The 57,671-nt window shown below is 32.6% G+C and carries 53 protein-coding genes (2 of these 53 cut by a window edge); 31 read left to right on the forward strand and 22 right to left on the reverse strand.

All coding sequences use genetic code 11. From position 1 onward, the window contains the following. The 6 genes from RT99_RS17325 to RT99_RS24795 form a co-directional block, all read left to right on the forward strand. Positions 1 to 639, forward strand: the 3' portion of a protein-coding gene (locus RT99_RS17325; protein WP_052483716.1) for a SusC/RagA family TonB-linked outer membrane protein. 2,547 nt of this gene lie to the left of the window's left edge; 639 of the gene's 3,186 nt are visible here — the last part of the coding sequence; its start codon lies beyond the left edge, outside the window; it ends in the stop codon at positions 637 to 639. 4 nt (positions 640 to 643) lie between these two features. Further along, positions 644 to 2,092: a RagB/SusD family nutrient uptake outer membrane protein gene (locus RT99_RS17330; RefSeq protein ID WP_042565978.1), complete on the forward strand. Its 1,449-nt coding sequence runs from the start codon at positions 644 to 646 to the stop codon at positions 2,090 to 2,092. Positions 2,093 to 2,659: 567 nt separating this feature from the next. After that, complete coding sequence (locus tag RT99_RS17335; RefSeq protein ID WP_052483717.1) at positions 2,660 to 5,884, forward strand: SusC/RagA family TonB-linked outer membrane protein; 3,225 nt, start codon at positions 2,660 to 2,662, stop codon at positions 5,882 to 5,884. A gap of 14 nt (positions 5,885 to 5,898) precedes the next feature. After that, positions 5,899 to 7,326 (forward strand): SusD/RagB family nutrient-binding outer membrane lipoprotein, encoded by a 1,428-nt coding sequence (locus RT99_RS17340; RefSeq protein WP_042565979.1) that lies wholly within the window; start codon positions 5,899 to 5,901, stop codon positions 7,324 to 7,326. Between the two features lie 12 nt (positions 7,327 to 7,338). Further along, complete coding sequence (locus RT99_RS24790) at positions 7,339 to 7,974, forward strand: DUF5011 domain-containing protein (RefSeq protein ID WP_082036978.1); 636 nt, start codon at positions 7,339 to 7,341, stop codon at positions 7,972 to 7,974. A gap of 10 nt (positions 7,975 to 7,984) precedes the next feature. Beyond that, positions 7,985 to 8,470 (forward strand): lipid-binding protein, encoded by a 486-nt coding sequence (locus RT99_RS24795; RefSeq protein ID WP_131494926.1) that lies wholly within the window; start codon positions 7,985 to 7,987, stop codon positions 8,468 to 8,470. Between the two features lie 101 nt (positions 8,471 to 8,571). Here the strand turns inward: RT99_RS24795 and RT99_RS17355 are convergent, their stop codons facing one another. Beyond that, a complete protein-coding gene (locus tag RT99_RS17355; protein WP_042565980.1) occupies positions 8,572 to 9,474 on the reverse strand; it encodes a DUF6607 family protein in 903 nt (300 codons plus the stop codon). Between the two features lie 105 nt (positions 9,475 to 9,579). On the opposite strand from RT99_RS17355, the gene RT99_RS17360 reads away from it, so the two are divergent. The 16 genes from RT99_RS17360 to RT99_RS24800 all read left to right on the forward strand — a co-directional run bounded on the left by RT99_RS17360 (position 9,580) and on the right by RT99_RS24800 (position 29,014). After that, on the forward strand, positions 9,580 to 11,646 hold the full coding sequence (locus tag RT99_RS17360; RefSeq protein WP_042565981.1) for a TonB-dependent siderophore receptor: 2,067 nt from the start codon (positions 9,580 to 9,582) through the stop codon (positions 11,644 to 11,646). A 26-nt stretch (positions 11,647 to 11,672) separates the two neighbouring features. Further along, a complete protein-coding gene (locus RT99_RS17365; RefSeq protein ID WP_042565982.1) occupies positions 11,673 to 12,299 on the forward strand; it encodes an HmuY family protein in 627 nt (208 codons plus the stop codon). A gap of 235 nt (positions 12,300 to 12,534) precedes the next feature. After that, the gene (locus RT99_RS17370; protein ID WP_042565983.1) at positions 12,535 to 14,016 is read left to right on the forward strand and encodes an SGNH/GDSL hydrolase family protein; all 1,482 of its coding nucleotides are present in this window, start codon (positions 12,535 to 12,537) and stop codon (positions 14,014 to 14,016) included. 82 nt (positions 14,017 to 14,098) lie between these two features. After that, positions 14,099 to 15,430 (forward strand): GDSL-type esterase/lipase family protein, encoded by a 1,332-nt coding sequence (locus RT99_RS17375; protein ID WP_242607222.1) that lies wholly within the window; start codon positions 14,099 to 14,101, stop codon positions 15,428 to 15,430. Between the two features lies 1 nt (position 15,431). Next, positions 15,432 to 17,111 carry an MBOAT family protein gene (locus RT99_RS17380; protein WP_042565985.1) on the forward strand — a complete coding sequence of 560 codons (1,680 nt, stop codon included), beginning with the start codon at positions 15,432 to 15,434 and terminating at the stop codon, positions 17,109 to 17,111. Between the two features lie 263 nt (positions 17,112 to 17,374). Next, on the forward strand, positions 17,375 to 18,727 hold the full coding sequence (ffh, locus tag RT99_RS17390; protein ID WP_042565987.1) for a signal recognition particle protein: 1,353 nt from the start codon (positions 17,375 to 17,377) through the stop codon (positions 18,725 to 18,727). 124 nt (positions 18,728 to 18,851) lie between these two features. After that, the gene (locus RT99_RS17395; protein ID WP_042565988.1) at positions 18,852 to 19,736 is read left to right on the forward strand and encodes a bifunctional 5,10-methylenetetrahydrofolate dehydrogenase/5,10-methenyltetrahydrofolate cyclohydrolase; all 885 of its coding nucleotides are present in this window, start codon (positions 18,852 to 18,854) and stop codon (positions 19,734 to 19,736) included. A 374-nt stretch (positions 19,737 to 20,110) separates the two neighbouring features. Then, positions 20,111 to 21,037 carry a magnesium transporter CorA family protein gene (locus tag RT99_RS17400; protein ID WP_042565989.1) on the forward strand — a complete coding sequence of 309 codons (927 nt, stop codon included), beginning with the start codon at positions 20,111 to 20,113 and terminating at the stop codon, positions 21,035 to 21,037. 481 nt (positions 21,038 to 21,518) lie between these two features. Further along, positions 21,519 to 22,133 carry a hypothetical protein gene (locus RT99_RS17405; protein ID WP_042565990.1) on the forward strand — a complete coding sequence of 205 codons (615 nt, stop codon included), beginning with the start codon at positions 21,519 to 21,521 and terminating at the stop codon, positions 22,131 to 22,133. A 4-nt stretch (positions 22,134 to 22,137) separates the two neighbouring features. Next, complete coding sequence (locus RT99_RS17410; protein WP_042565991.1) at positions 22,138 to 22,434, forward strand: transcriptional regulator; 297 nt, start codon at positions 22,138 to 22,140, stop codon at positions 22,432 to 22,434. Positions 22,435 to 22,486: 52 nt separating this feature from the next. Then, positions 22,487 to 23,875, forward strand: coding sequence for a DUF4173 domain-containing protein (locus tag RT99_RS17415; protein ID WP_042565992.1), 1,389 nt, complete (start codon positions 22,487 to 22,489; stop codon positions 23,873 to 23,875). Between the two features lie 256 nt (positions 23,876 to 24,131). Further along, the gene (locus tag RT99_RS17420; RefSeq protein WP_131494927.1) at positions 24,132 to 24,638 is read left to right on the forward strand and encodes a hypothetical protein; all 507 of its coding nucleotides are present in this window, start codon (positions 24,132 to 24,134) and stop codon (positions 24,636 to 24,638) included. 237 nt (positions 24,639 to 24,875) lie between these two features. Continuing rightward, positions 24,876 to 26,417: an ATP-binding protein gene (locus tag RT99_RS17425; RefSeq protein WP_242607223.1), complete on the forward strand. Its 1,542-nt coding sequence runs from the start codon at positions 24,876 to 24,878 to the stop codon at positions 26,415 to 26,417. Continuing rightward, positions 26,410 to 27,156, forward strand: coding sequence for a LytTR family DNA-binding domain-containing protein (locus RT99_RS17430; protein ID WP_042565994.1), 747 nt, complete (start codon positions 26,410 to 26,412; stop codon positions 27,154 to 27,156). The genes RT99_RS17425 and RT99_RS17430 overlap by 8 nt, the downstream gene beginning before the upstream one ends. A 324-nt stretch (positions 27,157 to 27,480) precedes the next feature. Beyond that, positions 27,481 to 27,825 carry a mannan-binding lectin gene (locus tag RT99_RS17435; protein WP_042565995.1) on the forward strand — a complete coding sequence of 115 codons (345 nt, stop codon included), beginning with the start codon at positions 27,481 to 27,483 and terminating at the stop codon, positions 27,823 to 27,825. 97 nt (positions 27,826 to 27,922) lie between these two features. Next, a complete protein-coding gene (locus RT99_RS24800) occupies positions 27,923 to 29,014 on the forward strand; it encodes a glycosyl hydrolase family 18 protein (protein ID WP_052483720.1) in 1,092 nt (363 codons plus the stop codon). 67 nt (positions 29,015 to 29,081) lie between these two features. Here RT99_RS24800 and rluF read toward each other — a convergent pair whose 3' ends face one another. From rluF to RT99_RS17455, 3 genes are all read right to left on the reverse strand, one after another. Beyond that, positions 29,082 to 29,894 carry a 23S rRNA pseudouridine(2604) synthase RluF gene (rluF, locus tag RT99_RS17445; RefSeq protein ID WP_042565996.1) on the reverse strand — a complete coding sequence of 271 codons (813 nt, stop codon included), beginning with the start codon at positions 29,892 to 29,894 and terminating at the stop codon, positions 29,082 to 29,084. A gap of 196 nt (positions 29,895 to 30,090) precedes the next feature. Next, positions 30,091 to 30,435 (reverse strand): antibiotic biosynthesis monooxygenase, encoded by a 345-nt coding sequence (locus RT99_RS17450; protein ID WP_042565997.1) that lies wholly within the window; start codon positions 30,433 to 30,435, stop codon positions 30,091 to 30,093. Positions 30,436 to 30,445: 10 nt separating this feature from the next. Then, positions 30,446 to 31,600: a cytochrome P450 gene (locus RT99_RS17455; RefSeq protein WP_042565998.1), complete on the reverse strand. Its 1,155-nt coding sequence runs from the start codon at positions 31,598 to 31,600 to the stop codon at positions 30,446 to 30,448. A 75-nt stretch (positions 31,601 to 31,675) separates the two neighbouring features. Between RT99_RS17455 and RT99_RS17460 the strand changes: the two genes are divergently transcribed. Beyond that, a complete protein-coding gene (locus RT99_RS17460; RefSeq protein WP_042565999.1) occupies positions 31,676 to 32,356 on the forward strand; it encodes a helix-turn-helix transcriptional regulator in 681 nt (226 codons plus the stop codon). Between the two features lie 119 nt (positions 32,357 to 32,475). Here RT99_RS17460 and RT99_RS17465 read toward each other — a convergent pair whose 3' ends face one another. The 3 genes from RT99_RS17465 to RT99_RS17475 all read right to left on the reverse strand — a co-directional run bounded on the left by RT99_RS17465 (position 32,476) and on the right by RT99_RS17475 (position 35,393). Beyond that, complete coding sequence (locus RT99_RS17465) at positions 32,476 to 33,336, reverse strand: alpha/beta fold hydrolase (protein WP_042566064.1); 861 nt, start codon at positions 33,334 to 33,336, stop codon at positions 32,476 to 32,478. Between the two features lie 179 nt (positions 33,337 to 33,515). Beyond that, a complete protein-coding gene (locus RT99_RS17470; protein ID WP_026982834.1) occupies positions 33,516 to 34,295 on the reverse strand; it encodes a zinc ribbon domain-containing protein in 780 nt (259 codons plus the stop codon). A 3-nt stretch (positions 34,296 to 34,298) separates the two neighbouring features. After that, positions 34,299 to 35,393, reverse strand: a complete 1,095-nt coding sequence (locus tag RT99_RS17475) for a Nif3-like dinuclear metal center hexameric protein (RefSeq protein ID WP_042566000.1) — start codon at positions 35,391 to 35,393, stop codon at positions 34,299 to 34,301. Positions 35,394 to 35,502: 109 nt separating this feature from the next. Between RT99_RS17475 and lpxK the strand changes: the two genes are divergently transcribed. Further along, the gene (gene lpxK / locus RT99_RS17480) at positions 35,503 to 36,552 is read left to right on the forward strand and encodes a tetraacyldisaccharide 4'-kinase (protein ID WP_042566001.1); all 1,050 of its coding nucleotides are present in this window, start codon (positions 35,503 to 35,505) and stop codon (positions 36,550 to 36,552) included. A gap of 8 nt (positions 36,553 to 36,560) precedes the next feature. Here lpxK and RT99_RS17485 read toward each other — a convergent pair whose 3' ends face one another. The 3 genes from RT99_RS17485 to lipA all read right to left on the reverse strand — a co-directional run bounded on the left by RT99_RS17485 (position 36,561) and on the right by lipA (position 40,714). After that, positions 36,561 to 38,732, reverse strand: coding sequence for an ATP-binding protein (locus RT99_RS17485; protein WP_042566002.1), 2,172 nt, complete (start codon positions 38,730 to 38,732; stop codon positions 36,561 to 36,563). Positions 38,733 to 38,757: 25 nt separating this feature from the next. Beyond that, a complete protein-coding gene (gene gap / locus RT99_RS17490; protein WP_042566003.1) occupies positions 38,758 to 39,756 on the reverse strand; it encodes a type I glyceraldehyde-3-phosphate dehydrogenase in 999 nt (332 codons plus the stop codon). A 91-nt stretch (positions 39,757 to 39,847) separates the two neighbouring features. Continuing rightward, positions 39,848 to 40,714 carry a lipoyl synthase gene (gene lipA / locus RT99_RS17495; protein ID WP_042566004.1) on the reverse strand — a complete coding sequence of 289 codons (867 nt, stop codon included), beginning with the start codon at positions 40,712 to 40,714 and terminating at the stop codon, positions 39,848 to 39,850. A 332-nt stretch (positions 40,715 to 41,046) separates the two neighbouring features. On the opposite strand from lipA, the gene RT99_RS17500 reads away from it, so the two are divergent. Further along, positions 41,047 to 41,916 carry a M48 family metalloprotease gene (locus RT99_RS17500; protein WP_042566005.1) on the forward strand — a complete coding sequence of 290 codons (870 nt, stop codon included), beginning with the start codon at positions 41,047 to 41,049 and terminating at the stop codon, positions 41,914 to 41,916. Between the two features lie 68 nt (positions 41,917 to 41,984). Here RT99_RS17500 and RT99_RS17505 read toward each other — a convergent pair whose 3' ends face one another. From RT99_RS17505 to murB, 9 genes are all read right to left on the reverse strand, one after another. After that, positions 41,985 to 42,365 (reverse strand): PH domain-containing protein, encoded by a 381-nt coding sequence (locus RT99_RS17505; protein WP_042566006.1) that lies wholly within the window; start codon positions 42,363 to 42,365, stop codon positions 41,985 to 41,987. Between the two features lie 70 nt (positions 42,366 to 42,435). Then, the gene (locus RT99_RS17510; RefSeq protein WP_042566007.1) at positions 42,436 to 43,167 is read right to left on the reverse strand and encodes a DUF4184 family protein; all 732 of its coding nucleotides are present in this window, start codon (positions 43,165 to 43,167) and stop codon (positions 42,436 to 42,438) included. A gap of 139 nt (positions 43,168 to 43,306) precedes the next feature. Then, on the reverse strand, positions 43,307 to 44,131 hold the full coding sequence (locus RT99_RS17515) for an energy transducer TonB (RefSeq protein WP_042566008.1): 825 nt from the start codon (positions 44,129 to 44,131) through the stop codon (positions 43,307 to 43,309). 157 nt (positions 44,132 to 44,288) lie between these two features. Next, the gene (locus RT99_RS17520) at positions 44,289 to 44,840 is read right to left on the reverse strand and encodes an RNA polymerase sigma factor (RefSeq protein ID WP_042566009.1); all 552 of its coding nucleotides are present in this window, start codon (positions 44,838 to 44,840) and stop codon (positions 44,289 to 44,291) included. Continuing rightward, on the reverse strand, positions 44,831 to 45,934 hold the full coding sequence (locus RT99_RS17525; RefSeq protein ID WP_042566010.1) for a glycosyltransferase: 1,104 nt from the start codon (positions 45,932 to 45,934) through the stop codon (positions 44,831 to 44,833). Before RT99_RS17525 ends, RT99_RS17520 begins: the two co-directional genes overlap by 10 nt. An 83-nt stretch (positions 45,935 to 46,017) precedes the next feature. Further along, entirely contained in the window at positions 46,018 to 46,632 is a 615-nt protein-coding gene (locus tag RT99_RS17530) for an FMN-binding negative transcriptional regulator (RefSeq protein ID WP_042566011.1), read from the reverse strand. Positions 46,633 to 46,643: 11 nt separating this feature from the next. Next, positions 46,644 to 47,099, reverse strand: a complete 456-nt coding sequence (locus tag RT99_RS17535; protein WP_042566012.1) for a GNAT family N-acetyltransferase — start codon at positions 47,097 to 47,099, stop codon at positions 46,644 to 46,646. A 4-nt stretch (positions 47,100 to 47,103) separates the two neighbouring features. Further along, positions 47,104 to 47,607, reverse strand: a complete 504-nt coding sequence (locus RT99_RS17540; protein ID WP_042566013.1) for a hypothetical protein — start codon at positions 47,605 to 47,607, stop codon at positions 47,104 to 47,106. A gap of 27 nt (positions 47,608 to 47,634) precedes the next feature. Then, complete coding sequence (gene murB / locus RT99_RS17545) at positions 47,635 to 48,648, reverse strand: UDP-N-acetylmuramate dehydrogenase (protein WP_042566014.1); 1,014 nt, start codon at positions 48,646 to 48,648, stop codon at positions 47,635 to 47,637. A gap of 163 nt (positions 48,649 to 48,811) precedes the next feature. Between murB and RT99_RS17550 the strand changes: the two genes are divergently transcribed. Next, entirely contained in the window at positions 48,812 to 49,525 is a 714-nt protein-coding gene (locus RT99_RS17550; protein WP_042566015.1) for a hypothetical protein, read from the forward strand. A 97-nt stretch (positions 49,526 to 49,622) separates the two neighbouring features. On the opposite strand, the gene RT99_RS17555 is transcribed toward RT99_RS17550, so the two are convergent. From RT99_RS17555 to RT99_RS17565, 3 genes are all read right to left on the reverse strand, one after another. After that, the gene (locus RT99_RS17555; protein WP_042566016.1) at positions 49,623 to 50,687 is read right to left on the reverse strand and encodes a glycosyltransferase; all 1,065 of its coding nucleotides are present in this window, start codon (positions 50,685 to 50,687) and stop codon (positions 49,623 to 49,625) included. Between the two features lie 90 nt (positions 50,688 to 50,777). Continuing rightward, positions 50,778 to 51,455, reverse strand: coding sequence for a DUF2461 domain-containing protein (locus RT99_RS17560; RefSeq protein WP_042566017.1), 678 nt, complete (start codon positions 51,453 to 51,455; stop codon positions 50,778 to 50,780). A gap of 184 nt (positions 51,456 to 51,639) precedes the next feature. Then, positions 51,640 to 52,719, reverse strand: coding sequence for a DNA replication/repair protein RecF (locus RT99_RS17565; protein WP_042566018.1), 1,080 nt, complete (start codon positions 52,717 to 52,719; stop codon positions 51,640 to 51,642). Between the two features lie 399 nt (positions 52,720 to 53,118). On the opposite strand from RT99_RS17565, the gene RT99_RS17570 reads away from it, so the two are divergent. The 5 genes from RT99_RS17570 to RT99_RS17590 all read left to right on the forward strand — a co-directional run. Then, positions 53,119 to 53,898: a tetratricopeptide repeat protein gene (locus RT99_RS17570; RefSeq protein ID WP_042566019.1), complete on the forward strand. Its 780-nt coding sequence runs from the start codon at positions 53,119 to 53,121 to the stop codon at positions 53,896 to 53,898. Positions 53,899 to 53,982: 84 nt separating this feature from the next. Further along, positions 53,983 to 54,555, forward strand: coding sequence for a 6,7-dimethyl-8-ribityllumazine synthase (ribH, locus tag RT99_RS17575; protein WP_042566020.1), 573 nt, complete (start codon positions 53,983 to 53,985; stop codon positions 54,553 to 54,555). A 214-nt stretch (positions 54,556 to 54,769) separates the two neighbouring features. Next, positions 54,770 to 56,704: a DNA mismatch repair endonuclease MutL gene (mutL, locus tag RT99_RS17580; protein WP_042566021.1), complete on the forward strand. Its 1,935-nt coding sequence runs from the start codon at positions 54,770 to 54,772 to the stop codon at positions 56,702 to 56,704. Further along, a complete protein-coding gene (locus tag RT99_RS17585; RefSeq protein WP_042566022.1) occupies positions 56,701 to 57,450 on the forward strand; it encodes a rhomboid family intramembrane serine protease in 750 nt (249 codons plus the stop codon). The genes mutL and RT99_RS17585 overlap by 4 nt, the downstream gene beginning before the upstream one ends. A gap of 55 nt (positions 57,451 to 57,505) precedes the next feature. Further along, positions 57,506 to 57,671, forward strand: partial view of a rhomboid family intramembrane serine protease gene (locus RT99_RS17590; RefSeq protein ID WP_042566023.1) — the 5' portion only. The gene runs 695 nt beyond the window's last position; 166 of the gene's 861 nt are visible here — the first part of the coding sequence; it begins with the start codon at positions 57,506 to 57,508; the stop codon falls past the right edge of the window.

A 57,671-nucleotide genomic window follows, 5' to 3' on the forward strand; every position in this document is an offset into this window, starting at 1 on the left:
GCAGGCGTTGATAAAACAAATGGAGATGCACTATGGTATATGGATGTAAAAGATGCTTCCGGAAACGTAACTGGTCGAACCACAACAAATGTTTACGGAAATTCAACGCAATATTTAAGCGATAAAGATGCTAATCCGGATGTATATGGAGGGTTTGGAACAATCTTTAGATATAAAAACATAACATTCCAGGCTAGTTTTGCTTATCAATTTGGAGGATATATGTTTGATGGTGTTTATCAAACTGCCATGTATTCAGGTTCAGACAATATTGGACAAAATTATCACAAAGATGTACAAAAAGCATGGTCTGTTGATAATCCAAATTCTGATATTCCGAGAATTGATCATATTTCAACCTTACAAATGTCAGCTTCAGATTATTTCTTAATAAAATCAGATTATCTAAGCATACAGGATGTTTCCATATCATATGATTTTAAAAATAGCAGACTTGAAGATATCGGAATTCAATCTACTAAATTTAGTTTAATGGGTTCCAATTTAGCATTGTGGTCAGAAAGAAAAGGGATGGATCCAAGGTTAAATAATCTGGGGTCAAGAACCAATAATGGGCAATCCTTAAATGTATATGGAGTTATGAAAACTATTTCCTTTGGTTTAACAGTAAATTTTTAAGAACATGAGAAAATTAATTATACTTACATTGTCATTGTTCATATTCACAGGTTGTTCTGACGATTTTTTAGATACAGTGCCTGAGTCAACTATCAATGATGAACAACTTGCCACATCTGCTGCTGCAAATGCAGCGATTATAAACGGAGTTTATTCTGCACTTAGATCTTACGGATTATCGGTGTCTGGAAATCATGAAGATTATGGACACAAATCAATACTTGCAGCAACAGACATGATGTCGAATGATATGCTAATGACCAAATCAAGCTGGTATGGTTCTTTTTATAATTATTTGGGAAGACAACAAACAAACAGCAGATCGAGATTAGCGTGGAGTATCTACTATCCACAAATTAAAACAGTAAACGTGGTATTGACTGCGGTTCCGGCCGATGCTGCGACCGACGATGAGCTGAAGAAAATTAGAGGAGAGGCTTTGGCATTAAGAGGTTATTTTTATTTTATGTTAGCCCGCATGTATGGACCAACATATATTGGAAATGAAGATGAACTTTCTGTGCCGCTTTATACTCAGGTGACTCTAGAAGGTGCACCAAGATCAACTGTAGCAGAAGTGTATGCTGTCATTGAAAAAGATTTATTAGAATCTATTCAATTATTAGAAGGAATTCCAAGTGGAGGTGTTGCTGCTGTAAATCAAAGTGTTGCACAAGCATTTTTGGCTGATGTTTACCTGGAAATGGGGAAATATGCTGAAGCTGCACCACTTGCTAACGCCGCCAGACAAAATTATCCATTGTTATCAAAAAGTGTATGGTTAAATGGTTTTTACGATCTTACACTTAACGGAGATACCATGTGGGGTGCAACGATAACTTCTGCACAAAGTAGTTTTGTGGCCAGTTTCTTTTCTCATTTTGACAATACAAACGCTGATGGATATGCTGGAGGATTAGAAATTTATAAAAATATTGACAAAAATCTATATAATAGCATATCAGATACTGATTATAGAAAAACTGCTTTTGTTGCACCGGGCGGAAGTACAATATATCCTTCATTACCGGAATATGCTAATATAAAATTTAGAGATCCAACGGTTGATGCCGGCGATTATATTTATTTAAGATCTGCTGCAATGTATTATATAGAAGCTGAAGCTCTTGCAAAATCTGGAAATGAGCCTGGTGCAAGACAAGTTTTATATGATATTACTATAACAAGAGATCCATCATATGTCCTGTCTACCAATAGTGGAACAGCTTTAATAGATGAAATCATACTTCAAAAAAGGATTGAACTATGGGGCGAAGGATATGCCTGGTTTGATATGAAACGATTAAAGGTGCCGCTGACAAGAGATTATCCAGGCTCAAATCATGCAACCTTTGGGAAATTCAATATTCCTGTTGGAGATAACAGATTCATATTCCAAGTTCCTCAGGCAGAAATAGATGCCAATCCATTAATTGATCAAAGTCCATTATAAAGCACATTTATTTTTAAATAGAGAAGCCGATAGTTTTAAAACTATCGGCTTTATTTGTTATTATTTAAACGTATTATCCCTATAAATACTTTCAGTCTAACATTACTTTTGCATTTTATTATAGAAATAAATACAGATTTCAGTCTGTTAAAAATACCTCCTTATATTTATTTTTAACTATTTTGAATTAGTACCCTATTTAGTGAAGATTATAAAAGGACCACCGTTTAAATTGATTTTTGGACGGTTTTTTTTATGCATTTTCAAAGCTTGTAAGACGAAGAGATAGATAAAAATCATTATTTGTTTTTTGACGTAGAAAATCTTAAAAACTGTCATTTTTAGTTTTAATAGAAATTTGCTGTTAAAAAAATATCCCTACAAAATCAGAGCTTTTATTTATAATATAACTGCTTTGCTGAAAACATGTTACCATAAAACTCTTCTAAAAACTCAAAACAAAAAGTAATCTTTGGATTACTTTTTTAAATGTTAAATGATAATATTTTCTTGTTAAAATTATATTAATTTGATAAGTTGCGCTCAATTAATCAAAATGATAAAATAATGAAACAAAAAATGAAGGTATTTGGGATGCTTTTTTTTGCTTTTGCTATGCAGCTTACATTTGCACAAGAGAAAAAAATTACAGGAACCGTTTCAGACAATACAGGTATACCATTGCCGGGGGTAACTGTATTAATTAAAGGAACTCAAACTGGCGCGCAAACTGATTTTGATGGAAAATATGCAATTAAAGCGGAATCAAATCAAATTTTAATATTTAGTTATATCGGAATGAAAACGCAGGAAATTGCGGCAAGTTCCTCGGTTATTAATGTAAAATTAGCAGATGCTGCCGCACAAGAACTTGAAAGCGTTGTTGTAACTGCTTTTGGTATTAAGAGACAAAAAAAATCTTTGGGTTATGCTACGACAACTTTAAAATCAGAACAGCTTACGGCTGTAGTTAATACAAATCCATTTGAAACACTTTCAGGAAAAATTGCCGGGGTTGATATTACTGCACCCTCGCAGCCTGGAGCTTCTACTAAAGTTGTTATTCGTGGTTTGAATACCATAACAGGAAATTCAGGTCCTCTATATATTGTTGACGGATCTCCAATTAATAATACAGCAACAGGAACGAGTAATGACGGAGTTGCTTCTTCTAAAAGATCTTATGATTCAGGAAATGGTGTAAGTGATATTGATCCTAATAATATAGAAAGCATGACAGTTCTTAAAGGAGCTGCAGCATCTGCCTTATATGGTTCAAGAGCAGGTGGCGGAGTTATTATCATTACAACTAAAAAAGGAAAATCTAATTCAGGAATAAAAGTTGATATGCTTGCTTCAACAGAATTAAGCGAAGCAGCAAGAGTTTCTCACTTACAAAATCAATTTGGACAAGGCTGGAATGGTCTCGGATATTCAGGAACTAACACATACAGTAATGAAAATGGTTCTTGGGGACCTGCATTTAATGGAGAAGTGAGACCTTGGGGAACTGTATATAATAACAGTCAGCAAATTAAACCTTATGTTGGATTAAAAAATAATATTAGAGATTTTTACGATACAGGTTTATTATCTACACAATCGATAAATCTTAGCGGTGGAGGAGATGCTTCAGATTTCTCTTTGGTGTTTTCAAATGTAAATAGTGATGGAATTATACCAACTGATGCTGATTTATACAGAAAACAATCGTTAGGTTTTAATGGTGGTTTGAAATCGAAAAAATTCACATTGAGAACCGCGTTGAATTATGTTTACAAAAATCAAAGTGCTGTAAACACAGGACAAGGTGATGATGCTGGTCAAGGATCCACATTACAACAGGATTTACTGCAAATTCCGAGAGATATTAGTGTAGTAGATTTAAGAGATTATAAAGGAAATATTTTTAATACTCCGGATTATTATTTCACTCCTTATTCTTCAAATCCTTATTTCTCAATTAATGAGAACAGCACAAAAATATATGGAAATAATATTTTTGGAAACGTAAATTTAAGTTATAAAATTACAGATAAAATTACAGCTTCATGGCAAGTGGGCGGTAACTTAAGACAAGAAAGATTGAAAAGTTACGGAGCTATTGTAGATTATCTTCCAGGAACTCCACAGGCTATTGCAAAAACCAATAAAGTTGTAGGTGGAGTTACAGAAGGCAGATCTGAATATAGTGAGTTTGATACATTTTTCAATGTTAACTATAATACTAATTTAGGAGAGAATTGGAATTTTAATCTTTTAGGAGGTTTCAACTATAACAAAAGGGAATCTGATGAATTAACAAATTCAATAACAAATCTTGGAGTTGCTAATTACTATGAGCTTTCAAACACTCCATTTAGAGCAAAAATTTTGCAAACTAACACTTTAAGAAAAACCGGGGCGGTTTATGCATCTGCAGAGTTTGCTTTCAAAAATAAATATTTTGCTACATTAACGGGCAGGGAAGACATTACATCTACTTTACCGATTGGCAACAATGCCTATTTTTACCCAGCTTTATCTTTAGGTGCTATCGTAATTGATAATGGGGATACTTTTTTAAAATTAAGAGGTTCAGCTTCTAAAATTGCAAATGATACTAGTCCTTATTCAACTGAAAACTCATATGTTTCAGGGGTTGCTTCTGCTAATTTTGGACAAATTTTATCTCCGCTTGGAGGTATTAGTTACTATGAAGCCGCAGGAAAACTTGGTAATTCGGAATTAAAGCCAGAAACTACAATTGAATATGAAGTTGGAGCAGAAGGATCATTTTTCAAAAACAGAATCAGTTACGATATTGCCTTATATCATAAAACAACTTCTGATTTGATTGTGAACTTGCCTTTGGATCCCTCAACCGGATTTACAACTAAGGCGATTAATGCCGGAGATCTTGTAAATAAAGGTATTGAGCTTTCTATTACTGGAAGTCCAATCAAAAATACAGATTTCTCATGGAGCGTGACTTACACTTTTACTAAAAACCTTAATGAAGTTACTAAACTAGCTGATGGTTTTGACCGAATTGATTTAGCAACGGCCTATGGAATTACTTATTCGGCTGCTAAAGGAGAGCCAATAGGTACATTTTATTCGCAAGTTCCAAAAATTAATGCTGCAGGACAATATGTAGTAAACGCAGATACAGGATTGTATGAAGTAAGTGGTGATCTTCAAAAAAATGGGAATTCGCAACGTGATTTTGTAATGGGACTTCAAAATACTTTCAAATACAAAAACTTTAATCTAGGGTTCTCATTAGACTGGAAACAAGGGGGTGAATTTTATTCATATACTAAAAGACTATCTCATTTCACAGGAAATGGTATTGAAACTACTTATAATGACAGAAATCCATTTATTGTTCCTAATTCTGTTAATGAACACATTGATGTTGTAAAAGATGTTGTAACAAATGAAGAAAAAAAAGTTATCACTTATACAGAAAACACAACTCCTATAGCTTGGGATAAAGTATCTACCTTTTACAATACCTCAAATAATCCGGGCATCGAACCAACTCATGTAATTGATAAAACATACATAAGATTAAGAGAAATTAATTTGACTTACAACTTCTCTTCTGATTTTACCAAAAATATCGGATTAAACAAAATGTCACTTGGTATTTATGGAAGAAACTTATTCATGTGGACTCCGGGAGATAATCCATATACAGATCCTGAAGTAGGAACTTATGGAACTGGTGTACTTTCAGACTTTGGAGAATTTGGATCTAACCCTTCGCAAAGATCTTTAGGTGGAGTTTTAAAATTATCATTCTAAAATTATATAGAAAAATGAAAAAAATAGCAACATTAATTACAGTACTATTCTTATTAGTCTCATGTGATGAAACATTTGATATTAATAGAAATCCCGATACTTTGCCTTCCGGACAAGCAAATAGTACTATCCTTCCTGCAGGTATAGTTGGTCTTGCAGGTGCGCAAGGATCTTATTACGCTTTAATTGGCGGATTTTGGTCTCAATTTTGGACACAAAATAATACTTCCAATCAATATAAAAATGTTGATTCTTATACTATTGGAACAAACGATTATCAACCAGCATGGACTGCTATGTACGATGCTTTGAATGATATCAGAGTTGTAAAAACACAGGCATTAGCAGAAGAAAACTGGAATTATTACTTAATGGCAACAATTCTTGAAGTAGAAGGCTCTCAGGTAATGACCGATTTATATGATGCTATTCCGTACGCTGAAGCAAATAATATAAATATTTTGCAGCCAAAATTCAATACAGGCAAAGAAACATACAATCTGATGATTGCTGATTTAAAATTAGCGCTGTCAAAAGATTTAAGTTCCTCTAAAGGAATTGCACCTGCAGCTGATGATTTACTTTTTAAAGGTGAAATGGCTAACTGGACAAAATTTGGTAATACTTTATTGCTAAAATTACACATGAGATTAACAGCAGCTGACCCGGCACTAGCAGAATCAGGAATAAAAGCATTAATCGATTCAGGTGCCCAATTTTTAGATGTTGACGCCGCATTGACTCAATTTGTAGATGCAGCCGATCAAAGTAATCCATTATATGAGTCTGACAGAAGAAAATTAAATAGTACTTTAAACCTGAAAGCTAGTAAAACATTGTACTCTTATCTACAAGTTAACGCTGACCCTCGTTTAAATAAATATTATGGAGCCGGAAGTCCAAATAATCAAGGTGATTTTGAAAATAAAGCAATCAATCTTTCTCAAGTATTATTAAGTCCGCTAACACCTGTATTTTTTATCAGTAAGGAAGAGAGTAGTTTTTTACAAGCAGAAGCACTTACAAGATATTATGATGGAGCGGGAGCTAAAGCTAAATATGATCTAGGTGTTCAGGCCTCAATGACAAGATTTGGTGGAAACGCAGATACATTTGTTGCTGCCGGAGGTAAATACGAATTTCCAGCAACAGGGACTGCCGCGCAAATTGAGGCAATTATTACTCAAAAATGGATTGCAAGTTTTCCCGGAAATGGATATGAATCTTTCCTGGAGCAAAACAGAACCGGATACCCGAAAATATCTAATGTTTCTCAAGTAAGTGAATCTTATATTCCTGGACAATTTGCAGTATCTGTAGAAAATGTAACAGGAGGGAAATTCCCAAAAAGGATTGTTTTGCCTAGTATCGTAAAATCAAGAAATCCAAATGCACCGGCTTTACAGGCAATAACGGCTCCGGTATGGTGGAATGTTAACTAAAAAAAGCAAAAAATGAAAAAAATATTTATACTAGCAATGATAGTTTCCGGACTATTGTTTACTTCTTGTGAAACAGATTCTACAGATCACGTATCGCAAATAACGCATTACGCAAATATGTCCATGAATGGTGATGCGCTCGTTGTTTTAACGCAAGGCGAAATATATACAGAACAAGGGGCTGAAGCTGAATCTAGTGGAGAAAAATTAGATGTTAAAATTGATGGTACAGTTGATACAAGTAAACCAGCTGTATATAAAATTAAATACGCTGCAATAAATAGTGATGGATTTCCAGCTTATATAACACGTACCGTAATTGTTTTAAGTGAACAACCCAGTTCAATAGATTTATCCGGCACTTTTGTGAGAAGCGGTAACAACAATATTGTCACAAAACTGGGTGATAGAAAGTACAAATGCGATAATGCTACGGGATTTGATGTTAATGATAATAAAATAACTTTAGAATTCTATAATGTAGATGATAAACAAATTTATGCGCCATATCAGGAAAAAACTTCTACATCTGGTATTTCTGCAGAAAGCAACAACGGAATTATAACAGACCCAAACCATTGGCAATGGTCTATTATTGCTTCATCAACCTTTGGAACAGCAGATAGAAAATTTACACGATCAAATTAAAATTTTTGAAATGAAAAAAATAAAACAATTTACAACAAGCATAATTGCAACAGTACTTATACTTTCTTCATTTATGGCTTGTGACGAAGTTGGTGAAACTACTACGGGAGGAACATCAGCTAAAAATTTGGCAGGTGAATGGTTTATTGATGCGTCTGACACATCTGGAAAAGTTTCGGAACACGAATTATTTTCTACTTATAATACGGCGGTCAACAATAATACTTTGTGGTTAGATGATCAGAATTCGTTTAAAAAATTCAAAATCAAAGTTACTTTTGAGAAAGACGGTTCATTTTCAGCTTCATCTGCTTCAAATGAATATGGTTCTGTAACAGTAACTATTACAAATGGTAAAGTTGAAAAGGAAGCTGCTGTTTCCAAAGGAGGTCATAAAGTTGATAAGATTTCCTTTAAAGCAGAATTCAGTAATGAGCCAGGAGTATTTTATTCTTATGAAGGAAGTAGAAGAACTGGTTTTAGTGAGGATGAATAACAATGGGTTAAATTTTGAGGTTGCAAAGTCTTAGGTTTCATTAAATAAAAAAAGCCGATAGTTCCAGAACTATCGGCTTTTTGCAACTAACTCAAATATTTTTATTTTACAAACTTGTTGATGATTGCATCAGTTTCATCTTTTGTAGCATTTGGTTTCAAATCAAACAAAAGAGAATAAAGTGCTTTTCTGTCCACTTTAGCTTCCAGGTTTAGGTCTTGGTGTCTGTCAAAAAGAGTTTGCCATTTGTCACGAACATTTTTCCAAAGGGCACTATTTTCTTTCCACCATTTTTGACCGGCAATACATTTAATGTCCGGAACTTTAGTATAAATATCCATTCCTTTTTCTTCTGCTAATAAAACATCTTTTCCGCTTTCATCTCTAATGAGTTTAGCGTTGTCTTGTTCGTGGTTCCAACCTGTAGCAGTGATTTCGTGAATGTTTCTTCTTTTTAATACATTATAGTCGTTACGTTTTGTTTGTTCTCTTCTTGGCAGAGGAGCATCAGCAACGTTTGACCAGTAATTTTCTCCATCAACATGTACCCAAGTTGAAGATCCTTCATATCTTGGACTATCGTCTACTTGAAATACTTTTTGAGTCCATTGACCTTTAACGGCTTTCTTGTCTAATTTTTTATATTTCCAAGAGGTGCCCTTGTCAAATGAATATAAGTCTGTGTTTTCATAAAGCCAGTCTTGTCTCCAGTGTTTGATAATCATGTCGTCACTTACAATCAATAAGTGTTGCATTACGATTTTGTTTGGAGTGTCTTCAAGTAACTCTACCCATTCCAATGCAGATTCGTGTTTAGTTTCTGAAGGCTTATAAGTAAGAGAATCCTTTGGGTATTGAAAAGTTTCAGTAAAATTGAATTTTACTTCATAACAACCACACATCGATTTAATCGATTTAATGTCTTGTTGCTTTTTATCCTGACTAAAGCCAAGACTGCACGCCAAAGCCATTACGGCTGAAAAATAAAGACTTTTTGAAATCATAACTTAAATTGTTTTGTTTTTAATTTTCGCAAATATATACATTTTATTTAGAACAAATAAAAATAGTTTATATATTTGCGCCATTATTAAGACTGAATAAAAATAATGAAAATTAAAATTACTCTTTTTGCTGCGTTTCTTTTTTGTCAGATTTCTGTTGCTCAGGAAGAGAAAAAAGACAGTACTGCCACAAATGAATTATCAGAAGTTAAGGTTGTTACAGGAACAAGAACTGAGAGGGTACTTTCGTCATTGCCACTGCCGATGATAGTAATTACATCTGAGGCAATTGCAAAAACAGGTGTTACAAGATTAAATGAAATTCTAAATGAACAGACGGGAATTATTTTGATTCCAGACGAAAGCGGATTTGAAGGGGTTCAGATGCAAGGCTTAGATGCGGCGTATACAATGATTCTTATTGATGGAGTTCCGCTTGTTGGAAGAAGTTCAGGAGTTTTAGATTTATCACGGGTTTCTGTTGGAAATATAGAGAGAATTGAGATTGTAAAAGGTGCTTCATCTGCTTTATATGGTTCAGAAGCAATGGGTGGAGTAATTAATGTAATTACAAAAAGACTTAAAAAAGATATGTTTTCAGGCAATCTTTCTTATCGATATGCTTCGTTCAATACCAATGATGCAAACGCTAATTTACTTTGGAAGAAGAAAAAGTTTGCAGCGAACTTATTTACTAATTTTTATTCTACTGATGGATATGATTTAGATAAAAGTACATGGTTGAAAAATGTTGAAAAATATCACAACACGACTATTCAGCCGAAAATATATTACGATTTTTCAGAAAATCTTAAACTAACTGTTAGTAATCGTTTTTTTAATCAAAAAATAGATAACAAAGCTTTAATTGAATCTGAAAAATATACGGGTGATGCAAAGGAAAATGAATGGAATTCTCAAATTAAATTAGAACATAGATGGAATTCTAAATTATATTGGGAATATGAATTGTATGCTACCAATTATAAAAATGATGCATTTCTAAATGATCCTAACAATGTACTTTTTGATCGAACTTATTATAATCAATGGCTTTTTAGACCAGAACTTAGAACAACCTGGTCGATAAATAATGACAAATTAACGGCAGGAGTTGGATTAAATTATGAAAGCTTGGATCGTACCTATTTTGCCAAAGATGTTAAGTTTAACTCTCAATATGTATACTTGCAATATGATTATAATCCGACAGAAAAACTAAATTTTCTTGCGGGATTTAGATATGATAATCACAGTGAATATGAATCTCAATTAAGTCCGAAATTAGCAGTAAATTATAAATTTAACAATAGCTTTTCCTTAAAAGGTTCAGTCGGATATGGTTATAAAGCACCAGATTTCCGCCAGTTGTTTTTCGACTTTACTAATCCATCAGTGGGATATACTGTATTAGGTTACAACATTGCTGAAGACCGTCTGAATCAACTTGATACGCAAGGTCAGCTTTTATATAGAGTTGAAGGCATAAGTTTTAATAAACCATTGGAAGCAGAAAGTTCTGTTAACTTTAATTTTGGAACTTTTTACAAGAAAAATAAATTAAGATTAGACATAAATGCTTTCTATAATTCAATATCTAATTTAATTGATACTAGAGTAGTAGCACAAAAAACAAATGGACAAAATGTTTTTAGTTACTTCAATATTAGTAAAATTTTTACTTACGGTGTTGAGTATAATTCTACCTACGATTTTACGAAAGAATTTTCAGTATCACTGGGATATCAATATTTAATAGCTAAAGATAAATCTGTTATTGACAATTTTGAAGATTATCAATATATCCGCAATGACCAATTGCAAACAATTCAAATTAATAAATCAGATTATTTCGGATTATACAATAGATCCAAGCATACGGCCAACATTAAATTTGATTACAATATTTCAAAAATAAAAACAGATATCAATTTGCGTATTTTCTATAGAAGTAAATACGGGATGTTTGATAGTAATGCAAATCAAATTCTTGACAAGTACGACCAATTTGTTGGGGATTATTTTATAACCAATTTGTCAATTTCAAAATGCATTACCGATAAATTAATACTTCAGGTCGGAGCTAATAATTTACTTGATTTTACAGATCCGGGTGAAATTACTAATCTGGCAGGAAGGCAGCTTTTTGCACGAATTCAATATAATTTTTAATAAACATTTATTTAAACACCTTTACCATGAAAACAAAATTTTTAAAACTTTCTCTTTTAGCATTAATGATTTTTACTGCATCTTGTAGTAGTGATGATGATAAAAACGATACAATTCCAGCAGTTGAAACTGTAAAAGTTTCAGATCTTTATGCTCCCCAAACAGGAGGACAAGGACAAGCAGTTGGTGGTGCATTTACAAAATTCAGTTTTTCTGAAAACAAAATCGTGACAAACGATAATTGGGATATTGCTTTCCGCGGAACTACAATTATTGTAAATGGAGGAGACGAAATTGGTATTACAGATGAACCAACAAGAACAGGATCTGGTGCTGTAAGTATCGTTTCTGGTACATTTGCTAGTGTAACTGCATTTCCAGCAGCAACAACTTTCCAACAAGATGGTGCGACTGTTTATGCAATTCCGACAGGTAGTGGAAACGGATGGTACAACTATAATACTTCAACAAACATTATTTCTCCACTTGCAGGAAAAGTATTTGTAGTAAAAACACATGATGGTAAATATGCAAAATTCGAAATTTTAAGCTACTATCAAGGTGCACCTGCAAATCCAGATCCAGCAACAGCTGTAGCAAGATATTTCACATTCAATTTTGCTTACCAGGCTAATAGCACAACTACATTCTAAGAAATATTTTGTTGTAGTGAAATAATAAACAACATTCAAAAATTCAGTTAATCATTAGCTTTGTTTTTTTATTTTTTTTTGAGAGAGGTCAGATTTATCTGACCTCTTTTTTTATTGTTAAAAAGAATAATAAATTAAGGTTTAATTCTATCTTTGCAGGTATTTTTTATAAGGAATTAACAAAAATTAAGATGAAATTTTTGTGAGTCTATTCTTCAAAATTTATAATTACTAAGTGAACACAAAATCATATTTTTTTCAGTCTTTTGCCATTGTTGCATTAGCATTTATAGCTTTTATAGGATTTAAACAAGTGTTGCCGAATAAGATATTTCCGGACAGCAAGATCGATTCTAAAAGTGTACTTATAGACAGCCTGCTTCTGGAGTCGGTTGCAAATGATTCCTTATCTGAAGAAAGCGACAGTATTGTCGAAATGGAGAAAAAGGAAGCTCAGGAAAAAATTGTTTTTGATGCAACAGAAGGAATTGAATTTCCAACAGAAACTTTTGAAAACTATAAAGGATATCAATACCTGATCTCTTTTTACGAGAAATTATATCAGTTAGAAAAAAATCCACAAGCCAAAGTAAGGATTGCTTATTACGGCGATTCGATGACCGATGGTGATTTAATTGTTCAGGATGTTCGAAATAATTATCAGGAACGTTTTGGAGGAAACGGAGTTGGTTTCGTTTCTATAACTTCAGAATCTGCTGCGTCCAGAGGCTCGGTGAAATCGTCTTATTCTAAAAACTGGAAAGCACAATCGTATCTCAATGTAAAACATCCAATAAATCCTTTTGGTGTAAACGGGCACGTTTTCTTTGCAAATGATAAAACAAATCCAACCTGGGTGCAATACGAAGCCGGACTTAATAAACACGTATCTGTATTAGATAATCCAACTTTGTTTTACGGAAAATCGCATCGAAAAGGAAATGTCAATTTTATTATAGGAAAAGATACATTGCGAAAAAATCTAGTTCCAAATAACTTAGTCAATACCCTAAAAGTAACGTCAGGAAGTATCAAAGCCTTTAAGGCCAATTTCGTTCAGGCAGATTCAATTCCTATTTATGGTTTTAATTTTGATAACGGAAGCGGAGTTCATGTAGATAACTTCTCGCAAAGAGGAAATTCCGGGTTGCCAATTTCTATGTTTGATGCCGATGTGATGCAGGCTTTTAATAACCATTTAAAGTATGATCTGGTTGTACTTCATTACGGAACAAATGTGTTAAATTACGGAACCAAAAATTATTCATGGTACGAAAAAGGAATGAAAAAAACCGTAAATAAAATCAAAGAATCTTTTCCGGGAGTTTCTATATTAATTGTTTCAACCGCTGATAAATCAACCAAATATGATTTGGAAATGAAAACAGATTCGGCCGTTGTTCCTTTAATGAAGGCACAAAAAAGATATTCACTTGAAACTGAGTCGGGATTTGTAAATTTATACACACTAATGGGCGGAGACGGATCGATGGTGAAATGGGTTGATGAAGCTCCGGCAAAAGCCAATAAAGATTACACACATTTTAATCAACGCGGTGCAAAAGCAATTGGTAATTTATTGTATGATCAGCTAAACAAAGGATACGAACAATATAAAGCGCTGCGCGAAAAACGCGATGTTGCCGCTAAACCCAGAACAGTCAGAAGAGCGAAAGCAGATTCTGTATCTGTTAAAAAAGATAGTGTAAATGAATAAACTTATTATCCTCTTTTGTTGTCTTTTCTTCTCGATAAATAATCAGGCGCAAAAGTCAGTCTCACTTTTAATAACTAAAAATATGATTAGTAAAATCGATAGCGCAACGATTGAATCTTACATGGGTAATCACATTTATAATGCAAAAGTATTAGAAAGTGTTTTTAAAAGATTAAAAGAAAACGAAGGCGATAATAAACAAAAAATAAATATTGTACATATTGGCGACTCTCACATTCAGGGAGATTTAATGACCAATAAAATTAGAAAAATTTTGCAGCAGCAATTCGGAAATGCAGGCCGTGGTTTTGTTTTTCCGTATCAACTGGCAAAAACAAACGGATCTTACAACGAAAGATTTTACTCTAACAGAAGTTGGGAAAGTTACAGAAATATTTATCCGGTAAAAAACAGGCCGGTTGGCTTAAGCGGAATTGGATTGTGGAGAGATAATGGTGGTTTTGCAGTACAATTGAATATAAAAGATGCGGCTTACAAATTCAATTCTATCCATATTATTACGCCTCAAAACCAGAATATGTTTGATTTGGCAATATCATCTCAAACCAATATTATTCAGTCGACAGAGCGAAAAGTAATTACACATAAAATTAAAAAGGGAGAAGCAATTTCGGTAATTGCGGATAAATACAATATTTCTGTAGCGGAAATAAAAAGAGCAAATAATCTGAAATCAAATAATATTCGTGCCGGAAGAACTTTGAAAATTCCAACAAACGAAACAAAACCGAAAGAGATTAAAAACTCTGAATTTGTTCCGTTAAATCTGGAATCTGACGCATTTTCTCATTATTATAAATCAGAGAAAGCATTAGATAAAATTTACCTGATTCCAAATAAAGAGGCATCAGAATTTGAGCTTAACGGACTTATTTTAGAGAAAGATGCTCCGGGAATAACCTATAGCGGAATTGGAGTAAACGGAGCTAAATTCTCTGATTACAATAAATATCCTTTGTTTTTTGAACAGTTAAAATGTCTACATCCTGACTTGTTGATTTTTTCTCTCGGAACAAATGAAAGTTACGACAATATGGAAGCTTCGGCTTATATCAGACAATTACGCGAATTTATAAGTAATCTGAAAGATCAAAAAATTGATGTTCCGATAATTGTTATGACACCTCCGCCATCACTGCACAGAGGAAGAAAACCAAATGTGTATGTTAAAGATTATGCAGAACGAATTAATAGTTCTGCAGAAAAAGATGATTTTGCAGTTTGGGATTTGTACGATGAATTTGGTGGAATAACAGGAGTTCGAAAATTAAGAGCAGAAGGATTAATAGGTCCCGATTTTGTCCATTATTCTAAAAAAGGATACGAAAAACAAGCAAAGTTGTTTGCTGAAGCATTTTTAAACGCATACGATAATTTTAAATCAAAAAAGTAAGTTGATAACAAGTAATAGCATAAATAATTGGTTTGTTCAGAATTTTGGAGAAATTACATTAGAGCAAGTCAAAAATTGGTTCATATATAATCCCGACGAAAAATTATTATTCAATACAGGATTGTTTCTTGGGTTGTTTTTAGTTTTCTATTTTGTCTACGCCTTTTTACGTAAAACATTTTATTTACGATTAACCTACGTTATTCTGTTCTCGCTTTTCTTTTACTATAAGTCAAGCGGAATTTACTTTTTACTTTTATTGCTTTCTTCGGTCGTAGATTATGGCTTGAGTCAGATTATTTATAGAGAAACAAAAGATAGCACCAAGAAAATATATCTGGTTATAAGTGTGATCCTGAACTTAGGATTGCTTGGTTATTTCAAGTATATGAATTTTATGATTGTCACTTACAATGATATGTTCAGCGGTCATTTTGCTTTGCATAATATTTTTCTTCCTGTCGGAATTTCGTTTTATACTTTTCAGTCGATGAGTTATATTATTGAGATTTATCGTGAAGAAATCAAGCCAACAAAAAACTATATCGAATATTTATTTTTCGTTTCGTTTTTTCCGCAATTAGTGGCAGGACCAATTGTTAGGGCAAAAGATTTTTTACCACAGATTTACCAAAAATTAAATCTGACGAAACAAGACGTAAACAACGCTTTGTTTCTTATTATTGGCGGATTAATTAAGAAAACGGTAATTTCAAATTACATTTCGATAAACTTCGTAGACCGTGTTTTTGATACGCCGATGACCTATACTTCTTTCGAAAATTTAATGGCGTCTTACGGATATGCTATCCAGATTTACTGTGACTTTTCAGGATATTCAGATATGGCCATCGGAATCGCTTTGTTATTAGGATTTAAATTACCAGCCAATTTTAGAACGCCTTATAAATCTGTATCGATTACAGATTTCTGGAGAAGATGGCACATTTCATTATCAACCTGGCTTAAGGATTTCTTGTATATTTCTATTGGAGGAAACAGAAAAGGCACATTTGCAGGATATTTATTTCCAAGTTTATTTTTCTTCGGATTATTACTTTGGGGAATTTCAAATGTAAACGAAAGCTTTATTCCGTTAACAATAGCAATTGGATCAATTGGTATTTTTTGTTTGACATTTTTACTTTCGAAGAAAAAAAATCAAACGCTTGTAACCAATTTCAATTTATTTACCACAATGCTTCTAGGCGGGTTGTGGCACGGAGCCGGAGCACAATTTATTATCTGGGGAGCATTACACGGATTAGCATTAGCAGTTCATAAAATATTTATGGAACTATTCCCTTCCAAAAAAGAAGGTTCTAATTTCTTTTGGAGATTTTTCTCTATTCTGATTACGTTTCATTTTGTAGTTTTCTGTTGGATCTTTTTCCGTGCCAGAGATTTTGAAACAGCTTTGCAGGTAATCAATAATATTGGTCAGTTAACTTTCGAACCAGAACAATGGAAAGTGATAGCTTTAGGATACAAAAATGTATTTTTATTAATGCTGTTTGGTTACGTTTGGCATTTTTTACCGGAAATTATTACCGACAAAATGAAATGGGCTTTCGACAATACACCATTAGTAGCAAAAGCAATAATTCTGGGATTCGTTTATTGGATAGTTTATGCGACAGCCGTTGCAGGCTCACAGCCATTTATTTATTTCCAATTCTAATGATATTGCCACGAAGGGACAAAGGCGCAAGGATTTATTTCTTTGCGCTTTTTTTTCACACAGATTTCGCAGATTTTTTCATACTTAATCTAAAAAATAATCTGCCTAATCTGCTAAATCTGCTAAATCTGCGTGAAACCAATAAACTTTACGAGCAAAAAAAACTTCGCGCCTTAGTGTCTTAGTGGCAAAAATGCCCTTAAATAAAAATTGCCTAAAATATCTAATTAGATTATCTTTGCACTTCAAATAAAGAAAATAGTATGTTTGATAATTTAAGTGATAAGTTAGATAAAGCCTTCCATATATTAAAAGGACACGGTAAAATTACAGAAGTAAACGTTGCCGATACCTTAAAAGAAGTTCGTCGTGCCTTATTAGACGCCGATGTTAACTTTAAAATTGCCAAAGATTTTACAACCAAAGTAAAAGAAAAAGCAATTGGTCAGGACGTATTAACAACACTTCAGCCAGGACAATTATTGGTGAAGCTGGTAAAAGATGAGTTGACCGAATTAATGGGTGGTGATGTTGCAGGAATTAATCTTTCTGGAACTCCTTCAGTTATTTTGATGTCAGGATTGCAAGGTTCTGGTAAAACGACTTTCTCTGGAAAATTAGCCAATTTTCTAAAAACAAAGAAAAATAAAAAACCACTTCTTGTAGCGTGTGATATCTACCGTCCTGCGGCGATCAATCAGTTGCATGTTGTGGGAGACCAAATAGGTGTTGAGGTTTACTCAGAGCCGGAAAATAAAAATCCTGTTGAAATTGCTCAAAATGCAATCAAACATGCCAAAGCAAACGGTTTTAACGTCGTAATTGTCGATACAGCTGGTCGTTTGGCAGTAGATCAGGAAATGATGGATGAAATTGCTCGTGTTCACAAAGCAATCCAGCCACAGGAAACATTGTTCGTTGTTGATGCAATGACAGGACAAGATGCTGTAAATACAGCAAAAGCCTTCAACGATATCTTAAACTTTGATGGAGTTATTTTAACCAAATTAGATGGAGATACTCGTGGTGGAGCTGCAATTTCGATTAAATCGGTTGTAAACAAACCAATCAAATTTGTAGGTACAGGCGAGAAGATGGAAGCAATTGATGTTTTCTATCCAGATCGTATGGCCGAGCGTATCTTAGGTATGGGAGACGTTGTGTCTCTTGTAGAAAGAGCGCAGGAACAATTTGACGAAGAAGAAGCCAGAAAACTTCAAAAGAAAATCGCTAAAAACGAATTTGGTTTTGATGATTTCTTAACGCAAATTCAGCAAGTAAAGAAAATGGGTAATATGAAGGATTTGGTTGGAATGATACCGGGAGCTTCAAAAGCCATGAAAGATGTAGAAATAGAAGATGACGCTTTTAAACATATAGAAGCCATCATTCACTCGATGACGCCAATCGAAAGGAGTAAACCTGCCATAATCGACGTAAAAAGAAAAGCCAGAATCGCAAAAGGTTCCGGAACGAAAGTCGAGCAAGTAAATCAGTTAATGAAGCAGTTTGACCAAATGAGCAAGATGATGAAGATGATGCAAGGACCGGGCGGAAAAAACCTGATGAAAATGATGGGAGGCATGAAAGGAATGCCAGGCGGAATGCCGAGATAATAAAATAAAAAGTTTCAAGTTTCAGGTTTCAAGTTATGAGACAGAAATTTGAAACTTTTTTCGATAAAATAGTTTCGCCCCAACTTGAAACCTGAAACAAAAATTAAACCTGAAACAAAACACAATGCAACTACTAGACGGTAAAAAAACATCTGAAGACATTAAAAACGAAATTGCAGCCGAAGTCCAATTAATAAAAGCAGCCGGAGGAAAAGTGCCTCATTTAGCAGCCGTTATAGTTGGTACAAATGGAGCAAGTTTAACTTACGTAGGAAGTAAAGTAAAATCTTGTCAGCAAATTGGCTTCGATTCAACTTTAGTCGCTTTACCAGAAGATATTACCGAAGCAGATTTATTAGCTAAAATTGCAGAACTAAACGAAGATGATAATCTGGACGGGTATATCGTTCAGTTACCATTGCCAAAACATATCGACGAACAAAAGATTTTATTAGCAATCGATCCGGATAAAGATGTAGATGGTTTTCATCCAACAAATTTTGGAAGAATGGCTTTGGAAATGGAAAGTTTCATTCCGGCAACTCCATTCGGAATCATGCAATTATTAGAGCGCTACAAAGTAGAAACAGCCGGAAAACATACTGTAGTGATTGGAAGAAGCCACATCGTAGGCCGACCAATGAGTATCTTAATGAGTCGTAAAGGAAATCCTGGAGATTCAACCGTTACGCTAACACACAGCCGTACTAAAAACTTAGCAGAATTTACTAAAAATGCAGATATCATTATTACAGCTTTGGGAGTTCCTGAATTTTTAAAAGGTGATATGGTTAAAGACGGAGTTGTAATTGTAGATGTTGGAATTACCCGTGTTGAAGATACATCAAACTCAAAAGGTTATGTAATAAAAGGCGACGTTGATTTTGACGAAGTAAGCAAAAAAGCATCGTTTATTACACCAGTTCCGGGTGGAGTAGGACCAATGACAATTGCTATGTTGCTTCAAAACACACTTTTAGCAAGAAAAATGAGAAGCGCAAGAAAATAATTCTCTTTCTAATATATACAAAGCCTGTTCTATTGAACAGGCTTTTTTGTATTACACAACTAAAAATTTTCCAAAACATAGATAGATAAAATCTAAGTTCTAAAACAATTTTAAACCTCAAAGCTTTGCGAACTTAAAACGTGCAAGGAATTAAAAATAAAGGACTTGTGTTCTTTTGCTGTTGAAAAATTGGAATTTAAGTATCCTTTTAATATTTAATTAATACTTTAAAGTTTCGGTTCTTAAAAATAAAGGATACTTTTGCCACACTTTAAAAAACACTTCTCCAAATGGACGATTATTATTCGTTAGTATTAAATTAAAAACAGCTTTTGACAATTTCAAAATGCTGCGATAAAACCCTGTATTTTGAAATGAAAGCCTTTTACACAAACAACAACGGATTAATCGAAATCTCAAAATGGACTCCAAACTGCTGGATAAACATCGAATCTCCATCAGATACAGAAAAAAAATATTTACTCGAAGAACTTCAAATTCCTGAAGCATTTTACAACGACATTGAAGATATCGACGAAAGACCCCGTATCGAAATCGAAGATGGCTGGACGCTTATCATCATGCGCGTTCCTATAAAAAGTGACGATGTAAAACTACCTTTTCAAACTATTCCGCTTGGTGTCATTTTTAAAGATGATATCTGCGTAACCATTACATTTTACAAAACAGAAATCATACATGATTTTATGTTGTATTCACGACGAAAAAACATTCAGGTTAAGGACAATTCCGACTGGGTTTTGAGATTGCTTCTCTCTTCAAGTGTTTGGTATTTAAAATACCTAAAGCAAATTAATCAAAAGATAAAATTGGCCGAAGACAATTTAGAAAAGTCAATCAAAAATGAAGAATTACAGGCATTGCTTCAAATCGAAAAATGTTTGGTTTTCTTTATTACCTCACTAAAAGCCAACGATGTTTTGTTCCATCGTATAAAAAACCTAAAAGCATATAAAGCAAACTACGATTTAGATTTGCTCGAAGATGTAGAAATCGAATTAAGTCAGGCACAAGACACGGCAAATATTTACAGCAATATCTTAACCGGAATGATGGATGCGTATGCTTCAGTAATATCCAATAATATGAATAATATTATGAAACAAATGACATCCATTTCGATCATTTTAATGATTCCAACCTTAATCGCAAGTTTGTACGGAATGAACGTGCCAAACGGTTTAGAGGAAAGCAAATACGGAATTTGGATACTTCTTTTTGTTTCAGTTATTTTGTCTTCTTTCGGGGTGTTTTTATTCAAACGCAGAAGATGGTTCTGATAATTTAAAATTTCTCATTTATATACGAAAGCCTGTTCAATCGAGTAGGCTTTTTCGTTTTTATGCATTGGGCGTGACCGTATTTGCAAAAGGCGCTCCAATCTTGCCGCATATGTGCGCCTTTTGCAAATACGGTCGGGCTATCCGCGCTACTTCGGTAGCCAGCTTCTATCCCTCACGCGGCTCATAGGTAGTAAGATCTTTTCATATATCCTGCAAGGTTTTCAAAACCTTGTAGGTTTACATTCGTTAAGATAAATTAAACAGATGTAGTCCCTACGGGACAAAAATGCAACGTTAAATCTTTTTTTCTACCAATATGTAATCTCTACGAGATATTCTTTTAGGCATAAATACTCCGCTAGGAATTACATATTGGATACAAAAAATTCATTCTGTAAAATAATCACAATAAAAAAACACCTTTTTTATTTGTCAATCCAAAATAAATAATAACTTTGTAATTCAAAGTACTTTAATCATGAATCAGAAGCATCAAGAAGATTTATCACATATTCGTTCCATGATGGAGCGTTCTTCCAGATTTATATCATTAAGCGGACTCTCAGGAGTATTTGCCGGGCTTTCTGCTTTAATTGGCGGATTGTATGTTTATCAGTTATTCAAAATAAACGGGATAAATTATCTTGATGGGGAAGATATTTTATTGGATGGTAACTTAGTTTCTGAATTAATTTCAAGCGGATTAATCATTTTGATATTTGCTTTTGTTTTCGGAATCTTTTTCACCATAAGAAAAAGTAAAAAGTACAATTTGCCAATCTGGACAACCGCAACAAAAAAGATGCTTTTCAATTTGGCGATTCCTTTAGCGGTTGGCGGTATTTTTTGTCTGGCACTTATCTATCATAAAATTTTTATTCTGGTAGCGCCAACAACTTTAATTTTTTACGGATTAGCCTTGATAAATGCAGAAAAATATACATTTTCAGATGTTAAATATCTTGGTTTTAGCCAGCTTATTTTAGGATGCATTTCTTTGTTTTTCATTGGATATGGTTTAATTTTTTGGATCATAGGTTTTGGAATTTTGCATATCTTGTACGGACTAATCATGTTCAAAAAATACAAATAATCCAATGGGAATCATTGATAAACTAAATAAGGATTTTGAAAGCCGCGTCAGATTGGGAATTATGTCCATTCTGATGGTCAATGACTGGATTGATTTTACCGAAATGAAAACCCTTTTGGATATAACAGATGGTAATTTGGCAAGTCATTCTTCGGCATTAGAAAAATCAGAATATATTGAAGTAAAGAAAGAATTCGTAGGCAAAAAGCCTAAAACATCATATAGAGTGACCAATAGAGGACGCGCGGCCTTTAATGAACACTTATCGAGTCTTGAAAAATTAATGAAATCTAACAAGTAAAATTTTTTTATCTAAATACTTTGAAATACAAAGTACTTTTAAAATTTAAATCATGAAAAAACATCATTTTATTTTAGCATGCAGTATTATTTTTACACTGCTTTTTTACAAAGAATCAATAGGAGTAAACCTCGCTATTTTTGGACTAGTTTTAACAGGCCTGATTTGTTATTTTTTTCAGGATCGATTCACAGACCGGTCACATTTGGTTTTAGTGCTTACATCTGTTCTATCGTGTTTTGCTTTTGCCTGGTACGGCGATTTTGTGTCATTTCTCGCTATGTTCATGTCAATTATTTTTTTACAATTTAAAACGCATGATGTGCAGCTCAAAATAATGCAGGTTTTTCCGCTAGTATTTGTAAACGGAGTTACTTCTTTAGGACGTGTTTTTATGTTTAGCCAATGGCTTCCGGAAAAGAAAATACATAATAATTTTGCCAAAAAATTAATAGCCTATTTTATCATTCCGGTTGTTTTTGTAGCGCTATTTTTTACGGTCTATTCTTTTGGAAGCGATCATTTTTCTTCTCTGTTTACAGATTATCAATTAGATCTTGATATTTGGCAGTTGCTCGTGATTACTGTTTTAGGATTTTATATTTCGTTTACTTTTTGGAATTACTGGATTCCGGAAGTTTGTTACGATCTCAATCCAAAATTAAACAATGAGTTTTCTAACGATGAGAAAGCAGTAAACGAAAACACATTCTCATTTCTGGATTTAAATTTCGAGAGAAAAAGCGGCGAAATCACTTTATTACTTTTAAACGTAATGCTCTTAATTTTTATCGTAACGTATAATTACGAACAATTTTTTGAAGTAATTGAAACTTCAAAATTAAGCGCAGATACACATGAAAGAGTAAATGCAATCATTTTTTCTATCATTATGGCTGTTGGAGTAATTCTGTTTTATTTTAAGGGCGGATTCAATTTTGATGAAAAAGCAACAAATCTAAAACGCCTGTCTAAAATCTGGATTGTATTAAACGGAGCTTTGATTTTGAGTACAGCCGTAAAAAACTCAGAATACGTTTCATTCTTCGGATTGACTTATAAAAGATTGGGCGTTTGTGCATTTTTAATACTGGCTATTATTGGTTTAGTATACGCCTTTTTAAAAATTGCCAAACAAAAAACAAACGCCTATCTTTTCAATCAAATGGTTTGGTATTTTTATGGAACGGTACTTTTGTGCAGCTTTTTTAATTGGGGAGGTCTGATTACAAATTATAACATCTCTGTAAACAAGGGAGTCGAACCAAAATTTTTAAGCGAATTAAATTTTAATGATAAAACTCGTAGAGAATATTTTTTACTTCATAATCTGGATGGACAATACAGCGAGATACAGCGAGAAAATGAAATTAAAAGATATCAAAACGAAACTGTTTTATCGAAGATATTGTATTACGAATTTTTAAACGAGAAAAAATAAGTTTACTAAATCCCATTCAATTTTGAATGGGATTTTTTTTGATAGCTATAATTGTAAGTCAAGTTTTATAAAGGTTTGCGGTTAATAATTGTTAATTAATACAGTTATTACAAAGGCTTAAAACTTATTAAGAAAATGTTTACTATATTTGGTTTCCAAAAACTTGAAATTTTATATGTTTTTAATTGAATAAAGTGAGATGTTTCTTAAAAATATAATTAATCAATCAATAAATCTAACCCTAAAAACAAAACCCATGACAAAAACTACTCTTACAGGACCAGGACCAGAAGGCAAAATTTATCCACCAGGTAAATGCATGAAACCTGAAAGCCAAAGTAGAATAACAAAAAAAACACCTATAAGTTTTCCTGAGAATGAATCACCAATTCCTTTTGCTCCAATTGTTCAGGCTACATTAAAGAAGGATGGAACGTTTCAGGTTAGGGCAGTTTTTTTGGTTGCCCGTAAACCAAAAGGACAAAAAGAAGTTGAGGACGATAAAGAAGGCGAATTAGATTTTGATATTTATCAAAATTGGTATGTAGATCTTCACGGAAAGCGCCAGCTGCAGTTTTTTATAGCTTATGATATACTGGATGATCCAGAAAAAGAGTTTGATGTTTATGAAGCAAGTTTTAAAGCTGAACCATACCCTTATGGAACAGATACATTTGCTGAAATAGAAACAATTCAAACTTTTCTGTGGGATATAGATCCTGAAACTTCGAGAGGAACTGAAAGTGTTGTACAACGAAACTAAATGGGGCTTTATCGAATCATATTTAAATTAAAAATGTGGATGGCTAAAATTGACAGTTATGTTGTTTTCATATTAATATTTTTCCCTTTTGCACTTTTTTCTCAATCAAAAATAAATAGTAAATTATTAAGTTCAGAAATTAAAAAAAAAGAGAGGGAGTTTAATAAAGAAATCAACTTTAAAAAAGCTCAATTATTTTTTTTAGAAGAAAATTGGGATTCTACATTAGTCTATTCAATGAAACAACTTAATAGAATTGAAGTTAAAGAGTTGAATGATTATTGTCATTATTTTAGAGCAATAAGCTTTACGGAAAAAAAACTTCTTGATGAAGCTAAGCGAGAATTTCACATGATTTCCTCTAACTTTCTGTTTTATTATAAAGTAAAATTTTCTTTAGGTGAAATAGCCTTACAACAAAATGAATTTAAAAATGCTTTAAAATATTTTGAGCAAATTCAAAATCTGTCTATTTCTGATGCATATGATTTTGATAAGAGTAGCGTTTTACATAATATCGGACTATGTTATTTATATATAAATGAGCTTGATAAAGCAGAAGAATATTTGTTTAAAAGTGCAAGTTTACAGGAACGTCAAAAAGATACACTATTACTAATAGGATCGTATATAGATATTGCCAATCTGTATTATACACAATACAAAGATATTCAAGCGATTCCTTATTTTGAAAAAGCATATAAATTGTCAAAAAAGGTAAAATCTTTCGATTTAAAAAAAACCGCAGCTAAAAATATGGCTGCTGTTGAAGAAAATAGAAAAAATTTCCAACTTGCATTAGTATACAGAAAGGAATACGAAACATGGAAAGATTCCTTAAACGATCAAAATAAAGTTTGGGCAATTGCCGATTTAGAAAAGAAGTTTGCTGTAAAACAAAAACAAAAAGAAGTAGACGTTCTTGCAGCCGAAAATAAAGTAAAAGTAGCCGAAAGAAATGGTTTTATCATTTCTTCGGCTTTGCTTTTAGTTTTGTTTGGAACTGGAGTTTATTTTTACAGACAAAAAATCAGAAACAATAAAATTATTCTCGCTCAGAAAAATGAGTTAGATGAATTGAATGCAACAAAAGATAAACTATTTTCTATTGTAAGCCACGATTTAAGATCATCGGTTAATGCCTTAAAAACAAGTAACGGTAAATTGATGGAGAATCTGGAAAGTAAAAACTTTACAGAACTCGATGTTTTATTGCATAATAATAGTACAATTGCAAATGGAGCTTATAATTTGCTGGATAACTTGCTTAATTGGGCTTTATTGCAAACCCAACAGGCCTATTTTTATCAGGAATCATTGCATTTGGCTACCATTGTACAGCATGTAGAATACAATTACAAACCATTGATGTTAAACGCAAACATCAATTTTAAAAGCGATGTTTCTAAAACAGATTATGTTTTTGCAGATATGGATTCGCTTAAAATCATTATTCGGAACATGCTAGACAACGCGATTAAATTTTCAAAAGAAAATGGTACAATTTCTATTTACACAAGACCTTCATCTGAAGAATTTTGTTATTTAGTGATCGAAGATACCGGATTGGGAATGAATGAAACAACGCGACAAGAATTATTAAAAGAAACACTTTTGCTTTCGAAAAAGAAAAATGACGACATAATAGGTACGGGATTAGGAATGCAGTTGTGCAAAAGCCTGATTCGTAAAAATGGAGGAAAACTCGAAATAGAAAGTGAAGAAATTGTTGGAACTAAAATGATTATAATATTGCCTAAGTTTAAAAATCATGGATAATATTAATGTCCTTATCATCGAAGATACTGTTGCAGAAAGTGATGCACTTGTAAAAGTACTTACTGAAAATAATTATAACATTGTTGGAATTGCACAGACTTATCAGGATGCGCTCACCATTTTTTACCAAAACACAATTGACATTGTTGTTATTGATGTTTTTCTGGATGGAAAACCAGACGGAATTACTTTTGCAGAAACTATAAATATCGTTCCAAACGGTGTAAAGCCTTTTGTTTTTTTAACGAGTTCAAAAGACCGTCAAATTTTTGAAAGAGCAAAATTGACAAGACCTTTTAGTTTTTTAATGAAACCGTTTAATGAACTGGAGATTTTGTATGCGCTGGAAATGGCTGTCGAGAAATTTTACGAGCAAACCAATGTTTTTCACAGTGAAGATCAGAATACCGTAATAAGTAATGACACACTTTTTATCAAAAAAAATAAATCTTTAAAGAAAGTCAAAATTGAAGATATTGTTTACATCGAGGTTGAAGATCGCTATTGTAACATTATAACAGATGTTGAGAAATTTGTAATTCTAATTTCATTGACTAAAATTATCCATCTTTTAGATCCGGCTAAATTTTGCCAAACGCATCGTAATTATATCGTGAACATAAGTAAAATAGAAGAAATAATAGTGAATGATAATTTGGTTATCTTAAAAGGAAATCACAAAGTTACCTTAAGTGATAAATACAAAGATTTCGTGAAAAACTTCAGAATCTTAAAGTAATAAATTATTTAAATTGCTGATTTACAATGAAAAAACCTTCGCAGATGCGAAGGTTTTTTTTTGCTCCCATACCTCGGTTTTTGTTTTTTATGACATTGATTATCAATCTTGTAACATATTTGCGATGTCAGATAAAGTTCTGCAATACTTTTACTACAGAAATTAAATAAAGCTAGCGTATTTGATTTTTATATTACTAGTAATAAGTTAATTACAAATTAATCATTTGTAAAAGTGGAGTTCTGTAACCACCTAAAAAACGAGGAGTATCTGAAAAGCCAAAAGAGTAGGAACAAACAAATCAATAAATTAAAATTTAATATCATGGCAACATTTAAAGTGAATATCCCGGCAGGCCCAATTTGGAGCCAACAAGACGCAAACGAAAAAGCTCCTTTAGTAGCAGCTGCACACCAAGGAAAATGGACAGGACAATGGAATACTGTTGTAGACAGTCAAATGAGTGTAGTTGAATTAGAACTAAACGTTAAAAACGGAGGTAAAAACGAATACAAAACCAACGTTTTGGCTGGTCCGTTATGGAGTAATGATGAAGCTCAAAAAGTAGGATCTGTAATTGCTGCATCATATGGTGCTGAATTTACAGGACAATGGTCTACAATTGTAGAAGGGCAAATGAGTGTAATTGAGATTAAATATACATTCTAATCTCAATTACACTCATTTTGAGTAAATAAAACTAGAAATGCTTCTATTGTATTTCTAGTTTTTTTATTTAACCAAAAATAATTTAAAAATTTATAAAATGGCCTGGATAAAAAAACCAAATGTGGCAATGTTTAAAGGTGCCAATTGGAATACTTTAATCAAAAGAGTTCCAAATTGCTCACCTGAACAAGCCAAACGTATCGCTTTGAAAAATCCTGATATTAGTTTCTTTTTCTTTTGCAGAGAATATATGGTTCTTGAAACTTTAGGAGATAAGGGGATTTTCAACCCTGGAGATGCCGTATTCTTTAGTGGTGAACCTTGGTACGGTAGTGCACCTCAATGTGATTCGTACGAAAAAACAGGAATGTCTGTTGCATATGTAAGTATAGATAAATTGCAAACACCAGGCTGCTACACTATGGCAGATGGCAGTGCAGCGGTTGATGTAGTTTGTATTTTTTCAGCCAACATTAATCTAAAACCTTTTCCGGCAGGAGCGGTAGCATTGGCGCCAAATACAAAAGTGCCTGACGGATATCCTTATGCGGTAGGTAGTTCAGATTATGCTAAACTTACTGCCGGCGATATTCAAAAATTGCAAAATAAAGGAATAACGGTCTTATTAACTTTCTTAAATAATCACGATGCAAGTGGCTGGTCTGAATTTCCAGATGTCGCTACTGCAGCCAATTTTGCTCAACAGTTAAAAGAAATTGTAGATCGATTAGGCTTGGACGGAATCGATATTGATGATGAATATAGTAGTGGAACGCCAATTGATACGTCTTTAGTTACAGTTACAACTATAATGAAAGAACTTATGCCCGACAGTATCATTTCAAAAGCTTTATGGTCGGATTCAGAATATTTTATTCCTACATATCAAAACCGAACATTGGCAGATAATCTGACTTATGGATGGGAAATGAGTTATGGTGGAAGTCCGAAATATCGTTTAGCGCCATATGTTTCTTTCGGAATGGCAAGTAACACCCTAGTTTGCGGATTTTGGTCAGGACAACCTTCCGGAGATCCGTCAGGTGATGTTTCATGGCTAAAAGGAAATAATTATGGTGGTGTTATGGTTTATGCATTTCAGGAACAACCCAATATCGATTTATTAGGAGATCTTGGAAATGACTGGAACGGAGCAGGAAACTGGAATAAAATACCAAATTGCCCGTAATTTAATTGCTGGTAAATTTAAAAAAAAGCCCCGAATCAATTTCGGGGCTTTCTATGAAATTCTAAAACTAATAATCTCCTTTTTTCTTAAATCGGGGATCGTGTTTTGAAATAAATTCTGTTCTTCGTCTTGGAGTCTCTTCTTTTGGTAAACTTGCTTCCTCAGTTTTGCTCGAAGGTTCAATTAAACGATTTAATTCTTTAATTTCCGCATCGGTTAAATCGCGATAACGGCCAACCGGAATATCTAATGAAATATTAATAATTCTGATACGTTTTAAAGCCGTTACATCATAACCCAAATATTCACACATTCTACGAATCTGACGGTTTAATCCCTGTGTCAGGATAATTTTAAATGTGTATTTACTGATTTGCTCTACTTTACATTTTCGTGTAACAGTATCCAGAATTGGAATACCATTTCCCATTCGCTCAATAAAACGATCGGTAATAGGTTTGTTTACTGTAACCGTATATTCTTTTTCGTGATTATTTCTGGCGCGCAAAATCTTGTTTACGATGTCACCATCATTCGTCATAAAAATTAATCCTTCACTGGCTTTATCCAATCTTCCAATCGGAAAAATACGTTTAGGATAATTAATATAATCCACAATATTATTTCGAACTTCTAAATTGGTCGTGCATTCAATTCCAGTGGGTTTGTTAAATGCCAGATAAACCATTTTTTCATGTTTCTCGACAATCAACTTTCCATCAATACGTACTTCATCATCTGGCGAAACTTTCGTTCCCATTTCCGGCACAACGCCATTTATTGTTACACGTCCTTCTTCAATTAATTTATCGGCTTCACGACGGGAACAATAACCTGTTTCACCAATAAATTTATTTAGACGTTTTAAATTCTCTTCCATATTGCAAAAGTAAGGAAAATTTAGACTTCTTAGAATTTTAGATTTTAGACTTTAGATTGTTGGACTTTCTTAGATTTTTCACATTCCTCAATTGATATTAGTTTTTTAGCCAAAGAAAAAAACTTAGCACCTTAGAATCTCAGAACCTTAAAAGAAAACCTTTGCCCCTTTGAGCCTCTGCAGCTTTGAACCTTTCTCAAGAATGAAACTCAGGGCTATCCTCAGGTGTTTCTTTTCTGTCAAACATTCCGTAATCACGAACAACATGTGCGATTCTCAAATGGTAATCTTTAAAAATTTCATTTCTTCCTTTTGCCTGAGCATAACGATGCATTTCAAGATTTCTCCATTGTTGAATGCTTTCTTCATCTCTCCAAAAAGATAAAGACAAAACTTTTTCGGGATCGGTAAAACTTTGAAAACGCTCGATTGAAATAAATCCATCAATATGACTTAATTCAGGTTTTAAATTGGCAGCGATGTCAAGATATTCCTCTTTTTTTCCTTCATTCGGAACTACTTCAAAAATTACAGCTATCATATTTTGTATTTTAATTATTTATTGTAATCCAGATATTTTTTGGCAATCGGGCATTGATTAAAGGTTCATATTCAATCTTGTTTTCTAATAATGCAATCGTTTTGTACTCATTTACTAAATAAGATAAAACTTCTGTTGCTAAATTGATAGAAAAATATTTAGCCAGGCACATATGTCCGCCAATTCCAAAAGTTAGGTTTTCATGATTATTAGTTCTTTCAATATTAAAATCCATTGCATTTTCAAATTTTTGGGCATCACGATTTGCCGAAGCCAGAATAATCAATATCGAATCATTTTTTTTAATATGGCTTTCGCCGATATAAAAATCTCCGATCGAAATTCTTCTTGTATTATGAATTGGTGGGTCAAATCGCAAAGTTTCGATAACAGCTTTTTCTATTTCTGTTTTATTTAAAGAGTATTTGTTGTTAATAATTTGCAATAAAGAATTACTTAGGATTCCACGCCCGGCATCATAACTTTGAATACATAAACCAATAAAATTACCAATTACCATTGCAGTAATTTCTTCAGAAATAAGGCTATATTTCTCTGAAATTTTGATTAACAAAGACTTATAAAATGGCAATAACGAAAGATGCTTTTCTATAATTGAATATAATTTTTCTGCATTTTCATTAATTAATTTTACTTGTTCCTCTGTCTTTTTTGGAAGCATTATTTTGCTGAAAGAATCTATTTTTTCAGAAATAAAATCACAATCCTTTTCTCCAAAATCAAAACTTTTTAAAACACTAAGAATGGGTAATTTTTTGCAAATAGAGTTTACCCAATCGATTTTGTTATCACTTAAATCCTTTTGAATTAATTGAGAAATAATTTGATCAATCACGATAGATTTCAGGTTTGAAAATACCAGCATAGCAATTTCACGAGTAATTTCATGTTGAATACCGTTTGATAAACGAGTTAGATTGTTCAGGATATCTAAAGCAGACTCATTTAGGTTTTGTTCATTATTCGGATTTACAATCGGAATTTCAACTTGAGAATTCTTTAAAATCTCAACACAATATTCGTAAGAGTAAATTGCCCAGATTTGATTGGTTTCATCCCAATAAACCGGATTTTTATCCAACATTAATTTATAAATAGAATAAGGATCTTTAACATCAGATTGAAAGAATAAACTAGAAGGCATATTTGATTTGTTTTTAGCAAAGTTATTTAACTTTACAAGCGAATACTTCAGTTTGTATTTAACTATGAAATCTATATGGAAGATCAATTTGTAAAAACAGCGACCTTAATTGGCGACCCGACACGTGCGGCAATAATGTGGACATTGCTCGACGGAAGAGCTTTTACGGCAACAGAACTTGCTATTGTGGCCAATACTTCTCCGCAAAATATAAGTATGCATTTGACCAAACTTTTAGAAGGAGATTTACTTTCTGTAGAAAAGCAAGGACGTCATAAATATTACAGATTTTCAAATAAAGAAGTAGCTTACGCTATAGAAGCAATGGCAAATCTTATTCCTAAACCAGAACTTCGATTAAAGAAAGAAAAAGAAACTTATCCTCCCATAAAATATTGCAGAACCTGTTACGATCATTTGGCTGGAAAAATCGGCGTTGCTTTGACCGATAGTTTATTAGAACAAAAAATAATTCTGAACAAGAACGATACTTTTCAAATTAGTACTGAAGGCGAAAAATGGTTTTCTGATTTTGGAATTAATATAGAAGAAGCCCAAAAACAAAAAAGAATATTTTTAAAACCTTGCCTGGATTGGAGCGAAAGGCGAAATCATTTGGCAGGTTCAATTGGTGCGCTGCTTTTAAATAAAATGATAACCGAAGACTGGCTCAGAAAAACTAAAAATTCAAGAGCCATAATTATTACCGGAAAAGGAGAGAAGGAGTTGTTAAAGTATTTTAAGATTGTTATTTAGACTTCTTAATTTTAAACTACACAGCAAATCGTCAATCGTTGTCGAGCTCCTTAGGCTCCTTCGACTCCGCTCAGGATGACAGCTTCAAAAAAACTTTGTGTCTTAGCGACTTCGTGGCATTAAATCTCCTCAGAAGAAAACAAAAAGTCAATCACTTTATTATACAATTCATCATCATGCATACCGTGGCCTAGACCTTTGGTTTCTATAAATTGACTGTTTTTCCAGTTACTGGCTATTTTTTTACCTTCTTCAAAAGCAACAATTTTATCTGATGTATCGTGCGCAATTAATCCGGAAACATTAAATTCTGAAGCGAATCTTTGTCCGGAGAAATCTTCGAGTTTAAAGTTGAAGCGATTCATGAATTTACTTTCTAAAAGTGAAAACATTTTAGTATTCAGACTCAACATCGAAACATAATTATCAATTAATGTTTTTAAATCTGATGGAGCTCCCAAAATTACCATTTTGTTAATGCTGGTATTCGGGAACAAATATTGATGGTAAACACAAGCTGCACCGCCAATAGAGTGACCAATAATAATTTCGGGTTGGTATTTTTCAACGGCTTTGTTGATAAATTCGGCATAAAGCGGAACATTAAATTCCTTTCCGCTGCTTTGTCCGTGTGCCGGAGCATCTATGGCGATAATAGTACTTCCTGATTTTTGAAGATGAGGTAACGTTTTTTTCCAGCGCGAAGCATTGCTTTCCCATCCGTGAACCAAAAGTATTTTGGTTTCATTTCCTTTCCAGATATAGGTTTGAAAATGATGTTCGTTATGATGAAACGTTTCTGTTTCTGTATTTTTTAAAACTTTGGGTAAAGTATCTTTTTGTAATCTGCCAATTCTTGGCTGACTAAAAAGCGCGTATGAAAGTTCTACAGCTTTTTGCGGACGCACATAACTCAGGAAGTTAATATATTGCCCAACTGATTTCAATGTAATGAAACGAATTCCTTTTTTAATTCCCAAAACCAATAGTTTAATGATAAAATATAATTATTCGAAACCTGATCAAAAAGTATCGCCACGAATTCACAAATTTAGCACGAATTTTTATTCTTAGTAGATAATAATTAGTGAAATTAGTGAAATTCGTGGCGGAAAATTTTATGCAAAAAAAAATCCCGATTAAATCGGGATCTTATTATTTAGAATTTAGAGAACAATTGTTCCATTTTTTCTTTTTCTTCTTCAGCTAATGCGCTGTCAACCAAAATTCTTCCAGAGTGCTCATCAGTGATGATTTTCTTTCTTGAAGCAATTTCTACCTGAGTTTGAGGCGGAATTGTAAAGAATGATCCTGCAGAAGCTCCTCTTTCGATAGAAACAACGGCTAAACCATTACGAACACTACTTCTGATTCTGTTGTAAGCTGCTAATAATCTTTCTTCAATTTGACCTGAAAATTCAGCAGATTTCTCAGATAAGAAGATTTCTTCTTTTTGAGTTTCAGACATAATTGCATCCAATTCAGATTTTTTATGTTTTAAATGCGAACTTTTAGCGTCAAGTTTTTCTTTTAAATTAGAAATAACTTCTTTTTTATGTTCGATAGAAGCTTTCATTTCTTTGATTTGCTTTTCAGCCAATTGAATTTCTAATTCCTGAAATTCAACCTCTTTTGTCAAAGAATTGAATTCTCTGTTATTACGAACTGATTCTTGTTGTTTTGTGTATTTTTTGATAACCTCTTTGTGCTCATCAATTGCATTTTTCTTTGCTTTGATAAGATCTTCAATAACCTCAAGTTCACTTTTCAGTTTCTCTGAACGAGTGCTCAAACCTGCAACTTCATCTTCTAAATCTTCCACTTCTAAAGGAAGTTCTCCTCTTACGTTTCTGATTTCGTCAATTCTAGAGTCAATAAGCTGTAAATCGTATATTGCTCTTAACTTGTCCTCAACACTTAATTCTTTCGTATTCGCCATATTCTATAAGTACTTAACTGGATTTGTATTTTCTTCTGATAAAATGATTGCAAAATTAAGGATTTTTTTTCGAAGATAATCAACAATATAGTTTTTTGTATAGCGTTCGCTCTCAAAATGACCAATATCGGCTAAAAGTAACTTGTTTTCGGCTTCATAAAACTGATGGTATTTTAAATCGGCAGTCAAAAAAGCATCGGCTCCGGCCTGAATTGCATTTTTTATAGCAAAACTTCCTGAGCCTCCCAAAACGGCAACTTTCCTGATTTTCTTGTCTAAAAAGTCAGAATGGCGAATTCCATCGGCAAGCATTTTATCTTTTACGAATTTTAAAAACTCTTTTTCATCCATTTCAGTTTCAAATTCACCAATCATTCCCAAGCCAATATTTTGATGTGAATTTTGAAGATCGTAAACTTCATAAGCAACTTCTTCGTAAATATGATTGGCAAATAATGCTTTTAAAATTCTGGATTGCAAGTGTTTTTCAAAAATAACTTCGATTTTTATTTCTGTTCCGGTATGTAATTTTCCTCTTTCTCCAATAACCGGATTACTGTTTTCATTTCCTTGAAAAGTAAAAAAACCTTCAGTATTAAAACTGCAGTTATCATAATTGCCAATAGTTCCTGCGCCAGCTTCAAACATAGCATTTCGAACTTTATCTGAGTTTTCAGGAGTTGTGTAAGTAACTAATTTTTGAATAAAATTTTGTTTCGGAATCAAAACCTTTGTATTTGTCAATCCCAAGGCATCACAGAAAATTTTATTAACGCCTTGTGAATGATTATCAAGAGCAGTGTGAACAGCATAAATTGCAATATCATTTTTGATGGCTTTTAAAATGGCGCGTTCCACATAATTTTTACCTGTAATTTTTTTAATTCCAGAGAATAAAATAGGGTGGAAGCAAACGACTAAATTGCAATTTTTAGCAATAGCTTCGTCAATTACATTTTCAAGAGCATCATGACAAACTAAAACTCCTCTACTTTCGGTTTCTGAATTTCCGACTAAAAGTCCCACGTTATCAAAATCTTCGGCGTAAGCCAAAGGTGCCATTTCTTCGAGAACTTCTATTATATTTTTGATTTTCATTTTTTGCTATTAGTTTCAGGTTTTATTAGTTTCAAGTTTCATGTTGTAGAGAAAAACTTGAAACGTGAAACCAGAAACAAATTAACGAAAAAAATTATACTTTCGTAAAATGAATATACTTCGAAAAATACTTTTCCCATTTGCCGTTTTATACGGATTCATTACTTCTATAAGGAATTTCCTTTTCGATAAAGGAATTCTAAAATCAACTTCATTTGATATTCCGGTTATTGCCGTTGGGAATTTGAGTGTTGGCGGAACAGGGAAAACACCTCAAATTGAATATTTAATTCGTTTATTATCTGATAAATATAAAATAGCTACTTTAAGCCGCGGTTACAAACGTAAATCCGAAGGTTTTGTTTTGGCAGATGCTGCCTCAAATGCCGAAATTTTGGGCGATGAACCTTTTCAGTTTTATCAAAAATTCCCCAATATTCAGGTTGCTGTTGATGCAAACAGGACAAACGGAATTACACAATTACTTTCTCAAAAAGAAAAACCACAGATTGTTTTATTGGATGATGCTTATCAACACCGAAAAGTAAAAGCTGGTTTTTATATTTTACTAACTTCCTATGATGATTTGTACGCGGATGATTTTATGCTGCCAACCGGGAATTTACGTGAAAGCAGGAGCGGGGCCAGTCGTGCCAAAATTGTCATTGTAACAAAATGCCCGAAGAATTTATCTGACGAAAAGCAAAATGAAATCTGGAAAAAATTAAAACTAAGCAGTTCCCAGCAATTGTATTTTACTTTTATAGATTATGATGACGCAATCTATGGTAAAGACGAAAAGATTGCTGTAAATGAAATTAAAAATGAGTCAAAATTACTTTTGGCCGGAATTGCAAAACCAACCCCATTTTTTGAATACTTAAAAAACGAAAACGACGAATGTCTGACCTTCCCGGACCATCATCATTTTTCTGAAAAAGATTTAGAAATGATTCAGAATAAAGCTCAAAACAAAAAGATCATTACGACAGAAAAAGATTATGTTCGCTTAAAAGATTCAAAACTGATTTCGCAGTTGTATTATTTACCAATAAAAAGCACGTTCATCAATAACAAACAAAATTTTGATGCAACGATTTTAGAATACTTAGACAAGTGTTTAAGAACCTTAGCCTCTCAGAATCTTAGAATCTTTTAAAAAAAAAACTAATCGAAAAATTTAGCAATTGTACTGTAAAATTCATCAGGTACAAAAGGTTTTGTAATGACATCGTTCATTCCGAAAGCTAAAAGCATGTCCTTATTTTCGTCAAGTGAAATAGCTGTTAATGCAATAATTGGAGTTGTTTTATCGTATTCACGAATTTGTTTGGTGGCAGTTGTTCCGTTGATTCCGGGTAAATGAACATCCATTAAAATCATATCAAAATGTTTTACTTTTAAAAGCTCTACGGCATCTTCGCCATTATCGATTATTTCGCAATAAATAGCTTTATTTTCGAGCATTTTTCGAGTAATCATCTGATTGATTTTGTTGTCTTCAATCAATAAAATAGATTTGTGTTTTAGTTGTTTATCGTTGTATGATTTTACTTCTTCAGCTTTTTCAATTGGTTCATTGTTAATGCTGAAATCTAGTTTAAAAGTAAAGGTAGAACCTTTACCTACTTCACTTTTTAATTTAATTTCTCCGCCTAAAAGCTCAATAAGTTTTTTTACAATAGTAAGTCCCAAACCGGTTCCGCCATATTTTCGGTTAACTTCTACAGAACCTTGCGAGAAGCTTTCAAAAACAGTTTGTAATTTATCTTCAGGAATACCAATTCCGGTATCGACAATTTCAAAGTAAATGGTTGCATTCTCTTCACTTTTATGAAATAATTTTGCAATCACATTTACGTTTCCGTTTTGTGTGAATTTTAAAGCGTTGTTAATTAAATTCAATATAATTTGAGAAACCTTTGTTGAATCGCCAATTAAGCTATCAGGAATTTCTTTGTCTATTTCAAGATTAAAATAATTTTTATTGGCAGTTGCCAATTCCTTTAATGAACCCTGAATGTTAAAAAGTAATTCTTTTAAATTAAAACTAATATGTTCGACTTCAACTTTTGTAGAATCTATTTTGTTTATTTCCAGAATTTCATTGATAAAAGTAGTAAGATAATTTCCGGAGAATTTTAATGATTCAAGGTATTTTAATTGCTTTTTCTTCGGATGATCTTCAAGAAGTAAATGTGTGATTCCGTTTATAGCGTTTAGTGGTGTTCTAAGTTCATGACTTACAGTAGATAAAAATTCAGATCTGGCTTTTGATGCTTTTTCTGCCTTGTTTTTGGCCAGAATAAGTTCTTTGTTTTTTTCTTTTAAAAGTAAATTATTCTGATTTCGTATAATATTGTTTTTATATAAAGCCAAACTCAAAAGCGATAAAATAGAAATCAGGGCAATTGCCAAAATGCTGACAAGCTTGGAATAGCGATAAGTTTTTAACTGAATTTTTTCTTCACTTTCCCGTTGTAAAGTATTGTTTAAAGATTGATTTTTTTTGAATCTTTCGAATTCATTCAAATCAATTTTGGCATTTTTCAACTTTAAAATATAGTTTTCTATTTGATAATGTTCGTCCAGATAAGAATAGGCGAGATCAAAATTTCGGTTTTGTTTGTAATACTGACTTATGGCTAAAACAATTTTTGACTTCTGAATCAAATCAGTTGTTTTTGAGTTAAGTTCCAGGGCATTGTCGTAATAAATAATTGCCGAGTCGTTTTGTTTAAGTTGGGTCTCGATTAAACCAAGCTGATAATAAGAATCGATTTTGGTTTTTAAAACAGAAGAATTGTCAGGTTTTTTGATTATTGTCTGAAAGGTTTTTGTTGCGGCTTTTAAATCGTTACTGGTTTTAAATGCCATCGCTTTTTGATAGTTTAAAATTTCGGCACTATCAACAATATTTAATCTTTTAAGTAGCGAATGAGCCTTTTTATAATAAATCTCAGCCGTTTTGTGATTGCCTTTTGCAGTATTGGTCACTCCAATATAATGTAGTGCCAAAGCCTTGGTGCAAGTTGGTTTTAAGTTATCAAACAATGAAACGCTTTTATGAAATTTTTTTAATGCTTCTTCATATTTTTGTTGATTGTAGTAAATTTTTCCAAGCTTAAAAGTCTGGTTGGCTAAACCCTCAGATTTGCGATTGGTCTCGCAAAAATCTATGGATTTTTTTGTGAAGAAAATCGCCTGATCATATTTTTTAGCCTTTAGATTGGTGTTGGCTAACTTGTTGTAATAGGAAATACTATCTATATTCTGCTTAGTTTGAGAATACAAAATTGAAGTAAAAAAACTAATTAGAATTAAAAGGTGGTATTTCATGTATTGCAATGCTTTTACAATGAATTTATGTTTTTCTCATCAGTAAAATCAAATCAATTAATCGTGATGAATAGCCAATTTCGTTATCGTACCAACCCACAACTTTTACCATCTTATCAATTACAGATGTAAGTTGTGCATCGAATAAACACGAGTTTGTATTGCCAATTATATCAACCGAAACGATCGGATCTTCTGTATAATCTAATATTCCTTTTAAATTTGTATTTGAGGCTTTTTCGAATGCTTTGTTAATCTCTTCAATAGTTACGGCGCGCTTTACATTAAATGTTATATCGGTTAATGAACCATCCGGAACCGGTACACGAATTCCACAGCCACCTATTTTCTCATGCAATTTAGGAAAAATTTTTGTTAATGCCTTAGCTGCACCTGTAGTTGTTGGAACAATTGACTGACTTGCACCTCTGGCCCTGCGTAAATCCTTATGTGGCTGGTCATGAAGACTTTGGTCGGTAGTGTAAGAATGTATCGTTGTTATGTATGCTTGCTCGATTCCGCACAATTCATCGATGATTTTTATCATCGGGGCAGCATTGTTTGTCGTACAGCTTGCATTGGAAACGATAAGTTCACTTCCGTCTAAAATATGCTCATTTACTCCTAAAACTACTGTTTTTATAGTGTCAACTTCTGATGGAGCCGAAAGAATTACTCTTTTTGCGCCTGCAATAATATGCGTATTTAATTCTTCGTGCGTTTTATATTTTCCTGTTGCCTCTACTACGAAATCAATGTTATGACTTTTCCAGTCTAAATTTGAAATGCTTTTTTCATGAAAAAATAAAAAATGTTTTCCATCAACAATAATGCTTTCTTCGTCGTGACTTACCTTGAAAGGTAAAACACCATGAATACTGTCGTATTTTATTAAATGCGACATGGTTTTATTATCAGCAATGTCATTGATCGCAACAACTTCAATTTCAGGGTGGTTTAAAAGAAGACGAAATAAATTTCTGCCAATTCTTCCAAAACCGTTAATAGCAATTCTAGTTTTCAAGATTTACGTTTATTTGTTTAATCGTTTAACTGTTTATTCGTTTTAATATCTTGACGATTAAACGAATAAACAATTAAACAAATAACCTTTTTTATAAAATGTGTTTTTGTGCTTTGTATGAAGAACGAACTAATGGGCCGCTTTCAACGTGACGGAAACCTAATTCTAAACCAAATTTTTCATATTTAGCAAATTGATCCGGGGTAATAAATTCTTTTACAGGTAAATGCTTTTTACTTGGCTGTAGGTATTGGCCAATAGTAACAACGTCTACATTTGCATTGCGTAAATCAGTCATGGTTTGAAAAACTTCTTCTTCAGTTTCTCCAAGACCAAGCATAATACCAGATTTAGTTCTGTTGATTCCTTTTTCTTTTAAGTAACGTAAAACTTCAAGGCTGCGATCGTATTTTGCCTGAATACGTACTTCACGCGTTAAACGGCGAACGGTTTCCACATTATGCGAAACCACTTCAGGATTCGCTTCTACAATTCTGTCAATGTTTCTTTCAATTCCCTGAAAATCCGGAATCAAAGTCTCAAGAGTAGTATTTGGATTCATTCTGCGAATAGCTTTCACAGTTTCAATCCAGATAATGGATCCGCCATCTTTTAAATCATCTCTGTCAACACTTGTAATTACGGCATGTTTAATGTTCATGATTTTTATAGAACGGGCTACTTTTTCAGGTTCGTCCCAGTCTACCGTTTCAGGTCTTCCGGTTTTTACACCGCAAAAACCGCAAGAACGTGTACAAACGTTACCTAAAATCATAAAAGTTGCTGTTCCTTCTCCCCAACATTCACCCATATTTGGGCAGCTTCCGGAAGTACAAATAGTATTTAAGCTGTATTTATCGACTAAACCACGTAGTTCAGTGTATTTTTGTCCAATTGGAAGTTTTACCTTCAACCATTTAGGTTTTACGGTTGGTATATTTTCAATGACTGTTTCCATATATCAAAATTCAAAAGACAAAGATAAGCAATGTAGTTTATTTGGAGATTCGTTTATAGTTTAATTTGAAATTGTATTTTAGAGATTTTAAGAAAATCATTTTGCTAATTGTTTGGTTAATGTGTTAAAATATTGCGTTAAAAAAATGCTGAAGCGATTTAATGCCGTGCTTTTTTATTCTTTTAAGGTTATAAAATGAATAATTATGATATTAGGTTGAATTTTAGTCATTTAAAAATTATACCTTTATTTGTTAAAAAATATGTTTGCAAAGGGTAAAATGATATTTTCTTAATAGTACATTTGTTGTTAAATTGTAATAATTAAAAAACATGAAAAAGAAATTAATTGTAATGGGAGTTTTTGCTGCTTTCGGATTTACTAAAATGAATGCGCAGATTAATTTTGGAGAAAAAGCAATAGGTGCTGTTCAAAAAGGTGTTACGGGTTTTACCTTTAGTAATGCCGATGCTGCAGCATTATCTAAAGCCGCAGTGGATAAAATGGATGCAGAACATGAAATTGCTCCTGCGACAGATGGATACGCTATAAGACTTAACAGAGTTTTTGGAAAACATACAGCGGGTGAAGGTTATACTTTAAACTATAAAGTCTATAAATTAAAAGAAGTAAATGCTTTTGCTACCGCAGATGGAAGCGTTCGTGTATATTCTGGATTAATGGATATTATGGATGACAACGAATTATTGGCGGTTATTGGTCACGAAATTGGTCACGTTGCTAATAATGATTCCAGAGATGCAATTAAGGCAGCTTATAAAAAAGAGGCTTTAATGGATGCCGCAGCTTCTCAATCAACAACAGTTGCAAGTGTTACAGATAGTCAGTTAGGAAAAATAGGAAGCTCAATTATCGATAGTAAATTTAGCCGTAAGCAAGAAGCAGATGCTGATTTATTCTCGTATAATTTCCTTAAAAAGAATGGTTACAATGTAAATGCTGAAGAATCGGCTTTTAGAATTCTGGCTAAAATGAGTGAAGGAACAGAAGCTTCGTTTATTGATAAGATGATGAGTTCGCATCCGGATTCTAAACAAAGAGCTGATGATGCTAAGAGCAGAGCTGAGAAAGATGGTGTGTATAAAGCGTATGTACAGCAAAAAATTGTAAATACAGTTCCGGCTAAAGCTACAACGACTAAGAAAACAACCACAAAGAAAGCTACAACTAAAAAGAAATAATAGTTTTGAAGTAATAAAAATAGACCCGACAAGTTTTTTAAAATTTGTCGGGTTTTTTAATTTGTGGATTAACCTAAAACATGATGTGCCAAAACTTTTTGTACTTCATACACATTTACCGATTTAGTAAATTGCTTTACAATACTAGGCTGCAATTCGCTTGAAACCCAAATTTTTAATTCAGCATCAAGATCAAAAGTTCCTGCTGTTTCAATACTAAAACGAGTAATGCTTTTGTATGCGATTGATTTGTATTCTGTTTTGCTTCCTGTAATTCCTTGTACATCAACTAAGATTAATCTTTTATTTGTAAAGATAAAAGTGTCGCGGATTAACTTAAAACCCATTTCTACTTCTTCATTATCAGTTAAAAGCTGACCGTATTTTTTAATTAAATCTTCCTGGCTAACTGCGCCTGCGTTGCCAAGAAGTGCTGAAAATATTCCCATTTTTATTGATTTTTTATTTTAATGAATTATTTGTTCTGTACTGTAAAAGTAAGTGATTTTGTTATTTTTTTTAGAAATTCGATTTAAATTTAATATATAACGGAGTTAAAATTAATGAAATCAGAGTCGCAGAAATTAAAGAAACAATTACATGTCCGTATGCGTCATAGCTTAGATCTCCTAAAAATCGGATTAGTATAATTATTAAAATAAAAAAGAGTACCAAAATCCAATAATTCTTGTTTATTGAAGTTTCAGAGTTGTTATTTTTTGGAAGTTTTAATATGGTCAATAAAATAATGAACGCTCCAATAAGCGTGCTTAGATGCTGAGCAATTTTTAAAACAGGAATTTGTTTGTTGAAAAGACAAACGGAATTTCTTAAAGCAGAAATATGATTTACAAAATAGCCGTGCTCATGTGTGAAACTATCCCAAAAAAGATGGGAGCTAATTCCAATTAAAGCAGAAATTAAAATTATAAAGTAATGTTGTCTGAAATAATTATTCCAATCAAAATAAGTGAAAATTAAAATTCTTGTTCGAATATTTACCGGTAGATTATTAAATAATTGATTCCTGACAATGTTATGGAAAATGAAGGATAAAATAATTGCTGATGGCAAATCAAACCAAAAGATTCCGTGTAAAGTATGACTATAATTGCTTTGAACTTTCATTCTAATAAAGTATTCAAAGTCAGGAGTTAAACTGCCAATAATAAGGCTTGTTAAAGAAAACCATTTTTTAGGCAAATATCTTAAAGGTAAGATTATTGCAGGATGAGAAAAAGTAAAAGGCATTTGATTTCTTTAAAGATTTTGTATTGCTAAAATAGTCTTTTAAATAAAGATTTGTATCTGAAAAAAAACTCAACTTTCTTAGTCTCTTAATCGCTTAATTCCATAAAAAAAGCAGAACCTAATTCTGCTTTTTGTTTTGTTATTCAGCTTCCGATTTTATTGTAATTGGAAGATTATATGCAGTTCGGACCGCTTTACCGTTTAATATTCCCGGACTCCATTTTGTTTTTAATGATTTTAAAACTCGAATAGCTTCTTTGCCAACTCCATAACCAGGATCATTTCTTACCATGATATCAGTTATTGAGCCGTCTTTTTCGATTACAAAAGAAACATAAACTTTTAAAGTTCTTTCAGCATCCAATTCTGGTCTTGTAAAATTGTTTCCCACATAAGTATAGAACTTAGCCATTCCTCCTGGGAATTCTGGCATTTTGTCTAAAACAGCCGTGTTTACAATTGAATTTCCTGTATCTGCAGGTTCAACAGCATCTCCGCCAACATTGCCATTTGATGGCAGCACATTTGCAGAAGTTCCTGTTCCTGTAGAAGCATTATCTACTGCAGAACTATTCTGTGTGTTAGGTGCAATAACATCTGGTGTTGCTTGAGCTGTAGCTACTACAACAGGATTCGTCAATTGTACATCAGGCGATGCTGCTGCAGTTTGTTGAACAGGTGTAACTGGAGCAGGGGGTTCTGGTTTCACATGAATCGGACTTAAATCTACCGGCGTTATTGGTATTTCAAAAATAGTCGTAGGTGCTACAACAGGCGCCGTTCTAAATTTACTAATCAGCATCGATACGCTTCCTAATCCTGCTATTAATAGCAGTGCCATAAAAAGTGCTGTAATAGTTGTTTTGGGATTCTCCTGGCGCAATTGATACGCTCCGTACTCTTTGTTTTTGTTTTCGAAAACAAGATTGGTCCACTTGGATTCGTAGATACTGGATTTAGACATAGTTAATTGGATTTTAAGGTTAAGTAAACATCAAATCATAAGCCAAATGGGATTAGTGTGTAACTAAGAACGGAAAATTAAAGAACTTGTTTGTTAAATTGATAATGTTTTAAGAATAAATACGAAGATTTTTTATTCTTTATCTAAAGATAATAAATTATCTATTACGTTCAATGATTTCTGCTAATAATTTTTTAGCTCGAAGTAGTTTTACTTTTACATTGCTTAAAGGCTCATTAATTTTGAGCGCAATTTCCTGATATGTCATTTCCTGAAAGTAACGCAATTGAATTACTTCCTGATAATGTGGTTTCAGTTCTTTAATGCATTGTAGTAAACGTGATAGATTTTGCTCTTTTATCAGAGCATCTTCTGCAGATGGAGTAGTGTCTGCAATGTTGTAGGCTTGTTGATCTTCAGCATCTGTAATTTCAACAAAAAGACTGGTTTTCTTTTTTCGCAGTAAATCAATATAGACATTTTTTGCGATGGCAATTAACCAGGTATTAAATTGAAATTCAGAATTGTAGGATCCAATTTTATCAAAAGCTTTTGAGAAAGTTTCGATTGTAATATCTTCTGCAGTAGTTTCGTTTTCGGTACGTTTTAACATAAAACTGTACACTTCATTCCAATAAAAATCTAATAAAAAAGTAAAGGCGATCTGATCGCCTTTTTTTGCTTTTTCTATTTTAGAATTTATTTCCAATGTACAGGTTTTGAAAAGATATTAGTTATAAAGATATTAATTTGTGTGAATATAAGCACCATTTCTACAACAGGAAACCAAATTTTAAGATCTCTTTCTCTTAATTTTCCGGCAGAAAATCCCATTACGATCCACGCAATTGTATAACGTGTCGCCAATAGAGCCAATACAGCAATCCATTGAAATTGGAAAGACAATAATACTATAACTAATAAGAAGAAAAATAATTGTGAACTGTAAAATAATGACAATTGAATTTTATCAAAAAACTTGTAATGATTTGCCGTAGTAACGTGTCTTCTTTTTTGAATAAACCACTCGCTATAGGATTGTTTAGGTCTCGAATAAGTAAAACCTTCAGGATTATAAGCAATTGTAGTGTTTGCTTTGTTTGCTGCCTGATTTACAAATAAATCATCATCGCCAGAACGAACCTGAATGTGTTCGATAAAGCCATTTACATTAAAAAATTCTTCTTTTTTATATGCTAAATTTCGGCCAACTCCCATATATGGTAATCCTGCTTTTGCCCATGAAAAATATTGTACTGCCGTAAGAACCGTTTCAAATCGAATAATTTTATTCAATAAAGAACGTTCCTTTTCATAACCTCCATAACCTAAAATAATAGTTTTTTCTTCGGTAAATTGTGAAGTCATTGCTGTAATCCATTCTTTTGAAGTTGGATAACAATCAGCGTCAGTAAATAATAAGTAGTCTTTTTTAGAAGCTTTGATTCCTAATGTTAAAGCATATTTTTTGTTGCCCCAAAAGGCTTCATTGTTTTGCACTTTAACCAAACGAATGTTTGAATATTGTTTTTCAAACTCTTCAAAAACTTCCAGCGTTTCGTCGCTTGAAGCATCGTCGATTAAAACAATTTCAAAATCAGGATAATTTTGCTCAGCTAATAACGGAATGTATTTTTTTACATTCTCCTCTTCGTTTTTTGCACAAACAATAACTGAAACAGGAATGTTTTGTTGCTTAATATTTTGTGGTTTGCTAAAAGCGAATTTTCCAAAAATACCTAAATAATAAAAAAGTTGTATAATAACTATAGCAATAAAAAAGTAAAATATATATATAAGCATTTGAATTTAATTGTCTTTTTAATTTTTGAATCTGCGATGCAAATGTACTTATGAATTCCTAATTTTCAATGATTAAAAGCTATTTACTTTCGGCATTTTGACATTTCGGCTGCAAGAGCGACAGATTGAGGGTTTTTGGTTTTTTCTAATTCAGAAATTATATTTTTATAATTGTGGTCATCCCTGTTTTGTGATAGCTTTTTTGTAGCCTGAATTTCATCAATTTCAATCTCAAAACCAAAGATTCCTCTTGCCTCACGCATTGTTTTTGCTGATAAATCTTCAACACGAACCGGGTTTTCAGAACCCGCCTCATATTTATCAACTAATTTTTTAAGTTGTTCTATTGTAGCTGTTTCATCTACAATTTTGATTCGCCCGTAAACATGTACGGCTATGTAGTTCCATGTTGGTACATTTTCGTGATCGTACCAGGAAGAAGAAATATAACCATGCGCACCTGAAAAAACAGCCAAAACCTGATCATTTTCGGCAAAACCTTCAGCTTGCGGGTTGAGTTTAGAAATATGTCCTTGCAGAATTTCTTTTCCATCAGCATTAATTTCAAATTCTATCGGAATATGTGTGGCGCATAATTTTCCGTTTGTTTGATTGATCAGAATTCCAAAACTATTTTCTTTCAAAAAGGTTCTGATTGATTCCGGGTCTTCGTTTTTGTATAAGTCTGGTGTATACATATTTGTGAGTTTTATTTTAAAGATTTTCCAAAACAAATAGCTTCTGGTCGATCTTTATATTTTCCGTAATTTGGAATTACTTTATAATTTTGTTTTTCGTAAAACTGTGTAGCTTCAGTATTTTTTATTCTCGTTTCTAAAATTAATTCCTCATAACCACTTTTTGAGGCTATATCTTCTAAAAAAGCTAAAATTGTTTTACCAATTTTCTTTCGGGGATATTTAGAATACATCCTTTTTACTTCTCCAACAGTTTCAGAAATTGGTCTAATCGCTCCGCAACCCACAATTTCATTTTTTATTTCAGCTACAACAAAAACATATTTTGAATTATTTTGCTGCCAGTCTGTGAAAGAATTTTTCCCATCACTCCCAAAACGAAGATAAAGATTTCCAGACAATTCGTCTATAATTGCTGCAACTTTTTCATTTGGATTTGTGATTTTTATAGAAATGGTTTCTGTCATAAATTTAAATTATATCTTTTCCGGAATTAAATAAATTTGGCTTCACACTTAACCATAAAATTGTAACACCAATTAAAGTAAAAATAATTCCTCCAACGATAAATTGGGTGGCAGAATCATCCGAAAATATGGAGATGAAAGAATCAAATAAACGGGATAATATTCCTTTTCTAAAAAATTTAAATCTCATAATAATATACATTACTATTGCGACTAAAATTGTGTTTAGTGATGAAAGTCTGTTTCTCCAATTAAGGAAAGAAGCTATAAAAATCCCAAACAAAAAACCTAAAAATATCCAGATATAAATACTCGGCCAAAAACTAATAACATCTTCTTTTTTAGGGAATAATCTATTCCAGCATTCTAATTCTTTATTTTGAAAATAATTTGTGGCACAAATAAACTTTTCAGCTACGGTGTAAAATCTTAATTGCAATATGCCGTGAATAAGGAAAATTATTCCAATTATTTGAAATAGAATTACTCTGAAGTTAAGTTTTTTCATTTAGAAATTAATGGATAAAATCCAGCTTTAGATAACATTCACTTCGGCTTCAATATGAATACCGAATGTTTCAAAAACAGTTTTTTGAACATCTTTTGAAACGGCTAAAATTTCCTGACCGGTTGCGTTTCCATAATTTACTAAAACCAAAGCCTGATTTTTGTGCACACCTGCATCACCAAAACGTTTTCCTTTAAAACCAGCCTGCTCAATTAACCAGCCAGCCGGAACTTTTACTTCGGTTTCAGAAACTTCATAATATTTCATTTCTGGAAATTTCTGGTGAATTTTTTCAAAATCAGATTTCAGTAAAATCGGGTTTTTAAAGAAACTTCCGCTATTTCCTAATTCTTTCGGATCGGGTAATTTGCTTTGTCTGATAGCAATTACAGCATTACTCACATCTTTTAAAGTTGGAGTTGTGATATTGTTTTTAGCCAATTCAGCTATAATATCTCCGTAAGAAGTATTGATTTTATGATTGCGTTTTGTTAGTTTATAAATTACCGATGTAATAATATATTGGTCTTTGACTTCATTTTTAAAGATACTTTCTCTATATCCAAAATTACATTCAGGATTTATGAAAGTTTTCATTTCCTGAGTTTCAATATTCATGGCTTCGCACGAAACAAAAGTGTCCTTTATTTCAGTTCCGTACGCACCAATATTCTGAACCGGAGTTGTGCCGACATTCCCCGGAATCAATGACATGTTTTCTAAACCGCCAAAATTATTTTCAATGGTATAAAGTACAAAATCATGCCATGTTTCGCCAGCCTGACTTTCGACCCAAACAAAATCATCATCTTCTTTAACGATCTTTTTGCCTTTTAAGTCAATGTGAATCACCAATGCATCAATATCCTTGGTTAAAAGCATATTGCTTCCTCCGCCAAGAATAAACTTTTTCTCATTTTTGTTTTCTTCTAAAATGGTTTTTAATTCATCAACTGAATGAACGGCAACAAATTGTCTGGCTTTGGCTTCGATGCCAAAAGTATTGTAGTTTTTTAAAGAAAAATTGGATTGGATTTCCATAAATAAAAGGCTTTATAATCTGATTCAAAAGTAAGGATTATAATTTATTTGAGTTGGATTTTGAAGAAATATCCATTGAAAATGGAAAGAATTTGTTAATCTTTAGTTCTGTGATTTCTATATTTTCTTTTTGTAAGTTTGAAATAATTAAAATAGTATAATTATGTCTAAATCAATTCTTAAAAATAGAGTTGTACTTCTTTTAGTCAGTTTATTTTTTTCAATGAGTGTGAATGCTCAAATCAATATGTTTGATACTTGGCAAATTAATGATTTAATGGGTGTTCGTGACCTTGAAGAATATTCTATTGTTAAGATGGGAAAATATCATTTGGGTTATATGTTTGTTTTAAATCATGATGGGACTTTTTTAATTAGAAATTTGCCTCAATGTGGAAATGGTATATTTAAGAATATTTCAGGAAGTTTTATATTGATTGATGATACTCATATTCGGTTTATGCTAAATAGAATTTCTTATAGTAGTTATAGTAAAGAGGATAATTCAGAAGAAGAACCGAATGTAGATTTAGGAATTTTTTATATCTATCAAGATTCAAAATCAATCCGATTAATTAAAAGTAATGGCAATTTACAAGATGATAAAGATAAAATGCTGTATACTGATATGCTTAAGACTTTTGATGAAAATTGGAAATCATATAATTATTCATGGGTAAATGCAAAAGCAAATATTCCGCAGGAAAGTGTAAAAGATTATCTGGACAACAAGTTGATTGGTTTGTCTGATTACAAAATTGTATACTCAAAAAAAGAAGGATACGGAGAACTGTTTCTTGTGAGAAAAGATGAGGATTTTCATTATGTTCTTTATAACGGTATTAAACAAAAAGTTTCTTTAGCATATCCTCGTTGATTGAGTAAAATGTAGTTTTTGCCGCAAAGAGCGCTAAGATTTACGCGAAGTTCGCAAAGCTTAGCGTTCATAGCGTAAATCTTAGCGCTCTTTGCTGTTAAATAATGACGCGTGAATCCAGTAACTCATGATATTTATCCGCAATAACCTTCATATTAATATCATAATTAGCATTCTCTTCCACAAATTTTCTATTCTCTAAAATCGCATTATTTCGTGATTCGACATTTTCAAAAGACCAAATCAATTCTTCTGCCAGCATTTCGATATTATCAATTTCAATTAATTGTCCGTTTTCACGATGTTTGATCCAGCTTTGATTTCCCGGAATATCAGAAACTAAAGGATAACAATTACAAGCCATTGCTTCAAACAATGATGCCGAAACGCCTTCGGTAATAGGCATGCTGATATAAATATTCGATTGTTGTAATAATTTAGGAAGATCAGTATTTGGGATTCTTCCCGTAAAAATTAATTTATCTTCAATTTGTAATTCTTTGGCTAAATCTTTTAAAAACTGCAAACGAGTTCCGTCGCCAACAATGGTTAGTGAAAAATCAATTCCTTTTTGATGTAGAATAGCAAAAGCTTTCAAAATAGAATCATGGCGATATTCTGGTTGCAAAGAACGCGTTACAATAGCTTCAATTTTATTTGAATTATTTATGAATGGAGAAAAAAGAGTTAAGTCAATCCCTTTCGGAATAACTAAAACTTTATTCATATCAACGCCAATTTCTTTCATGGAAATTGTCATAACCGGACCCCAAGCGTGAATTAAATGTGCTTTTTTGAAAGCATATTTCTGAATGAATTTTTTAAACGGATACAAAACAGAGGTTTCCGGCCATAAGTCAGTTCTGCCTTGTTGTGCAATGGCGATAGTTTTAGATCCTGATAATGCGGCAAGAAAGCCATAACTTGTAGTTCGTTCGGCAATAACCATATTCGGTTTTTCTCGTCGAATGATTTTCCGAATCGAAATAGGAGAGAAGAAGTATTCTGTAATACGTTTGAATCGGTTAATTTTTGAATTATTTGGTGTTTTGAGTTCCCAGGTTATAATTTCAAAATCGCCAAATTCCTTTAAACCTTTCATCCAGGTTATAGCATCGGCACGGTAAGATTCTCCCAGAAAAAGTATTTTCCTTTTTTTCATTCGGTGGTTATTTTGCCGCGAATTTCACGAATTTACACGAATTAATTAATGAAAATTTGTGAAAATTTGAGGCGAACTTTTTAAATTAAACTAAAATTCATCAGTATCTAAAGCACGATTAATGAATTCGTTTAAAGGTTTTAAAGTGATCAGTTTTTGACTCATTTTGGCAACGAAATCTTTTTTAGTTACTTCGCTAATGTCGTATTTTTGAGTTGCAGTAAAACTTTTCAATTTTAAAAACTCAATTGCAGGATGGTCTTTTTCGTAACCACGCGGCATACTTTTAAGAGAATTGTTTTCACTTATATCCAAACTTCCAAATTCTTTTTTAAAGTTTTTATCAGCCAGAATCGCTTCAAGATCATCATGAAAAAAAGCAATTTCTTTGCGGACTTTTTTCAAATCTTCAGATTCTGGAGAATAAAATCCACCGGCAATAAAACTTGCACCTTTTTCAATATGTACATAATATCCTGATCGATTAGCACCTTTTGCGCCAGATGACATCCAAACGCCCAAATGGGCTTTGTAAGGAGATTTATCTTTAGAAAACCGAATGTCACGATTGATTCTGAAAGTACAATTTTTAACTTCCAGCAATTCTAACGAAGGATCCAAAGGTTTCATCACGTCCAAAAAATCACTTACCAATTGATGGTAATCTTTTTTGAAGATTTCGTATCGTTTTTTTTGATCCTGAAACCAGTCTCTATTGTTGTTTTTCTTTAAATCGTCTAAAAATTGCAATGATTCTTTCGTTAGCATATTCGGTATTTATTGCAGTTGTTTTTAAGTTTTATTTGGAGCTAAATTAATGATTTTTTTCGCCACGAATTTCACGAATTCACACTAATTTTTAAATTACTTATTGTTGTAGCTTTGACAAAGTTTAAAACTTTGTCAAAGCTTTAATTCGTGAAAATTTGTGAAATTCGTGGCAGACAAAAAATTATAAATTAAATATTTTATAACTCTGATGTGTTGATTTTACGATAGCTTCGGTGCGTTCCGGATGTGTATCAGAAATAAAAAGCTGACCGAAAGTTTCGCTGTTTACCATTTCGATAATTTTAGAAACGCGGGTTTCGTCAAGTTTGTCAAAAATATCATCAAAAAGCAAAAGTGGTTTTACACCGCTTTGTTTTTTTAGGAATTCAAATTGAGCGAGCTTTAAAGCAATTAAAAACGATTTTTGCTGACCTTGAGATCCGAATTTTTTTATCGGATGAGAATCAATTTCAAACGATAAATCATCTTTGTGAATTCCTGCACTTGTATAATGTAATGCACGATCCTTGTTAATGTTTTCCTGTAAAATGGTCAACAGGTCTTTTTCATACAAATGACTTTCATAGACCAATTGCACCGTTTCTTCAGATCCTGTTATTGCCTGATGGTGTGTATTAAATATAGGTATAAATTGTTCCAGAAAATCTTTTCTCTTTTCAAAAATAAATTTTCCAAAGCCATCAAGTTGCTCGTTATATATAGATAAGGTGTCGTTGTCGAAAACATGATTTAATGCAAAATACTTTAATAAAGCATTTCGCTGGGCAATTATTTTTTGATATTGAATAAGCTGATGCAAGTAAGTCGAATCTAATTGTGAAATCACGCTGTCCATAAATTTACGGCGTGTTTCACTTCCTTCAATAATTAAATCACGATCTGCCGGAGAAATAATGACTAGTGGAACAAACCCAATATGATCAGAAAATTTATCGTAAGCCTTCCCATTTCTTTTCAGGATTTTCTTCTGCCCTTTTTTCAAACTGCAGACAATTTGTTCTGTTCTGCCGTTTTTTTCCAGTTCGGCATCAATTACAAAAAACTCTTCACCATGTTTGATGTTTTGCACTGCAAGCGGATTAAAATAGCTTTTTCCGTAAGCTAAATGATAAATAGCATCAAGCACATTAGTTTTACCAATTCCGTTTTTTCCAACAAAACAGTTGATCTTGATATCAAAATCAAAACTAGCCTCGGAGAAATTTTTATAATTGAATAAAGAAATTTTGTTTAAATGCATTTTTTAAAGGAACTCTATGGTAGAATTTGATGTTTAATAATGAGTATTTCTCTTTTTAATTGAGTTTTTCTGCTACGAATTAAATTATTAAAAAGGATTTGTCAGGCAAATTTAATTCTTTAAACGCTTAATCTGCGATAATCTTAAAAATCTATGCCGAAATAATATTTTAAGGTAATAAAAAGTTTATTTCGAATATTGAAAAAAGAATCATTTAAGTGGGTGAAAAATGTGTTTAAAGTATTTGTTTTTAATGAGTTGCGTTTTGTTATTCTGGTGGTGATAAGAAAAAAACGGAGATTATCTAAAATATTTTATATTAAATAGATATAAAATTGATTTTTTTTACTTCAGTTTCAATAAAAATTTTATTTTTGCCGTTCACTAAATTAATTTTAAATGGCTACTTACAATAAAAGAGGATATAAAGCACCAAAAGAAAAGGAAGTTAAAGAAGTAAATGAAGAAACACAGGTAATTATTGATGAAAAAGACAGTACAACAGCTGGTGTTTTTTCAAAATTAGATGAAACTGCTTCAAAAACTGAGGATTGGGTTGCTAAAAATCAAAAAATCATTATTGGTTTAGTTGCTGGAATTGCAGTTGCTACTATTGGATATTTGGCTTACCAAAAATTTATCGAAGCTCCTAAGCAAGATGAAGCTGCAAACGAAATGTTTGTTGCTCAACAAAATTTCCAAAAAGCGACTGACGGTGTGGCAAGCGATTCATTATATAAATTAGCTTTAAATGGTTCTGAAGGTAAATTCGGATTCATTAAAATCGCTGAAGAATATTCTGGAACAGATGCTGGTAACTTAGCGAACTATTATGCTGGTATGGCTTATTTAAATACTGGTAAATTTGACGAGGCAATTAAATATTTAGGTGATTTTAAATCTGAAGATTTAATTTTAAGTGCTTTGGCAAAAGGTGCAATTGGAGATGCTTACTCTCAAAAAAATCAACAAAAAGAAGCTCTTGACTATTACGTAAAAGCTGCTGAGTCTAATAAAAACGATTTTACAACACCTCGTTTCTTATTAAAAGCAGGAAAAACTGCCATTGCTTTAGGTCAAAAAGAAGACGCTTTAAAATATTTAACAGATATTAAAGAAAACTACGATACAACTCCGGAAGCTGCTTCTGTTGATGCATTGATCGGATTAGCACAATAAATTTATTGTAGAGTTCAGATTTTAGATTTTAGATTTGTATTTTTACAATCTGAAATCAAAATTCTAAAATCTTAAATATAAAAGATGGCTACTGAAAATAAAAATTTATCAGAATACGATAAAAACACAATCCCAAATGCGAAAGACTTTCGATTTGGGATTGTTGTTTCTGAGTGGAATGAAAACATAACTGAAGGACTTTACAATGGCGCTTTTGATGCGTTAATTGACTGCGAAGTTCCCGCAACACAAATCATTCGTTGGAATGTTCCAGGAAGTTTTGAACTGATTTACGGCGCAAAAAAAATGTTGCAAACACAAAATGTTGATGCCGTAATTGTAATTGGATGTGTAATTCAGGGACAAACCAAACATTTTGATTTTGTTTGCGAAGGTGTTACACAAGGAATTAAAGATTTGAATGTTCAAACAGATATTCCCGTTATTTTTTGTGTATTAACAGATAATAATATCCAGCAATCTATTGATAGAAGTGGAGGTATTCACGGAAACAAAGGAACCGAGGCTGCAATCGCAGCAATAAAAATGGCATACATTCGTCAACAAGCTTCTATGTCGCATCCATTTAATCAGCCGTTGTTAACTTCTGGCGCGATTCAAATAGAGGAAACTCCTAGAAAAATAGATAAAGAATAAAACACAATTGTTTTAAAAATATTAAAACCTATACTGTGTAAAAATAGTATAGGTTTTTTGTTTTTTTTATGACTGATGAAGTTCTAAAACCCAATAGAAATTCATTAAATTTGTAGACCTTGGATTTTAAAACCATAAATAAATTAATAGTATCAATCTGAGATTTTTACAATATAATAAAATCAAAGCATAAACCTTAAACCCAAATTTTTTAATGTCGAGTATTATCCAATTACTTCCTGATCACGTTGCTAATCAAATTGCCGCTGGAGAAGTGGTTCAAAGACCCGCTTCGGTAGTCAAAGAATTGCTCGAAAATGCTGTTGATGCCAATGCAACCGACATTAAGTTAATTATTAAAGATGCTGGTAAATCTTTGGTTCAGGTTATTGATAATGGTAAAGGTATGAGTGTGACCGATGCGCGTTTGTGTTTTGAACGTCATGCAACCTCAAAAATTCGTCAGGCCGAAGATTTATTCTCCTTATGTACGAAAGGTTTTCGTGGAGAGGCCTTGGCATCTATTGCGGCAATTGCCCATATGGAAATGAAAACCAAGCAAGATCAGGATGAACTTGGTACGCATATTATTATCGAAGGAAGTAAATTTGTCTCTCAGGAAGTGGCAGTTTTACCAAAAGGGACTTCATTTGCAGTAAAAAATCTTTTTTTTAATATTCCAGCTCGTCGTAATTTCTTAAAGTCAGATACAGTTGAGTTTCGACATGTTATGGATGAATTTCAGCGTGTAGCATTAGCGCATCCAAATATTCATTTTACTTTTTATCATAACGGCAGCGAAATGTATAATTTGCCTGCCGCAGGTTATCGCCAGCGAATCGTTGGAATAATGTCTGGTAAAACCAATGAAAAGTTGGTTCCTGTAAATGAAGATACTGAAATTATAAATGTTCAGGGGTTTGTTTGCAAACCTGAATTCGCCAAGAAAAACAGGGGAGAGCAATTCTTTTTTGTAAACGATCGTTTCATTAAAAGTGGTTATTTGCATCATGCAGTTATGGCAGCTTATGATGGACTTTTGAAAGATGGTTCGCAACCCAGTTATTTCTTGTATTTACAAGTTCCGCCAAACACAATTGATATCAACATTCATCCAACAAAAACTGAAATTAAGTTTGATGATGAACAGGCTTTGTATGCTATTTTAAGAGCCTCTATTAAACATAGTTTAGGTCAGTTTAATGTGGCGCCTGTTTTAGATTTTGATCGCGATTCGAATTTAGATACACCTTATCATTATAAAGATTTAGAGGCCGAAACTCCTACTATTCAGGTCGATGGAACTTTTAATCCATTTACAGATGATAAAACAAATCAGCATTACTCTAAAGCAAGTTCTGGCTCGGGATCAGGAAGTTATAGTTCAGGATCAAGCTATAGTTCAGGTTCAGGTTCCAATTCTTATTCGGGATATTCAAAAAGAGTAGAACCAACGGCAAGTTGGGAAAGTTTATATGTTGGTCTAGATACAGAAAGTGTAGAAAGCATAGAAAGTTCGCCTTTTAATTTTGAAAATGAAGAAGTAACATCTTCTTTATTTAATGATGATGAAGTAGAACAAGCGACTCAGAAAACCTATCAAATTCATAAGAAATATATTGTTTCGCCAATAAAATCGGGAATGGTCATTGTCGATCAGCAACGAGCACATCAACGTATTTTGTACGAACAATTCTTGTTGAACATGACCGTAAATCAGGCTTCAAGCCAGCAATTGTTATTTCCTTTAGATTTATTTTATTCTTCAGATGAAATGACATTAATCGAAGAATTGAAACCTTCTCTTGAAACAACAGGTTTTGTTTTTGAACAAGCACAAACAGACCATATCGTGATTTCCGGAATTCCGGTTAATATTACAGAAAGTGAAGTTTCGATGGTAATCGAACAATTATTAAGTGATTTGCAAGACGGAATCCCAGCGAGCAGTTACAGTCAAAATGATACAATTGCCAAATCGATGGCGAAAAGTTTAGCAGTTAAAACCGGATCTTATTTAACCGAAAAAGAACAGGATAATTTAGTAAACGGATTGTTTGCCTGTAAAGATCCAAATATTTCACCTTTTCAAAAACCAACTTTCATCACAATGCGTGTGGAAGATATAGATAAAAAGTTTGCATTATGATGAACATAACTCCCGTAGTAAAACAATTATTGATTATTAATATCATATTTTTTATTGGTGCTCAGTTAGTACCGGTTTCTTATGAATATTTAGCACTTTTTTTTCCTGAAAATCCTGGTTTCAAAGTTTGGCAACCAATTACTCATATGTTTATGCATGGCGGATTTGCTCATATTGCATTTAATATGTTTGCCTTATATTCATTTGGTTCTACGCTGGAGCATTTTTGGGGTGGAAAGAAATTTTTGTTTTTCTACATTTCATGCGGATTAGGTGCTGCTTTGATAAATTTTGCTGTTAATTATTATTTTTATCAGGACAGCTTAAATATCTTAATTGCCAATGGTTTTCATAAAGCTGATATTCTCAGCTTATTAAACGATGGCAAAATAGATACAAGATGGCAGCAAATATTGACAGTTTCTGAATTTAAACATTTCACTGAAGCTTATTTAGGAACGGTAGTTGGTGCTTCGGGAGCAATTTATGGTCTTTTAGTTGCCTTTACCTTTATGTTTCCTAATGCAGAATTGGGAATTATGTTTATTCCAATTCCGATAAAGGCAAAATATTTTGTTCCAATTTACATGCTTTTATTTGATGGCTTCTTTGGGATTTTTGGCAGTTCATTTATGGGAATAGAATCTGGTATAGCTCATTATGCGCATATTGGCGGAGCTTTTTTTGGATTTATGATTATGTGGTACTGGAAAAAAAATCAGTTTAATAAAAATCGTTGGAATTAATTTTTAACTTTAGATAATCAATTATCCCGAGGTTTCGGGACCAAAAGAAGCTTTTATGAATATTCTTGATGATTTAAAATTACAATATAAGTTGGGTGGAATTGCAATGCGCGTTATTTACTGGAACGTTGCTTGTTTCCTTATTTCTCTGGTTTTTTATAATTTTTCAATTGGTCAGTTTGAATTTCCAAATTGGCTTGCATTGTCGTCAGATCCTCAGG

Origin of the sequence: Flavobacterium sp. MEB061 (assembly GCF_000834715.1) — a bacterium.
Lineage (GTDB): Bacteria > Bacteroidota > Bacteroidia > Flavobacteriales > Flavobacteriaceae > Flavobacterium > Flavobacterium pectinovorum.

Excerpts from the sequence above, each read along its gene's own strand:
- RT99_RS17515 (WP_042566008.1), bottom strand. The coding sequence starts at position 44,131 with ATGTCTAAATCCAGTATCTACGAATCCAAGTGGACCAATCTTGTTTTC.
- RT99_RS17555 (WP_042566016.1), bottom strand. The coding sequence starts at position 50,687 with ATGAAAAAAAGGAAAATACTTTTTCTGGGAGAATCTTACCGTGCCGAT.
- RT99_RS17355 (WP_042565980.1), bottom strand. The coding sequence starts at position 9,474 with ATGATTTCAAAAAGTCTTTATTTTTCAGCCGTAATGGCTTTGGCGTGC.
- RT99_RS17410 (WP_042565991.1), top strand. The coding sequence starts at position 22,138 with ATGGGAATCATTGATAAACTAAATAAGGATTTTGAAAGCCGCGTCAGA.
- RT99_RS17330 (WP_042565978.1), top strand. The coding sequence starts at position 644 with ATGAGAAAATTAATTATACTTACATTGTCATTGTTCATATTCACAGGT.
- ribH (WP_042566020.1), top strand. The coding sequence starts at position 53,983 with ATGGCTACTGAAAATAAAAATTTATCAGAATACGATAAAAACACAATC.
- RT99_RS17360 (WP_042565981.1), top strand. The coding sequence starts at position 9,580 with ATGAAAATTAAAATTACTCTTTTTGCTGCGTTTCTTTTTTGTCAGATT.
- RT99_RS17415 (WP_042565992.1), top strand. The coding sequence starts at position 22,487 with ATGAAAAAACATCATTTTATTTTAGCATGCAGTATTATTTTTACACTG.
- RT99_RS17335 (WP_052483717.1), top strand. The coding sequence starts at position 2,660 with ATGAAACAAAAAATGAAGGTATTTGGGATGCTTTTTTTTGCTTTTGCT.
- RT99_RS24795 (WP_131494926.1), top strand. The coding sequence starts at position 7,985 with ATGAAAAAAATAAAACAATTTACAACAAGCATAATTGCAACAGTACTT.
- RT99_RS17340 (WP_042565979.1), top strand. The coding sequence starts at position 5,899 with ATGAAAAAAATAGCAACATTAATTACAGTACTATTCTTATTAGTCTCA.
- RT99_RS17400 (WP_042565989.1), top strand. The coding sequence starts at position 20,111 with ATGAAAGCCTTTTACACAAACAACAACGGATTAATCGAAATCTCAAAA.
- RT99_RS17405 (WP_042565990.1), top strand. The coding sequence starts at position 21,519 with ATGAATCAGAAGCATCAAGAAGATTTATCACATATTCGTTCCATGATG.
- RT99_RS17375 (WP_242607222.1), top strand. The coding sequence starts at position 14,099 with ATGATTAGTAAAATCGATAGCGCAACGATTGAATCTTACATGGGTAAT.
- RT99_RS17530 (WP_042566011.1), bottom strand. The coding sequence starts at position 46,632 with ATGTATACACCAGACTTATACAAAAACGAAGACCCGGAATCAATCAGA.
- murB (WP_042566014.1), bottom strand. The coding sequence starts at position 48,648 with ATGGAAATCCAATCCAATTTTTCTTTAAAAAACTACAATACTTTTGGC.
- RT99_RS17430 (WP_042565994.1), top strand. The coding sequence starts at position 26,410 with ATGGATAATATTAATGTCCTTATCATCGAAGATACTGTTGCAGAAAGT.
- RT99_RS17365 (WP_042565982.1), top strand. The coding sequence starts at position 11,673 with ATGAAAACAAAATTTTTAAAACTTTCTCTTTTAGCATTAATGATTTTT.
- RT99_RS17535 (WP_042566012.1), bottom strand. The coding sequence starts at position 47,099 with ATGACAGAAACCATTTCTATAAAAATCACAAATCCAAATGAAAAAGTT.
- RT99_RS17395 (WP_042565988.1), top strand. The coding sequence starts at position 18,852 with ATGCAACTACTAGACGGTAAAAAAACATCTGAAGACATTAAAAACGAA.
- RT99_RS17435 (WP_042565995.1), top strand. The coding sequence starts at position 27,481 with ATGGCAACATTTAAAGTGAATATCCCGGCAGGCCCAATTTGGAGCCAA.
- RT99_RS17510 (WP_042566007.1), bottom strand. The coding sequence starts at position 43,167 with ATGCCTTTTACTTTTTCTCATCCTGCAATAATCTTACCTTTAAGATAT.
- RT99_RS17585 (WP_042566022.1), top strand. The coding sequence starts at position 56,701 with ATGATGAACATAACTCCCGTAGTAAAACAATTATTGATTATTAATATC.
- lpxK (WP_042566001.1), top strand. The coding sequence starts at position 35,503 with ATGAATATACTTCGAAAAATACTTTTCCCATTTGCCGTTTTATACGGA.
- ffh (WP_042565987.1), top strand. The coding sequence starts at position 17,375 with ATGTTTGATAATTTAAGTGATAAGTTAGATAAAGCCTTCCATATATTA.
- RT99_RS24790 (WP_082036978.1), top strand. The coding sequence starts at position 7,339 with ATGAAAAAAATATTTATACTAGCAATGATAGTTTCCGGACTATTGTTT.
- mutL (WP_042566021.1), top strand. The coding sequence starts at position 54,770 with ATGTCGAGTATTATCCAATTACTTCCTGATCACGTTGCTAATCAAATT.
- RT99_RS17560 (WP_042566017.1), bottom strand. The coding sequence starts at position 51,455 with ATGCTAACGAAAGAATCATTGCAATTTTTAGACGATTTAAAGAAAAAC.
- RT99_RS17505 (WP_042566006.1), bottom strand. The coding sequence starts at position 42,365 with ATGGGAATATTTTCAGCACTTCTTGGCAACGCAGGCGCAGTTAGCCAG.
- lipA (WP_042566004.1), bottom strand. The coding sequence starts at position 40,714 with ATGGAAACAGTCATTGAAAATATACCAACCGTAAAACCTAAATGGTTG.
- RT99_RS17525 (WP_042566010.1), bottom strand. The coding sequence starts at position 45,934 with ATGCTTATATATATATTTTACTTTTTTATTGCTATAGTTATTATACAA.
- RT99_RS17460 (WP_042565999.1), top strand. The coding sequence starts at position 31,676 with ATGGAAGATCAATTTGTAAAAACAGCGACCTTAATTGGCGACCCGACA.
- RT99_RS17475 (WP_042566000.1), bottom strand. The coding sequence starts at position 35,393 with ATGAAAATCAAAAATATAATAGAAGTTCTCGAAGAAATGGCACCTTTG.
- RT99_RS17470 (WP_026982834.1), bottom strand. The coding sequence starts at position 34,295 with ATGGCGAATACGAAAGAATTAAGTGTTGAGGACAAGTTAAGAGCAATA.
- RT99_RS17420 (WP_131494927.1), top strand. The coding sequence starts at position 24,132 with ATGACAAAAACTACTCTTACAGGACCAGGACCAGAAGGCAAAATTTAT.
- RT99_RS17455 (WP_042565998.1), bottom strand. The coding sequence starts at position 31,600 with ATGCCTTCTAGTTTATTCTTTCAATCTGATGTTAAAGATCCTTATTCT.
- RT99_RS17540 (WP_042566013.1), bottom strand. The coding sequence starts at position 47,607 with ATGAAAAAACTTAACTTCAGAGTAATTCTATTTCAAATAATTGGAATA.
- RT99_RS17485 (WP_042566002.1), bottom strand. The coding sequence starts at position 38,732 with ATGAAATACCACCTTTTAATTCTAATTAGTTTTTTTACTTCAATTTTG.
- RT99_RS17450 (WP_042565997.1), bottom strand. The coding sequence starts at position 30,435 with ATGATAGCTGTAATTTTTGAAGTAGTTCCGAATGAAGGAAAAAAAGAG.
- RT99_RS17565 (WP_042566018.1), bottom strand. The coding sequence starts at position 52,719 with ATGCATTTAAACAAAATTTCTTTATTCAATTATAAAAATTTCTCCGAG.
- RT99_RS17425 (WP_242607223.1), top strand. The coding sequence starts at position 24,876 with ATGAAACAACTTAATAGAATTGAAGTTAAAGAGTTGAATGATTATTGT.
- RT99_RS17550 (WP_042566015.1), top strand. The coding sequence starts at position 48,812 with ATGTCTAAATCAATTCTTAAAAATAGAGTTGTACTTCTTTTAGTCAGT.
- rluF (WP_042565996.1), bottom strand. The coding sequence starts at position 29,894 with ATGGAAGAGAATTTAAAACGTCTAAATAAATTTATTGGTGAAACAGGT.
- RT99_RS17570 (WP_042566019.1), top strand. The coding sequence starts at position 53,119 with ATGGCTACTTACAATAAAAGAGGATATAAAGCACCAAAAGAAAAGGAA.
- RT99_RS17500 (WP_042566005.1), top strand. The coding sequence starts at position 41,047 with ATGAAAAAGAAATTAATTGTAATGGGAGTTTTTGCTGCTTTCGGATTT.
- RT99_RS24800 (WP_052483720.1), top strand. The coding sequence starts at position 27,923 with ATGGCCTGGATAAAAAAACCAAATGTGGCAATGTTTAAAGGTGCCAAT.